The 55,517-nt window shown below is 72.6% G+C and carries 52 protein-coding genes and 2 pseudogenes (2 of these 54 running past the window's edge); 31 read left to right on the top strand and 23 right to left on the bottom strand.

Annotated elements, in window-relative coordinates; translation table 11 throughout:
- The 3 genes in view from manA to ABZ810_RS17035 are tightly spaced (each overlapping or abutting the next) and all read left to right on the top strand, a layout consistent with a single transcriptional unit that may run on beyond the window.
- Nucleotides 1-620: the 3' portion of a mannose-6-phosphate isomerase, class I gene (gene manA / locus ABZ810_RS17045; protein ID WP_358403886.1), read on the top strand. The gene continues 559 nt to the left of window position 1, outside the view; 620 of the gene's 1,179 nt are visible here — the last part of the coding sequence; the start codon falls outside the window, past its left edge; the stop codon is at nucleotides 618-620.
- Nucleotides 617-1,543 (top strand): ROK family protein, encoded by a 927-nt coding sequence (locus ABZ810_RS17040; RefSeq protein ID WP_358403885.1) that lies wholly within the window; start codon nucleotides 617-619, stop codon nucleotides 1,541-1,543. The genes manA and ABZ810_RS17040 overlap by 4 nt, the downstream gene beginning before the upstream one ends.
- Nucleotides 1,513-2,526: a glycosyl hydrolase gene (locus tag ABZ810_RS17035; RefSeq protein ID WP_358403883.1), complete on the top strand. Its 1,014-nt coding sequence runs from the start codon at nucleotides 1,513-1,515 to the stop codon at nucleotides 2,524-2,526. Before ABZ810_RS17040 ends, ABZ810_RS17035 begins: the two co-directional genes overlap by 31 nt.
- Nucleotides 2,527-2,603: 77 nt before the next feature.
- Here the strand turns inward: ABZ810_RS17035 and ABZ810_RS17030 are convergent, their stop codons facing one another.
- Both ABZ810_RS17030 and ABZ810_RS17025 read right to left on the bottom strand, forming a co-directional pair.
- Entirely contained in the window at nucleotides 2,604-3,248 is a 645-nt protein-coding gene (locus ABZ810_RS17030; protein ID WP_358403881.1) for an SIMPL domain-containing protein, read from the bottom strand.
- Between the two features lie 107 nt (nucleotides 3,249-3,355).
- On the bottom strand, nucleotides 3,356-3,970 hold the full coding sequence (locus ABZ810_RS17025; RefSeq protein WP_358404389.1) for an SUMF1/EgtB/PvdO family nonheme iron enzyme: 615 nt from the start codon (nucleotides 3,968-3,970) through the stop codon (nucleotides 3,356-3,358).
- Between the two features lie 113 nt (nucleotides 3,971-4,083).
- On the opposite strand from ABZ810_RS17025, the gene ABZ810_RS17020 reads away from it, so the two are divergent.
- Nucleotides 4,084-5,598 carry an alpha/beta hydrolase domain-containing protein gene (locus ABZ810_RS17020; protein ID WP_358403880.1) on the top strand — a complete coding sequence of 505 codons (1,515 nt, stop codon included), beginning with the start codon at nucleotides 4,084-4,086 and terminating at the stop codon, nucleotides 5,596-5,598.
- A gap of 318 nt (nucleotides 5,599-5,916) precedes the next feature.
- A complete protein-coding gene (locus ABZ810_RS17015) occupies nucleotides 5,917-6,720 on the top strand; it encodes a transporter substrate-binding domain-containing protein (RefSeq protein ID WP_358403879.1) in 804 nt (267 codons plus the stop codon).
- A gap of 4 nt (nucleotides 6,721-6,724) precedes the next feature.
- On the opposite strand, the gene ABZ810_RS17010 is transcribed toward ABZ810_RS17015, so the two are convergent.
- The 4 genes from ABZ810_RS17010 to ABZ810_RS16995 form a co-directional block, all read right to left on the bottom strand.
- Nucleotides 6,725-7,150, bottom strand: a complete 426-nt coding sequence (locus tag ABZ810_RS17010; RefSeq protein WP_358403877.1) for a hypothetical protein — start codon at nucleotides 7,148-7,150, stop codon at nucleotides 6,725-6,727.
- An 84-nt stretch (nucleotides 7,151-7,234) separates the two neighbouring features.
- Nucleotides 7,235-8,881, bottom strand: coding sequence for a GMC oxidoreductase (locus ABZ810_RS17005; protein ID WP_358403875.1), 1,647 nt, complete (start codon nucleotides 8,879-8,881; stop codon nucleotides 7,235-7,237).
- 47 nt (nucleotides 8,882-8,928) lie between these two features.
- The gene (locus ABZ810_RS17000; RefSeq protein ID WP_358403874.1) at nucleotides 8,929-9,612 is read right to left on the bottom strand and encodes a DUF305 domain-containing protein; all 684 of its coding nucleotides are present in this window, start codon (nucleotides 9,610-9,612) and stop codon (nucleotides 8,929-8,931) included.
- On the bottom strand, nucleotides 9,609-11,072 hold the full coding sequence (locus ABZ810_RS16995; protein WP_358403872.1) for a hypothetical protein: 1,464 nt from the start codon (nucleotides 11,070-11,072) through the stop codon (nucleotides 9,609-9,611). The genes ABZ810_RS17000 and ABZ810_RS16995 overlap by 4 nt, the downstream gene beginning before the upstream one ends.
- Before the next feature lie 377 nt (nucleotides 11,073-11,449).
- On the opposite strand from ABZ810_RS16995, the gene ABZ810_RS16990 reads away from it, so the two are divergent.
- From ABZ810_RS16990 to ABZ810_RS16980, 3 genes are all read left to right on the top strand, one after another.
- Nucleotides 11,450-12,043, top strand: a complete 594-nt coding sequence (locus ABZ810_RS16990; RefSeq protein ID WP_358403870.1) for a TetR/AcrR family transcriptional regulator — start codon at nucleotides 11,450-11,452, stop codon at nucleotides 12,041-12,043.
- A gap of 115 nt (nucleotides 12,044-12,158) precedes the next feature.
- Entirely contained in the window at nucleotides 12,159-12,578 is a 420-nt protein-coding gene (locus ABZ810_RS16985) for a YciI family protein (RefSeq protein ID WP_358403869.1), read from the top strand.
- A 15-nt stretch (nucleotides 12,579-12,593) separates the two neighbouring features.
- Nucleotides 12,594-13,880, top strand: a complete 1,287-nt coding sequence (locus tag ABZ810_RS16980) for a DUF6596 domain-containing protein (RefSeq protein ID WP_358403867.1) — start codon at nucleotides 12,594-12,596, stop codon at nucleotides 13,878-13,880.
- 262 nt (nucleotides 13,881-14,142) lie between these two features.
- Here ABZ810_RS16980 and ABZ810_RS16975 read toward each other — a convergent pair whose 3' ends face one another.
- Entirely contained in the window at nucleotides 14,143-15,597 is a 1,455-nt protein-coding gene (locus ABZ810_RS16975) for an MFS transporter (protein WP_358403865.1), read from the bottom strand.
- A 94-nt stretch (nucleotides 15,598-15,691) separates the two neighbouring features.
- Here ABZ810_RS16975 and ABZ810_RS16970 point away from each other — a divergent pair, with 94 nt between their 5' ends.
- On the top strand, nucleotides 15,692-16,384 hold the full coding sequence (locus ABZ810_RS16970) for a TetR/AcrR family transcriptional regulator (RefSeq protein WP_358403864.1): 693 nt from the start codon (nucleotides 15,692-15,694) through the stop codon (nucleotides 16,382-16,384).
- Here ABZ810_RS16970 and ABZ810_RS16965 read toward each other — a convergent pair.
- A complete protein-coding gene (locus ABZ810_RS16965) occupies nucleotides 16,306-16,548 on the bottom strand; it encodes a hypothetical protein (RefSeq protein WP_358403862.1) in 243 nt (80 codons plus the stop codon). The genes ABZ810_RS16970 and ABZ810_RS16965 overlap by 79 nt on opposite strands.
- Between ABZ810_RS16965 and ABZ810_RS16960 the strand changes: the two genes are divergently transcribed.
- A complete protein-coding gene (locus ABZ810_RS16960; protein WP_358403861.1) occupies nucleotides 16,534-17,253 on the top strand; it encodes a methyltransferase domain-containing protein in 720 nt (239 codons plus the stop codon). The genes ABZ810_RS16965 and ABZ810_RS16960 overlap by 15 nt on opposite strands.
- A gap of 16 nt (nucleotides 17,254-17,269) precedes the next feature.
- On the opposite strand, the gene ABZ810_RS16955 is transcribed toward ABZ810_RS16960, so the two are convergent.
- The 8 genes and pseudogenes from ABZ810_RS16955 to ABZ810_RS16920 all read right to left on the bottom strand — a co-directional run bounded on the left by ABZ810_RS16955 (nucleotide 17,270) and on the right by ABZ810_RS16920 (nucleotide 27,475).
- A complete protein-coding gene (locus tag ABZ810_RS16955; RefSeq protein WP_358403859.1) occupies nucleotides 17,270-19,378 on the bottom strand; it encodes a LuxR family transcriptional regulator in 2,109 nt (702 codons plus the stop codon).
- Between the two features lie 95 nt (nucleotides 19,379-19,473).
- A complete protein-coding gene (locus ABZ810_RS16950; protein WP_358403857.1) occupies nucleotides 19,474-20,484 on the bottom strand; it encodes a ketoacyl-ACP synthase III in 1,011 nt (336 codons plus the stop codon).
- Between the two features lie 386 nt (nucleotides 20,485-20,870).
- Nucleotides 20,871-21,473, bottom strand: a pseudogene (locus ABZ810_RS16945) (PP2C family protein-serine/threonine phosphatase); the annotation flags it as partial.
- A gap of 138 nt (nucleotides 21,474-21,611) precedes the next feature.
- Nucleotides 21,612-22,472, bottom strand: a pseudogene (locus ABZ810_RS16940) (helix-turn-helix transcriptional regulator); the annotation flags it as partial.
- Nucleotides 22,473-22,532: 60 nt separating this feature from the next.
- Complete coding sequence (locus tag ABZ810_RS16935; RefSeq protein ID WP_358403855.1) at nucleotides 22,533-23,888, bottom strand: FAD-dependent monooxygenase; 1,356 nt, start codon at nucleotides 23,886-23,888, stop codon at nucleotides 22,533-22,535.
- Between the two features lie 46 nt (nucleotides 23,889-23,934).
- Nucleotides 23,935-26,073, bottom strand: a complete 2,139-nt coding sequence (locus tag ABZ810_RS16930) for an NB-ARC domain-containing protein (RefSeq protein WP_358403854.1) — start codon at nucleotides 26,071-26,073, stop codon at nucleotides 23,935-23,937.
- 169 nt (nucleotides 26,074-26,242) lie between these two features.
- Nucleotides 26,243-26,629: a DUF1330 domain-containing protein gene (locus ABZ810_RS16925; protein WP_358403852.1), complete on the bottom strand. Its 387-nt coding sequence runs from the start codon at nucleotides 26,627-26,629 to the stop codon at nucleotides 26,243-26,245.
- A gap of 87 nt (nucleotides 26,630-26,716) precedes the next feature.
- Entirely contained in the window at nucleotides 26,717-27,475 is a 759-nt protein-coding gene (locus ABZ810_RS16920) for a DeoR/GlpR family DNA-binding transcription regulator (RefSeq protein WP_358403851.1), read from the bottom strand.
- A 49-nt stretch (nucleotides 27,476-27,524) separates the two neighbouring features.
- Between ABZ810_RS16920 and ABZ810_RS16915 the strand changes: the two genes are divergently transcribed.
- From ABZ810_RS16915 to ABZ810_RS16890, 6 genes are all read left to right on the top strand, one after another.
- A complete protein-coding gene (locus ABZ810_RS16915; RefSeq protein WP_358403849.1) occupies nucleotides 27,525-28,253 on the top strand; it encodes an NUDIX domain-containing protein in 729 nt (242 codons plus the stop codon).
- Nucleotides 28,254-28,303: 50 nt separating this feature from the next.
- On the top strand, nucleotides 28,304-29,023 hold the full coding sequence (lepB, locus tag ABZ810_RS16910; protein WP_358403847.1) for a signal peptidase I: 720 nt from the start codon (nucleotides 28,304-28,306) through the stop codon (nucleotides 29,021-29,023).
- A gap of 50 nt (nucleotides 29,024-29,073) precedes the next feature.
- Nucleotides 29,074-31,065 (top strand): NAD-dependent DNA ligase LigA, encoded by a 1,992-nt coding sequence (ligA, locus tag ABZ810_RS16905; RefSeq protein ID WP_358403845.1) that lies wholly within the window; start codon nucleotides 29,074-29,076, stop codon nucleotides 31,063-31,065.
- Between the two features lie 290 nt (nucleotides 31,066-31,355).
- Nucleotides 31,356-31,799 (top strand): nuclear transport factor 2 family protein, encoded by a 444-nt coding sequence (locus tag ABZ810_RS16900; RefSeq protein ID WP_358403844.1) that lies wholly within the window; start codon nucleotides 31,356-31,358, stop codon nucleotides 31,797-31,799.
- Nucleotides 31,800-31,808: 9 nt separating this feature from the next.
- Entirely contained in the window at nucleotides 31,809-32,939 is a 1,131-nt protein-coding gene (locus tag ABZ810_RS16895; RefSeq protein WP_358403842.1) for an acyl-CoA dehydrogenase family protein, read from the top strand.
- Entirely contained in the window at nucleotides 32,939-33,925 is a 987-nt protein-coding gene (locus tag ABZ810_RS16890; RefSeq protein WP_358403840.1) for an acyl-CoA dehydrogenase family protein, read from the top strand. Before ABZ810_RS16895 ends, ABZ810_RS16890 begins: the two co-directional genes overlap by 1 nt.
- Before the next feature lie 95 nt (nucleotides 33,926-34,020).
- Here the strand turns inward: ABZ810_RS16890 and ABZ810_RS16885 are convergent, their stop codons facing one another.
- From ABZ810_RS16885 to ABZ810_RS16875, 3 genes are read right to left on the bottom strand one after another with little or no spacing between them, the layout of a single operon-like run.
- On the bottom strand, nucleotides 34,021-34,809 hold the full coding sequence (locus tag ABZ810_RS16885; protein WP_358403839.1) for an enoyl-CoA hydratase/isomerase family protein: 789 nt from the start codon (nucleotides 34,807-34,809) through the stop codon (nucleotides 34,021-34,023).
- A complete protein-coding gene (locus ABZ810_RS16880) occupies nucleotides 34,806-35,936 on the bottom strand; it encodes an acyl-CoA dehydrogenase family protein (protein ID WP_358403837.1) in 1,131 nt (376 codons plus the stop codon). Before ABZ810_RS16880 ends, ABZ810_RS16885 begins: the two co-directional genes overlap by 4 nt.
- Entirely contained in the window at nucleotides 35,923-36,969 is a 1,047-nt protein-coding gene (locus ABZ810_RS16875) for an acyl-CoA dehydrogenase (protein WP_358403836.1), read from the bottom strand. The genes ABZ810_RS16880 and ABZ810_RS16875 overlap by 14 nt, the downstream gene beginning before the upstream one ends.
- A gap of 307 nt (nucleotides 36,970-37,276) precedes the next feature.
- Here ABZ810_RS16875 and ABZ810_RS16870 point away from each other — a divergent pair, with 307 nt between their 5' ends.
- A complete protein-coding gene (locus ABZ810_RS16870) occupies nucleotides 37,277-38,818 on the top strand; it encodes a FadD3 family acyl-CoA ligase (RefSeq protein WP_358403835.1) in 1,542 nt (513 codons plus the stop codon).
- Nucleotides 38,819-38,965: 147 nt separating this feature from the next.
- Entirely contained in the window at nucleotides 38,966-40,126 is a 1,161-nt protein-coding gene (locus ABZ810_RS16865) for an acyl-CoA dehydrogenase family protein (protein WP_358403833.1), read from the top strand.
- Between the two features lie 136 nt (nucleotides 40,127-40,262).
- On the opposite strand, the gene ABZ810_RS16860 is transcribed toward ABZ810_RS16865, so the two are convergent.
- Both ABZ810_RS16860 and ABZ810_RS16855 read right to left on the bottom strand, forming a co-directional pair.
- Nucleotides 40,263-41,414: a thiolase family protein gene (locus tag ABZ810_RS16860; RefSeq protein ID WP_358403832.1), complete on the bottom strand. Its 1,152-nt coding sequence runs from the start codon at nucleotides 41,412-41,414 to the stop codon at nucleotides 40,263-40,265.
- Nucleotides 41,407-41,844 carry an OB-fold domain-containing protein gene (locus tag ABZ810_RS16855; protein WP_358403831.1) on the bottom strand — a complete coding sequence of 146 codons (438 nt, stop codon included), beginning with the start codon at nucleotides 41,842-41,844 and terminating at the stop codon, nucleotides 41,407-41,409. Before ABZ810_RS16855 ends, ABZ810_RS16860 begins: the two co-directional genes overlap by 8 nt.
- A gap of 353 nt (nucleotides 41,845-42,197) precedes the next feature.
- Here ABZ810_RS16855 and ABZ810_RS16850 point away from each other — a divergent pair, with 353 nt between their 5' ends.
- Both ABZ810_RS16850 and ABZ810_RS16845 read left to right on the top strand, forming a co-directional pair.
- Nucleotides 42,198-42,584, top strand: a complete 387-nt coding sequence (locus ABZ810_RS16850; protein WP_358403830.1) for a nuclear transport factor 2 family protein — start codon at nucleotides 42,198-42,200, stop codon at nucleotides 42,582-42,584.
- 132 nt (nucleotides 42,585-42,716) lie between these two features.
- Complete coding sequence (locus ABZ810_RS16845; protein ID WP_358403829.1) at nucleotides 42,717-43,364, top strand: TetR/AcrR family transcriptional regulator; 648 nt, start codon at nucleotides 42,717-42,719, stop codon at nucleotides 43,362-43,364.
- A 73-nt stretch (nucleotides 43,365-43,437) separates the two neighbouring features.
- On the opposite strand, the gene ABZ810_RS16840 is transcribed toward ABZ810_RS16845, so the two are convergent.
- On the bottom strand, nucleotides 43,438-44,652 hold the full coding sequence (locus ABZ810_RS16840; RefSeq protein WP_358403828.1) for an acetyl-CoA C-acetyltransferase: 1,215 nt from the start codon (nucleotides 44,650-44,652) through the stop codon (nucleotides 43,438-43,440).
- 40 nt (nucleotides 44,653-44,692) lie between these two features.
- A complete protein-coding gene (locus ABZ810_RS16835) occupies nucleotides 44,693-45,910 on the bottom strand; it encodes a CaiB/BaiF CoA-transferase family protein (protein ID WP_358403827.1) in 1,218 nt (405 codons plus the stop codon).
- A gap of 142 nt (nucleotides 45,911-46,052) precedes the next feature.
- Between ABZ810_RS16835 and ABZ810_RS16830 the strand changes: the two genes are divergently transcribed.
- From ABZ810_RS16830 to ABZ810_RS16780, 11 genes are all read left to right on the top strand, one after another.
- Complete coding sequence (locus ABZ810_RS16830) at nucleotides 46,053-46,949, top strand: enoyl-CoA hydratase-related protein (protein ID WP_358403825.1); 897 nt, start codon at nucleotides 46,053-46,055, stop codon at nucleotides 46,947-46,949.
- A complete protein-coding gene (gene fabG, locus ABZ810_RS16825; protein ID WP_358403824.1) occupies nucleotides 46,946-47,710 on the top strand; it encodes a 3-oxoacyl-ACP reductase FabG in 765 nt (254 codons plus the stop codon). The genes ABZ810_RS16830 and fabG overlap by 4 nt, the downstream gene beginning before the upstream one ends.
- A 75-nt stretch (nucleotides 47,711-47,785) precedes the next feature.
- Nucleotides 47,786-49,003 carry an acyl-CoA dehydrogenase family protein gene (locus ABZ810_RS16820; protein ID WP_358403823.1) on the top strand — a complete coding sequence of 406 codons (1,218 nt, stop codon included), beginning with the start codon at nucleotides 47,786-47,788 and terminating at the stop codon, nucleotides 49,001-49,003.
- Nucleotides 49,004-49,014: 11 nt separating this feature from the next.
- Nucleotides 49,015-49,893 carry an LLM class flavin-dependent oxidoreductase gene (locus tag ABZ810_RS16815; protein WP_358403821.1) on the top strand — a complete coding sequence of 293 codons (879 nt, stop codon included), beginning with the start codon at nucleotides 49,015-49,017 and terminating at the stop codon, nucleotides 49,891-49,893.
- 141 nt (nucleotides 49,894-50,034) lie between these two features.
- Nucleotides 50,035-50,907, top strand: coding sequence for a branched-chain amino acid ABC transporter permease (locus ABZ810_RS16810; RefSeq protein WP_358403819.1), 873 nt, complete (start codon nucleotides 50,035-50,037; stop codon nucleotides 50,905-50,907).
- Nucleotides 50,904-52,007 carry a branched-chain amino acid ABC transporter permease gene (locus ABZ810_RS16805; RefSeq protein WP_358403817.1) on the top strand — a complete coding sequence of 368 codons (1,104 nt, stop codon included), beginning with the start codon at nucleotides 50,904-50,906 and terminating at the stop codon, nucleotides 52,005-52,007. The genes ABZ810_RS16810 and ABZ810_RS16805 overlap by 4 nt, the downstream gene beginning before the upstream one ends.
- The gene (locus ABZ810_RS16800) at nucleotides 52,004-52,723 is read left to right on the top strand and encodes an ATP-binding cassette domain-containing protein (RefSeq protein ID WP_358403816.1); all 720 of its coding nucleotides are present in this window, start codon (nucleotides 52,004-52,006) and stop codon (nucleotides 52,721-52,723) included. The genes ABZ810_RS16805 and ABZ810_RS16800 overlap by 4 nt, the downstream gene beginning before the upstream one ends.
- The gene (locus ABZ810_RS16795) at nucleotides 52,713-53,531 is read left to right on the top strand and encodes an ATP-binding cassette domain-containing protein (RefSeq protein ID WP_358403815.1); all 819 of its coding nucleotides are present in this window, start codon (nucleotides 52,713-52,715) and stop codon (nucleotides 53,529-53,531) included. The genes ABZ810_RS16800 and ABZ810_RS16795 overlap by 11 nt, the downstream gene beginning before the upstream one ends.
- The gene (locus tag ABZ810_RS16790; RefSeq protein ID WP_358403813.1) at nucleotides 53,528-54,124 is read left to right on the top strand and encodes a MaoC family dehydratase N-terminal domain-containing protein; all 597 of its coding nucleotides are present in this window, start codon (nucleotides 53,528-53,530) and stop codon (nucleotides 54,122-54,124) included. The genes ABZ810_RS16795 and ABZ810_RS16790 overlap by 4 nt, the downstream gene beginning before the upstream one ends.
- A complete protein-coding gene (locus tag ABZ810_RS16785; protein ID WP_358403811.1) occupies nucleotides 54,117-54,563 on the top strand; it encodes an acyl dehydratase in 447 nt (148 codons plus the stop codon). The genes ABZ810_RS16790 and ABZ810_RS16785 overlap by 8 nt, the downstream gene beginning before the upstream one ends.
- A gap of 108 nt (nucleotides 54,564-54,671) precedes the next feature.
- Nucleotides 54,672-55,517: the 5' portion of an ABC transporter substrate-binding protein gene (locus ABZ810_RS16780; RefSeq protein ID WP_358403809.1), read on the top strand. 339 nt of this gene lie beyond the right edge of the window; only the first 846 of its 1,185 coding nucleotides appear in the window; it begins with the start codon at nucleotides 54,672-54,674; its stop codon lies off the right edge, out of view.

Below are 55,517 nucleotides of genomic sequence, written 5' to 3'. Positions count from 1 at the left end.
ACGCGGACGCTCGCTACGCGGTCGAACGGGCGCTTCTCGACAGCGGGCGCGAGGAACTGGCGGTGTACCGCGACCTGGCCAAGTCCTTCCCGGGCGACCCGGGGGCCACCGCCGCGCTGTTGCTGAACCACGTCCGGCTGCGTCCGGGCGAGGCGATGTACCTGGGCGCGGGCGTGCCGCACGCCTACCTGTCCGGCGTCGCGGTCGAGATCATGGCCAACTCCGACAACGTTCTGCGCTGCGGGCTGACCGGTAAGCACCGCGACGTCGCCGAGGCCGTCCGCGTGCTGGACTTCCGCCCGGCCGGGCCGTTCCGCGTCGCCGGATCCGATCGTTCCGGCACGGCCTCGTACCGGCCGCCCGCCGGGGAGTTCATGCTCACCCGGTACGACCTGGCCGCCGGCACGACCCACCCGCTCACGCCCGGCGTGCCCCGCGTCCTGCTGTGCCTCGGTGGCGAGGCCCACGTTCAGGGGACCGCCCCGCGCCCCGGCGAGGCGCGCGTTCGGGAGACGACACTGCGGGCGGGCGAGGCGGCCTTCGTCCCCGCCGCCGCGCCCGCGCTCGGCCTCACCGGGCGGGGCACCCTCTACGCCGCCGAGCCGGGGGAGGCGCCGTGACCGTTCTCGCGCTCGACATCGGCGGCACGAAATTCGCCGCCGCCCGCGTCACGCCGGACGGGACCCTCCTCGCCCGCGCCGAACGTCCGGTCGGCCCCGACCCGGCCGGGACGCTCCGCCGCCTCGTCACCGAGTTCACGACCCCGGCCGTGACGGCCGTGGGCATCGGCGCGGCGGGGCCGATCGACGCCGCCGGCGGAACGGTGTCGCCGGTCAACATCGAGGCCTGGCGCGGCTTCCCGCTCACCGCGACCGTCCGCGCGCTCGCCGGCGGCCGGCCCGTCACCCTCGCCGGCGACGCCCAGTGCATGGCCCTCGGCGAATGGTGGCGCGGCGGCCACGGCACCGCCTCGCTCCTCGGCGTCGTCGTCTCCACCGGCATCGGCGGCGGCCTCGTCCTGGACGGCGTTCCGCTGCGCGGCGACACCGGGAACGCCGGGCACATCGGCCACGTCGTGATCGAACGCGACGGCGAACCCTGCCGGTGCGGTGCCCGGGGCTGCCTGGAGACCCTCGCGAGCGGTCCGGGCATGGTCCGCTGGGCCCGTTCCCGCGGCTGGACGGGCACCACCGCCGAACGGCTCGCCGGTGACGCCCGCGACGGCGAGCCCGTCGCGCTCGCCGCGTTCGACCGATCCGCCGCCGCCCTGGCGGCCGCCCTCCTCACCACGGCCGCGCTGCTCGACGTCCACGACGTGGTGATCGGCGGGGGAGTGGCCGCGGCGGGCGACCTGCTCCTCGGGCCGTTGCGCGACCACCTCGGCAAGCACGCCGGGCCGTTCGCGCACGTCCGGGTCACCACGACCACGCTCGCCCGCGACGCCGGCCTGTACGGGGCGGCCGCGTTCGCCCTGCTGACCTCGGGGGACCACCTCGACCCAGAGGAGACACCTTGCGACCCACCCCACGAAGAACGACCCTGACCGCCGCCCTCGCCGCACTCTGCCTCAGCACGCTCTGTGCCAGCCTTCTCGGCACACCCCGGGCGCAGGCGTTCCCGCCCGCCTCCAAGCAGGACGTCATCAGCCACCTGGCCTCCATCACCGGCCGGAACGTCGTCTCCGGCCAGCACAACAAGGAGCCCGCCAGCAACCCCGGGCAGTACACCCAGCAGGTCAAGGACATCACCGGCCAGTACCCCGGCCTGTGGGGCGGCGACCTGATGTTCCGGCCCGAGGACGTCGCCAACCGGCAGCGCGTCATCGACCAGGCCAGGACCGAATGGGCGAACGGCTCGCTGGTCACCCTCACCTGGCACGTCTGCACGCCGACGGGCGGCAGCACCTGCCAGTTCGAGGGCGGCGTGAAGACCCAGATCTCCAACGCCCAGTTCAGCCAGATCGTCACCAACGGCACCGCGCTCAACACCGCCTGGAAACGCCGTCTCGACGAGGCCGTCCCGTACCTCCAGCAGCTCAAGAACGCGGGCGTCCCCGTCCTGTTCCGGCCGCTGCACGAGATGAACGAGTCGTGGAACTGGTGGGGCCACCGCCCCGGCGCGAACGGCGGCGCGCGGCTCTACCAGATCACCCGTGACCACCTGATGAGCAAGGGCCTGACCAACCTCATCTGGGTCTGGAACGTCCAGGACAACCCGGCGGGCAACTGGTCCGCCTACTACCCGGGCCACTCGTACGTCGACGTCGTCTCCCTCGACGCCTGGTACAAGAACTACCCGAGCCAGTCCGACTACCAGCAGATCCAGAACATCGCCGGTGGCAAGCCCATCGCGATCGCCGAGATGGGCAAGGTGCCCAACGCCTCGCTGCTCGACTCGCAGACCCGCTGGAGCTACTTCATGCTCTGGTCGGAGCAGCTGCGCGGCAACAACACCAACGCCGAGATCCAGGCGGGCTACTTCCACCCCCGCGTCCTCAACCAGGGCGAGTTCACCGTCCGCCGGTAGGAGACCGTCCCCTCCCGGCCGTCCAGGCGGCCGGGGGCGGTCGCGGCGACCCCGCGGCCGCCCCCGGCCATGGCCGCTCAGCCTTCGATCGAGAAGCCCATCGCGACCGCCGCGGTGACCGCGATCAGCCCGGGTGCGAGATCCTCCTCCACGCCGCCCCGCGCGGTGCCATGGCTGTAGGTCTTCATCCGTTCCGGATCGACGTCCTCGATGTGCACCACCCTGCCGAGCTTGACCCCGGCCGCCTCGGCGTACAGCTCCGCCTTCGCCCGCGCCGCCGCCACCGCGTCGCGCCGTGCGCGTGCGCGCAGCGCCGGCTTGGCGCGCACGTCGAACACGATGCCCTTGATCTGGTCCACGCCCGCGCTCACCACGTCGGTGAGCAGCCCCTGTAGATCGTCGATCGCCACGGTCTCGATCTCGAAGTCGGCTTCGCAGGCGTACCCGACCTTCTTGCGGCGGTCCTCGACCCGGCTGTACTCGTAGCGCGTCGAGAGCTTGAGCTGGGATGACGACACCCCGCCTTCCGGGATCTCGCGCGCCCTCAGCACCGCCCGGAAGGCGGCGATGATCTCGTGGGCTCCCTCGAACGCCTCCGCGGGCTGCTCCCGGTCACATTCCAGCTGGAGCTGCACCCGCACGAAGTCGGGCTCGGCCGACACCGTGGCCGCCCCGAACGTGGCCACGCCCCACGGCTCGGTGATCTTCGGATCGTTCAGCATGCGTGCCTCCAGCGACCGTCCGGGAAGGAACGAATGATCATAAACAGCCGCGACCTCGGCCGCGACCTGATCCGCGCGATCGTCCGGAACGGGTCAGCCGGAGCTGATCAAACCGGGCCGGAACGGGCGAGGCGGAAGCCGACGTCGTCGACGTGCAGGGTCGGGTGGCTGCGGCGGCGCACGGACGCGCGGCAGCTCCAGTGCTCGTCGAACCAGCCGCCGCCGCGCAGCACCCGGTAGGTGCCGTAGACCTCGGGATCGTAGAGGTCCCAGCACCAGTCCCACACGTTGCCGAGCATGTCGTGCAGGCCCCAGCCGTTCGGGCGGCGGCCGCCCGCCTCGTGCAGGCGTTCGCCCGAGTTGGCCCGGTACCAGGCGATCTCGTCCAGCGGTCCGTAGCGCGGCCCGGACGTCCCGGCGCGGCAGGCGTGCTCCCACTCGGCCTCGGTCGGCAGGCGGTAGCCGTCGGCGCCGGCGTCCCACTCGACGTCCTCGCCGTGGACGTCGTACGCGGGCGTCAGGCCCTCACGTTCGGAGCGGGCGTTGCAGAAGCGCACGGCGTCCCACCACGACACGTTCACCGCGGGCAGCCGCCCCTCGCCCGCGATCTCCGCCGCGGTGACCGGGAACGCGGCGAGACGGAACGGCGCGACCTCGACGTCCCAGGTCCGTTCCGTGCGCCGGTCCGACAACGTGACCCGTCCCGCCGGGATGTCGATCATGTGCAGGCTCACCACTTCGGGAGGCTACCAACGAGGCTGGTGATTTCGCCGATTCGCCGGGACGCGCGACCGGCCGACACTGTGCCTCCCACCCCCTGCCCATGGAGGTAACCGTGCGTCCACCCGTCCGGTTCACCTGGTGGCGCGCCGGAGCCGCGGCGATCGCGGCGGCCCTCGTCGCCGGCGTCCTCACCGCTCCCACCGCCGCCGAGGCCGCCGCCAACCCGGTGATCACCACCCCGCCCGCCGGCGACCGCGGCTTCCCGTTCCTGGCCGCGGCCGAGGACCTCGGCTCGTACGGCTACACCGAGAGCGAGTACTTCTTCGCCGGCACCGCCACCTCGTACGGCAAGCTCGGGCTCTGGGGATCGGACGGCCGCTGGCCGGTCCGCACCACCGGCCGGTCCGCGTACAAGAGCCGCATGCTCGTCCGGCGGCCCGCCGACCCGGCCCGCTTCAACGGCACGGTCGTCGTCGAGTGGCTCAACGTCAGCGGGCAGATCGAGCTGTCCCCGGACTACTGGTTCGCCCGCGAGGAGCTGCTGCGCAAGGGGTACGCCTGGGTCGGCGTCTCGGCGCAGTCGGTCGGCGTGAACGGGGGACTGGGCGACATCCGCGGTCTCAAGGGCTGGGACCCGGCGCGGTACGGCACCCTCGACCACCCGGGCGACGCGTTCGCCTACGACATCTTCTCCCAGGCCGGGCAGGCCCTGCGCACCCCCAACGGGCCGAACCCGCTCGCCGGGCTCCAGGTCAGGACCGTCCTGGGGGACGGCGAATCGCAGTCGGCCGGCTTCATGACGACCTACGCCAACGCCGTCCACCCCGTCGCGCGGGTCTACGACGGCTTCCTCATCCACAGCAACGGCGCCGTCGGCTCGCCGATCAGCGGCAGCCTCACCGACATCCTGTTCATGCCGAACCCCTCCCGCATCCGCACCGACCTGACCGTGCCCACGTTCGTCGTCCTCACCGAGACCGACGTCCCCCGTGCCGCCGCCGCCCGCCAGCCCGACACCGCCAAGGTCGTGCACTGGGAGCTCGCCGGCACCGCGCACGGCGACCAGTGGGCCCGCGACACCGCCCGCGACACCGTGCTGAGGTCGGCCGGCGACGCCGCCCCCGAGCCAGGGTGCGCCGAGGGCTCCGCCCCGCTCAACGACGGGCCCGGCCACTACTCGATGAACGCCGCGCTGCGCCACCTCACCTCCTGGGCCCAGGGCGGACCCCGGCCCGCGAGCGGCGCGCACCTCGACACCGACCAGCGCGACCCGTCCACCGGCCTCGCCGCCGGGGGCATCCGGCTCCCCGACGTCACCGTCCCGACCCGCACCCTCACCGGCCTGCGCGACACCACCGGCGGCGGCGTCTTCTGCGGCCTCTACGGCGCCACCGACCCCTGGAACGCCGACGCCGACCCGTGGGACCGCCACGACGCCGGCGACCCGTCCGACCCCGCCGCGCCCCGCGACACCGAGCCCGACCTGACCCTCCTCTACCCGACCCGCGACGACTACGTCGGCAAGGTCCGGACCGCCGCCACGGCCTCCGTCGCCGCCGGCCACCTCCTCCCCGAGGACGCCACGACCATCATCAGCGCCGCCGAGAACTCCACGCTCGGCGGCTGAACACTCGCGCGCGCCCCGTCCTCCCCCAACACGGGGCGCGCGCGAGTCCCTTCCCGGAGCCGGCCTTCGGGGTCCCGGAAAGGGAGACGCGCATGAACGGGATCAAGATTGCCGCCGCGACGGGTGTGCTGGGGCGTCACGCGGCGGGCGGCGCGGTGATCCTCAGCGGTCCGCGCCTCTCCGCCAACGTCACCTTCAAAGCCTGACAGCCGCCCGCGCCCGCCCGGGGAAATCTCTGGATCTTCTGGGTGGGGTCGCGCATAGTTGCCTCAGGTGCTTCCGGGGGCGGTCCGGGGCCGGGGACGGAGGGCTCTGCCGATGCGGCGGCTGGTCGCCTTGACGCTCGTGGCGTGCCTTGCTCCGGCCGGGTGCGGGGACGCGTCCGCGGAGTCGATCCTCGACAAGGCGACGCTGGTCGCGGGGGTGCGGCCGGACCTGCCGGGGATCGGGCTGCGGCGGCCGGACGGCTCGTTCGAGGGCTTCGACGTGGACGTCACGCGGCAGGTGGCGCGGCGGCTCGGCAAGAAGGCGGCGTTCGTCCCGGCGCTCGCCAGGGACCGCGAGCCGCTGCTGCTGGAACGGCGCGCCGACCTGGTGCCGACGTTCTGGGTGCGGCCCGACTGGAAGACCCGGCTGGCGTTCGCGGGCCCCTACTACCCGACGTACCAGGACATCCTCGTACGGGCCGGGGAACGGGGCGTCCGCGGCGTCCGCGACCTCGCGGGGCGGCGGATCTGCGCGGTGACCGGCGCCGGCGCGGCCGACCAGGTGACCAGGGAACGCGGCGTCGCGGCGGTGCAGGTGCCCGCGAAGGACTACGACGAGTGCGCCGGCATGCTCCGCGACCGGCGGGTCGACGCGATCACCACGAACGACACCATCCTGGCCGGGATCAAGCTGCGCAACGGCGCCGCCTTCCGGCTGCTGAACGCGCGGTTCGGGGAGCAGCGCACCGGGATCGGCATGCGGCGCGGCGACCCCGACGGCTGCGAGGCCGTCAACAGGGCCGTCACGCAGATGTACCAGGACGGAACGATGGCGGTGCTGATGCGCAAGTGGTTCGGGGGTTCCGGGCTGGACCTGTCGGTCGTCGAGGTCCCGGAGTTCGAGGGGTGCGCCTGAGGCCTCAGCCGGGGCGCCAGGAGCCGACCTCGTCGAGGGCGCGGCGTACCGCGTCGTCGTAGCGCGGCTTGATGTGCGGGTCGATCCCGGCGCCGCCCATGGAGACCACGGTCGAGGTGACGACGTCCTGGACGAACGTCCGGGCGGCCTCGGCCTCGCTGCCGTAGGCGCGCCCGGAGAACGAGCCGCGCTCCCACAAGCCCACCGTCCAGCGACCGTCGCGGTGCACCAGGACGGGCACCTCGTCGGCGACGGCGGGGTTGACGTCCTGGACGCCGTAGACGGTGTCGGGGATCCCGGCCGCGCGCAGCAGCTCGACCGCCTGGAACCGGTCGGCGAGAAGGTCCCAGCCCGGGCAGAGCAGCAGCGCGACGGTGCGCAACATGCTGCCCCTGCGGACCCTCGCCCGCCGTTCGCCGTCCGCGATCACGCCGGCCTCCTCTCCGCGCCGGGCGAAACGTTCGCCCCGACGACGGCGTGACGCTAGCGGGTGGCGCGGCGCGGTCTCAACCGGTCAGAAGACGCGGCCCAGGTCGCGGCGGAGGAGGGCGGCCATGCTGTGCTCGGCGAGCGCGGCGATCGTCATGGACGGGTTGCAGGCGCCGGTGGAGCCGGGGATGCGGGCGCCGTCCAGGACGTACAGGCCGCGGTGGCCCAGGACGCGGCCGTACCGGTCGACCGCCGGGCCCATCGGGACGCCGCCCAGCGAGTGCCAGGTGGACGGTTCGAGGGCGTTGGTGTCGATCATGAAGCCGCCACCGGCCCGGGAGAGGCCGTCCATCTGCTTCTTGATTGCCTTCTGGAGGCCGGCCTCCGCCTGGGCCGGCCAGGTGAGGCGCGCGTCGTCCTTCCCCGCGTCGTACCGCCAGGTCCCGGCGGGCTTCACGATGCCGAACCCGACGACGACCATCGTCTTGATCGGGTACGGCGGCAGCAGCGGCGACCCCGCATGGATGATCGTGAACGGGACCGGGCCGCCCGGCAGCCTGCCGCCGACGCACGCCGGCCCGCCCTGCTTGTCGCCGGGGTCCCCGTCCGGCTGGATCCAGGCGTAGATGCGGTCGCCGTTGTTGCCCCACTGCGTGCCGATCGCGTCCGGCAGGTCGGGGACCAGCCCCTTGCCGCGGGCCTTGACCAGCAGGCGGGTCGTGCCGGGCGAGCCCGCGTTGAGGAAGACGGCGCCGGCGACGATCCGCTTGTGCTCCTGGACGACGCCGCCGGTGTCGATGCGGTCGACGTGCAGCACCCACTTCCCGCGCGCGTTCATCGACACGTCGCGCACGACGTGCAGCGGCGCGACGCGGGTGCGGCCGGTGGCCTCGGCGGCGGCCAGGTAGGTCACGTCGATCGACTGCTTGCCGCCGTTGTTGACGCCGAACGCCAGGTCGCTGGTGATGTACGTCGGGTCGTACGCGCCGCGCAGCTCGCCGCGCACGTAGTTCCAGTCGACCGGCAGCGGGACGCGGAACGTCTCCAGCCCGGCCTTGGGCGCCACGTCCAGGAACAGCCGGGAGGACCGGTAGGACGGGGTGGCCAGGATGTCGTCGGGAACGGTCGAGACCTTCAGCATCCGGGCGACCGTCGGGTAGGCCCAGCGGTCCAGCGCCGCGTAGTCGTCCGCCGCCGCCGGCATGGACGCGGCGAAGTGCTCCTCGGTCGGCTGCAGGGTCATGCCGTGGTACATCAGCGAGCCGCCGCCGACCGCGGCCCCGCAGTTGAGGGTCATGCCCTGCTCTTTGAGGGTCTCGATGAGGCCGGTGTAGGGCTTCCAGGTCTTGATGACGCCCGGCGTCGTGCTGTGGTCGGTCAGCCAGGCCGACCGCCGGTCGAGGGTGGACATGCGCGGGAAGGTGTCGGCGTTCGGGCCCGTCGGCCAGCGTTTGCCACGTTCCAGGACGAGCGTGGGCACGCCGGCCTGGGCCAGCCGCAGCGCGGTGACGCCGCCGCCGAAGCCGCTGCCGACGACGACGGCGCGTTCCCGGTGCTCGGTCGTCGGCACCCGCCTGCGGCGCGCGGCCGTGGCCGGGGTCGAGGCCGGGGTCGAGGCCGTGGCGGCGGACGCGCCGCCGGGGAAGCCCGCGGCCGTCAGGCCGAGGCCGCCGAGCGCGGCCGAGCCGATGAAGGCCCTGCGGCCGATGGGGGGCGGGGTGTGGTCGGGCACATCTGCTCCTGTCGAGGTGAGGCCGGGTTCTTGCCGGGTCGGCCGGGTCAGGTGGCGGGGGAGGGGAGGGGCTTGTGGCCGAGTGCCGTCAGGAGCCCGGTCATGGTCGCGGTCTCCTGCCGCTGCTCGGCGCTCATCAGGACGGCCAGCGACCTGACGTGCCGGTCGCCGGTCTGGCGGGCCGCCGCCGTGGCCATGGCCAGCCCGCCCTGGTGGTGGCGGATCATCAGCTGGAGGAACCACACCTCCAGCTCCTCGCCCTCGAGCTCACCGAGGCGGTTGGTCTCCTGGACGGACGCCAGCCCGGGCATCACGCCGTCCTTGGTGGCGTGCGCGGTCCCGTGCTCACCGTTCATCCAGGTCATGGGTGGGCCGGACGTCACCTGCGGGGCGTCCCAGAGCGTGAGCCAGCCCTGCATCTGCCCGATCTCGCGCAGCTGGTTGAGCTGGACGCCGGTCGCGATCTGCGACACCGACGGGCCGACGCCGCGCCGGCCCAGCACGGTCTGCGCCATGGTGACGGCCTGCTGGTGGTGGACGATCATGTCCTGCGCGAAGCCGATCTCCACCTTCCCGGCCGGGCGGGCGTCCGCCGGCCCGGAACGGCCGCCGCCGCCCGCCGAGACCACCAGCAGGGCGCCCACCGCGCCGATCACCATGAACGCCACGGCGGAGAACACCCGGCCCGCCCGGCCGCCCCTCGCGGCCGGGCGCGTCGCGGCGGGGCTCATCGCCGCGGGTAGGCGTCGTTGGTGAACTTCAGCAGCAGCGCGCCGTTGTCGTCGCACGACACCCACAACGTGTCGCCGTCGATCCGGGGCGGGGACATGCACCAGTCGGCGGTCATGTCGGTCTCGCCGGTGTAGATCGGCCGTCCCTCGGGGAGCGACCGCACGATGTCGGAGAAGTAGCCGCCGAACGGGACGAAGGCGTGCGCCGAGTTGACCAGCGCCGACCGCTTGCCCACCTGGCCCGGCGGGTTGAAGTACGCGATCTCCCGGGGGCTGGTCAGGTCGCGGACGTCGAACACGCGGATGCCCGACTGCGACCACCCGCAGGCCAGGATCGTCGGGTCGTCGGCGCGGTCCAGCGTGCAGTAGTGCGAGTCGTAGCCGAAGATCCCGTTCTTCTCCAGGTCGGCGGCCCGGGTGCCGAGGTGCTCGGGCCGGTTGACCTCCAGCTTGAGCTTGCGCACGACCTTGGGCCTGCGGTCGTCGGAGATGTCGAAGAACCGCACCCCGCCCGACCCCAGCTCGTCCACCGCGAGCATGTACGGCCTGCCCCGGTCGGTGAACGGCAGCGCGTACTGGCTGACGATGCCGTCGTCCCACGTCGTCTCCGACACCCGGCGCAGCTGCGGATGCGGCTTGCGGCGCTGGACGTCGCTGGAGTCGAAGATGACGATGCCCGCGGGGATGCTGGAGCTGGCGACGTAGACCCGGTTGCCGTCCCGGCTCACGTTCACCCCGTGGTTGACCATGCCGGTGAGCCCGTTGTAGATCACCTTCGGCGTGCGCGGGTCGGTCATGTCGAGCGCGGCGATCGCGCCGCCGAGCAGGCCGGTCGTCCAGTACGTGCGGCCGTCGGGCGACCAGGAGGCCTCGTGCCCGGGGAACGCGCCGGGCATCGTCAGCGACGTGCCCCTGATCCCGTTCAGCAGGCGCGGGCGCCGGCAGTCGGTCTTCACGTCGTACACCGAGACGAAGAACCCGCCGGTCGCGGCGCCGACCGACACGGCCGCCAGCAGGCCGCGTCCCTGGTGGACGCGCAACGTCTCCCAGGTGCCGCCGAGCGTCGCCGGGCTCATCAGCGAGTCCGTCAGCTTCGGCTTGCGCGGGTCGGACATGTCGATGACGTTGACGCCCTTGCGCTTGGCGGTCAGCGCGCTCGGCAGGATCGTGCCGAGGTACTGGCAGGTGCCGTACGAGGCGCCGACGGTGCCCTGCCCCTGTCCCTGGTAGCGGCTGACCAGCTCCAGGTTGCACCAGTACCCCTGCGTGCTCCGGCCGCTCACCCGGTCCTTGAGGGGAACCTGCCCCTGCAGCCCGGTCTCCGGCCGCGATCCGGGGCCGCAGTCGGCCCGTGGCACGACCGTGCTGACCTCCGGGCCCGCCACCGCCTGCCCGGCGACCGCCAGCGACCCGCCGAGCACCAGTGCCAGCCCCGCCGCACGCGCTCCGAGACGCGCCATCTCGCTCACCCCTCGCCCTCACATTAAGTTTCCAGCGAGTAACGTAAGGGATCGGTTACAGGGTGGCAATACTCATTTCCCGCACATGAACGGCGCCCGAATCCACGTTCGTCTGAGCAATTGACTCCATCACCCCAGGTAGGGCCCTGCCTGCGAAGGAGCCGTCGGGGACGCGTCATCACGGGAAAATAGAACTGCTCAGGAAAATGCGACCAGAGGGCATGAGGGAATGCCGGGAAAATGCCGCCGAGAAATGGCGGACGCCGGTCAGGGGCTATGTCGAGCCCACCCTGACTTCACGATTCACCCTAGCCGATCGGCTATCCGTTTGGCTAGCCGATCGGCTAGCCGGTATCACCGCTGGTAGGGTGCGGGCGATGGTCCAGCAGAGCCAGCCGGGCGCGGCCCGGGAGCGGGTGCTGGCCGTGGCGCTGGACCTGTTCGCCCGGCACGGCGTCAACGGCACCTCCCTGCAGATGATCGCCGACGAGATCGGCGTCACCAAGGCGGCCGTCTACCACCAGTTCCACACCAAGGACGAGATCGTCCGCGCGGTGGCGGCCCCGGCGTTCGAACGGCTCTACCGGATCACCGAGGAGGCCGAGCGCAAGCGCCGCAGGTCCGAGCGCGCCGAGACGATCCTGGCGGGCATCGTCGACCTCGTCGTCGACAACCGGCGCCTCTCGGCCGTCCTGCAGACCGATCCGGCCGTCACCCACATCGTCCGCGCCCGGCCCGAGATGCAGGACCTCGAACGGCGCATCACCACGCTGCTCGCCGGCCCCGATCCCGACGACGATCTCCTCCTCGGCACCGTGATGGTCAGCGGCGGCCTCATGAACGTCGCCACCGACCCGCGCCTGGCCGGTTTCGACGACGAGCGCCTGCGCCGCCACCTGCTGAGCGTCGCCCGCCGCCTCATCCGCCTGCGGCCCCCACCGGCCCCGAAGGAGGAACCGCAGGTCACATGAGGTGCATCGGCGTTCTCCCGAGAATTTCGGCGGCCGTGTCGATCCGCGGCGTCCCCCGTTCGACCTATGGGCGACAAGGGCCGAGAGGGGCCCGGGAGACACAGGGAGACCGACCGTGAAGTACATGCTGATCATGCGCGCGACCGACGAGGCCTTCGCCGGGATGATGGACATCGACGTCAACGAGATGATCGAGATCGTCGGCAGGTACAACCAGGAGATGATCCAGGCGGGCGTGCTGCTCGCCGCCGAGGGGCTGGACGACGCGAACGAGGGCGTGGTCGTCGACTACTCCAGCGAGCCGCCGGTGGTCACCGACGGGCCGTACGGCGAGACCAAGGAGCTGTTCGGCGGCTTCTACATCCTCGACGTGGCGTCCAAGGAGGAGGCCGTCGAGTGGGCGAAGCGCTCGCCGATGACCGGCGCGGGCTTCAAGACCGAGATCCGCCGGGTCACCACCATCGACGAGATGCCCCAGGACAACGAGTGGATCAAGAGGGAGCGGTCGTGGCGCGAGTCGACCGGCCAGCTCTGAGCGGGACCGCGGACGATGGCCGACCCCACCGGCCGTGAGGCCGTCGCCGCCGTCTGGCGGATCGAGTCGGCGCGGATCGTCGGTGCGCTCGCGCGCTACACCGGCGACTTCGCGCTGGCCGAGGACCTCGCCCAGGAGGCGCTGGCCGAGGCCCTGGTGAACTGGCCGCGCGACGGCGTTCCCCGCCATCCCGCGGGCTGGCTGCTCACCGTCGGCCGGCGGCGCGCGATCGACGCGTACCGCCGGCGCTCCGCCCTCGACGAGAGGTACGCCGCCCTGGCCCACGACCTCGGCGAGGGCGGCGTCGCCTCCGGCAGCGCGCCCGCCGACCCGGTCCGGGACGCCGACGAGGTGCTCTGGGATCCGGACCAGATCGACGACGACATGCTCGCGCTGATGTTCGTGTCCTGCCACCCCGTGCTGGCGAGGGAGTCGCGGGTGGCGCTGACCCTGCGCGTGGTCGGCGGCCTCACCAGCGACGAGATCGCCAGGGCGTTCCTCGTCCCGACCGCCACCGTGCAGGCCCGCATCACCCGGGCGAAGAAGACCCTCGGTGCGGCCCGCGTGCCCTTCGAGGTCCCCCCGGCCCGGGAGTGGACCGGCCGGCTCGGCTCGGTCCTGAACGTGATCTACGTGATCTTCACCGAGGGCTCCTCGGCCAGTTCCGGGGACCGGCTCATCCGGCTCGACCTGGCCGCCGAGGCGCAGCGGCTCGCCCGCGTGCTGAGCCGGCTGCTCCCCGACGAGCCGGAGGTGCACGGCCTGCTGGCGCTGCTCGAACTGACCGCCGCGCGGTTCCCGGCCCGTACCGACCGCGAGGGCCGTCCCATCCTGCTGGAACAGCAGGACCGCGGACGCTGGGACCGCGCCGCGATCATCCGGGGCCGGGCGGCCCTGGCCCACGCCGAGAAGGCCCGCCGCGGCCTGGGCGCCTACGGCCTCCAGGCGGCGATCGCCGAGTGCCACGCCGTCGCCCCCTCGGTCGACGCCACCGACTGGGAGCGCATCGTGCTCGTCTACGAGGCGCTCGGCCGCCTCGCGCCGTCCCCGGTCGTCGACCTCAACCGCGCCGTCGCGGTCTCCATGGCGCAGGGCCCCGCCGCCGCCCTCCCCATCGTCGACGGGCTGGTCGCCGGCGGGGCGCTCCCGAACTCGCACCTGCTCCCGAGCGTCCGCGGCGAGCTGCTCATCCGCCTGGGCCGCACCGGCGAGGCCCGCGAGGAGCTGCGGCGCGCCATCGACCTGTGCGGCAACGAGAGCGAGCGCGCCCTGCTCGGACGCAAACTGGCCGATATCGGTTGACCAGGCTCACCGGACCCGGCCAGGACCGAAGGCGGCGGACGGATTGAGGATCCGCGAAACCGGCACGCCGTGCTGGGCTCGTTCCACCGAGCCCGCCGCCCGGCAGGCCCATCGTCCCGGAGGGAACGATGATCCGATCCGTCTTCCGTACCCGTCTCGCGCTCCTGGCCGTCACGGCCCTGGCGGCCGCCCAAGGCGTCGCCGCAGCGGCCCCCGCCCAGGCCGCCACCATGTCTCATGGAGCGGGAGGGCTCGCCGATCCTCACGTTCGCTGGGGCTCGGCGGGGGAGGGGACGGGGACCGGCTCGGGGTCGGCGGATGCGGGCGGGGTGCGGCGCAGGACGGTGACGGCGATGAGGGCGGCGACGGCCAGGAGCACGGCGCTGAGGGTGAGGCCGAGCGCGTAGCCGTCGTTGAGCGCGTCCGGTGCGGTGCTCTGGCCGGTGCGGTTCTGGGCGGCGGTGCCGAGGGCGGCCAGCCCGAGCGAGGCGCCGATCTGGCGCGAGCTGTTGATCAGACCTGAGGCCGTGCCGGTCTCGTGCGGCGCGACGCCCGCGGTGGCGGCGGCGACGAGCGGCCCGAGGCAGAGGCCGAAGCCGACACCGGCGACGATCGAGGGCCCCAGGACGTCGACGGCGAACGAGCCGTCCGGGCGGATCAGCCCGAACCAGGCGAACCCGGCCGAGGTGAGCAGCGCGCCGCCGATCATGAGGGTGCGGGGCGCGCACCGGTAGCCGAGCTTGACGGCGAGCACCGACCCGGCGACCACGGCGAGGGCGAACGGCAGGAACATGAGCCCGGTGAGCGCCGCCCCGGTGTCGAGCACCCGCTGGAGGTACAGCGACATGAAGTAGAACGCCGAGGCCATGGCCGCCCCGAGGGCGAGGGTGTAGGCGTTCGCGCCGGCCACCGAACGGTCGGCCAGCAGGCCGAGCCGGATCAGCGGTTCGCGGGTGGTGGTCCGTTCGACCTGGACGAACGCGGCCAGCAGGACGGCGGCGACGGCCAGCGTCGTCAGGGTGGCAGGGGAGGCCCATCCGTGCTGGTCGGTGCGGACGACGCCGAACACCAGCAGGGTCATGCCCGCCGTCGCGAGGACGGCGCCCAGCACGTCGGGCCGTCCGCCGCGGGCGGCCGGCGGGTCGGCGGCGACGCCGCGCCAGGCCGTCGCCAGCGCGACGGCGACCATCGGCACGTTCACGAACATGACCCAGCGCCAGCCGGCGTACTCGGTGAGCACGCCGCCGATGAGGACGCCGAGCGCGCCGCCGGCGGCGTTCATCGCGCTCCAGATGCCGAAGGCGCGGACCCGGGCCTTGCCATCGGTGAAGGTCGAGGCCAGGAGGGCCAGCGCGGCCGGAGCGAGCGCGGCGGCGCCGACGCCCTGGACCGCGCGGGCGGCGATGAGATGGCCGGGCTCCTGGGCGAAGCCGCCGGCGAGGGACGCCGCGCCGAACAGGCCGAGCCCCAGCAGCAACATCCGCCTGCGGCCGTACCGGTCGGCGGCCTTGCCGCCCAGCAGGAGCAGCCCGCCGAACGTGAGGGCGTAGGCGTGGATCACCCAGGTCAGGCCCACGGCGCTGAAGCCGAGCCCGGACGCGATCTCCGGAAGGCCGACGTTCACGACCGACAGGTCCAGCGACACCATGAACTGCACGACGGCCACCGCGGCGAGGACGAGCGCCGGCCGGGTGGCGTGCGATGACTTTTCGAACATGTTCCGAAAGTAGCATCGGGAACGGGAGCTGTCGAGAAAGGCCGGAACGCCCCCGGTCTCGCGGCGCGCGGTGATGGGGCAGCATGATGGGACGATGCCCCGAGCCACCGCATCCTCCGGCCGCACCGGCCGTCCGCCGGCGACCTCCCGCGCGCAGATCCTGACCGCGGCCCGCCGGCTCATCGACCGCGACGGCTGGGAGAAGCTGACCATCCGCCGGCTGGCCACCGAGGCCGGCGTCGGGGCGACGACCCTCTACCACCACGTCCGGGACAAGGAGGACCTGCTGATCCAGCTGCTCAACGAGTTCGCCGAGCAGGTCGAACGCCCCGAGCCGCCGGACGACCCGCGGGACCGCATCGTCCAGGTGGCCACCGTGACGCACGACGCCCTCAAGAGCTGGCCGTGGGCCGCGGAGGTCCTCACCTCCGACGGGTTCATCGCCCGCCTCAGCCAGGACAGCCTGTGGCTGGTCGACGAGATCCTGGACGGCGCCATCGAGCACGGGTGCACGCCCGCGCAGGCCGTCGACGTCTTCCGCCACCTCTGGTACTACACCGTCGGCGAGATCCTCGTCCGCCTGCACACCGCCCGCAAGCTCTCCGACGCCGACCGGGAGTCGTTCACCCTCAGCCACATCGACCCGGCCCGGCTGCCGCGCCTGGCGGAGGTCGGCGACCAGTGGGGCGACCTGGCGCAGCGGGACGTCTATCCCGACGGGCTGCGCGCCTTCGTCGACGGGCTCCTCGCCCGCGCCGCCGCGGCCCGCGCCGGCGACTGCTCGTAGCGGATCGCGTCGTAGCGGGTGGCGGCGTTCATCAGCGGGAAGGTCAGCGTGGTGAGGGCGAGGGCCGCCGCGACCACGCCGTGCGCGAGCGTGCGGTAGACCTGCCCGCACCGGATCGGCTTGGTCCCCCGGCCCAGTACTCTTGGCCGGTGTTCTCGCCCCAAGGCCCGTCCCTGCGCGAACTGGCGATCCAGGCGCTGTCCTCGGTCGAACGCGGCTACGACCTGCTCGCGCCGAAGTTCGACCGGACGCCGTTCCGCACCCCCGACCGCATCCTCGACGCGACCGCCGCCGCGCTGCGCCCGTTCGGCCCGTTCGGCGACGGACTGGACGTGTGCTGCGGCACCGGCGCGGGCATGCGGATCCTCCGCCCGCTCTGCGACGGGCGGACCACCGGCGTCGACTTCAGCGCCGGGATGCTCGAGCAGGCGCGCGGCGCGCACCCGGACGCCGAATGGGTCCAGGCCGACGTCCGCGACCTGCCCTTCGACGCCGAGTTCGACCTCGCGGTCAGCTTCGGCGCGCTCGGCCACTTCCTGCCGGGCGAACGGGCCACGCTGTTCGCCGGGGTGCGGCGCGCGCTGCGCCCGGGCGGCGTCTTCGCCTTCCCGGTCGGCGCGCCGCCGCCGGTGACGTCGGGCCTGTACTGGGCGCTGCTCGGGTTCGACGCGGCGATGCGGGTCCGGAACGCCGTGTGGCGCCCTCCGTTCGTCATGTACTACCGCACCTGCCCGCTGCACGCGCTCCGCGACGACCTGACGGCGGCCGGGTTCACCGTGTCGACCGTTCCGCTGGAGTCCCTGGGACGGCTGGACGACGGGAGCCCGCGGGGACGGCTCGTCCTGGCGCGCAAGCCCGGCACGGCCTGACCGCTTCGGCGGCGGCTCAGTGGGCGGGCAGGGCGGGGCCGGCGTCCAGGGCCTGGGCGATGCCGGTCTCGACGTCGGTGTCGTAGCCGGTGCGATAGGCGATCCGGTAGGCGGCCTCGCCCAGGGCCCGGCGGGCCTGGTCCTCGCCGGCGCGGCGCGCGGCGACCCAGGCGGTGATGCCGACCTGCGAGCGGCCGATGGTGTCCCACACCCGTTGCGCCAGGCCGAAGAGGTGGGCGGCCTGGCGGTGCCGGCCGAGGGCGAGCGCGGCCGGGCCGAGCATGTCCAGGGCCAGCGCGGCGCCGAGCCGGTCGTTCAGCCGGTGCTTGCCGGCCAGGGCCGCCTGGCCGGACCGGTAGGCGGCGGCCGGGTCGCCGGCGGCCAGCTCGGCCTGGGCGCGGAAGACGTCGCTGTAGCCGCGCACCCAGTGCTCGTTGTGCCGCTCGCACAGGGCCCGCAGCTCCTCCAGCAGGACGATGGCGTCCTTGGGGCGGCCTTGGGTGATGTAGGCGATGCCGCGCACCAGCCGGCCGTAGAGGGCGGGAAGGCAGAACGTGCCGTCGTCACGCCGGCGGGCGAGCATGGCCTCCGACAAGGAGATCTGCGCGGGCAGGTCACCGCTGATCGCCGCGGCGCACGCCAGGGCCACCTGGGCCCCGTCGGCTCCCGCGGAGTCGCCGATCCGGTCGGCGGCGGCGGCGCACTCGGCGGCCCGCGCCTGGCCGGCGGCGATGTCGCCCTGGCTGAGCAGGACCAGCGCCAGCGCCCACAACACGCGGTTGCGGACCGGGCTCGGACCGGCGCCGGGATCCAGCGCCAGGGCGCGTTCGAGGTAACGCTGGCCCTCCTTGGGGAACCCGCAGGCGTACCAGAAGAACCACAACGTGCCGGCCAGCTCCAGCGCGCCGTCGTCCTCCGGGTGGGCGAGGCAGAACTCCAGGGCGGCGCGCAGGTCGTCGTGGTCGGCGGTCAGGCGACGGCACCACGCGAGCTGGTCGGGGCCCAGCCATCCGGTGGCGGCGTTGCCGGCGAGCGCCAGGTAGTGGTCGCGGTGCCGCTCCGCCAGCCCGTGGTGTTCGCCCAGGCCGCGCAGCCAGAACGTGCCGTACGCGCGGATGCTGTCGAGCATCCTGAACCGCCGCACGCCGTCCTGCGCCTCCGTCTGGATGAGGATGGACTTGTCGGCGAGGGCGTCCAGGAGCTCGGGGATCTCCACGGCCGGGAGCAGGCGGTCGGCGCACACCTGGGCGGTGGTGCCGACGCCGAACGAACCGGCGAACACCGAGGCGCGGGCCCACAGCAGCCGTTCGTGCGGGGTGCACAGCTCGTGGCTCCACCCGATCGCGGTGCGCAGCCCCCGGTGCCAGGGCGGGTCGGCGGCGGAGGTCTCCTGCTCGACGTCCTCCAGGACCTCGAACCGGTCCTCCATGCGGTCGTTCATCTCGGCCAGCGGCATCTCCGCCAGCCGCGCCGCGGCCAGCTCGATCGCCAGCGGCAGCCCGTCCAGCCGCCGGCACAACCGCACCACCTCGGGGCGGTCGGCGCCGGTGACGGTGAACCCCGGGACCGCCTCGGCGGCACGTTCGGCCAGCAACGTCAGCGCGTCCTCGCTGCGGGCGCCCACGCCCTCGCCGTGGGGGACGGGCAGCGGTGCCAGGGGGAGCAGCCCCTCGCCCGGGACGCCCAGGGGACGGCGGCTGGTGGCCAGGATCCGCAGGCGCGGCGCGGCGGCCAGCATGATCCGGGCGATCCGCGCGCAGGCCTCGGAGAGGTGCTCGCAGGTGTCCAGGATCAGCAGCACCTCCCGGCCGGCCAGATAGCCGGTCACCACCTCGATCATCGTCCGGGGCGTCTGGTCGGCCAGCGGCAGCGCCTGCGCGATCGTGAACGGCAGCAGGGCGTCCTCGGCCAGCGGCGACAGCGCCGCCCACCACGCCCCGTCGGCGAAGCGGGGGGCCAGCGTGGTGGCGGCCCGCAACGCCAGCCGCGTCTTGCCCACCCCGCCCACTCCGGTGATCGTCACCAGCCGGGACCCGGCGCACAGGCGTTCCAGGTCGGAGAGCTCCCGGGACCGCCCGATCAGCCTGCTCGTCTCCACGGGCAGGTTTCCGGTCCGCTCGTCCATCGCCATGACCGTCACCCGCCGAATCGACCCCACCACACATGGTGAGACAATCCTGACCCCGCTCGGCGTGCGACGCGCCGGATCGGCGAAACCGGTTATCCGGAAAGCTCGGCCGAACGGCGGCCGCCCCATCGAAGGAGCCCGGCGCACCACGCCATCCCCGCCCCGACGGAGATCAGGAGGACGTGGTCACCGTCCTGGATCGGTGTCCTGCTGTGGTGCTCGTGCAGCGCGACGCCCACCGACGACCCGACGGTGTTGCCGACGTAGGGGTAGGTGAGGACCACCTTGTCCATGCTCACGCCGAGGTACTCCGCCGTCTCCCGCACCATGCGGGCGGACGCCTGATGCGGCACGACGAGGTCGAGGTCGGCGGGTTCCAGCTCCGCCCGCTTGAGCACCTGGCGGCCGGCCTCGGCCATCCGGCCGATGCCCCACGTGTGCACCTTGCCGAAGTCGATCCGCAGGAACGGGTCGGACTCGGGACGGCTGCCGCGGTCGTGGATGGTGATGTAGTCGCCGAGGTGCCCGTCCGACCCCGAGACCATGTGCGTCAGGCCGTACCCGTCGGCGACCGGCTCGAGGACCGCGGCGCCCGCGCCGTCGCCGAACACCGACTGGGTGAGCCAGTCCCGCGGGTCGAGCCACGGGCCCGTGACGTCGCCGCACACCACGAGCGCGCGGGCGTACATCCCCGTCTCGAGGAGGGCCTTGCCGACCAGGACGGCGTCGAGGAAACCGGTGCAGGCGCTGTCGAGCTGGATGAACTTCCCCTCGAAGCCCAGGTTGTGCTGCACCTTGGCCGACGCCGGGGGCAGGCGGTGGTCGTTGGACAGCGTGGCGAGCACGAGCAGGTCGACGTCGCCGGCGTCGTATCCCGCGTCCTTCAGCGCGACCTGTGCCGCCTTCGTGCACAGGTCCGACGTCGCCTCGTCCGGGGCGGCCCTGCGGCGTTCGACGCCACCGTGGATCCGGGTCGCCCACTCGTGCAGCGCCCTGCCCCTCCGCGCGGAACGGTCGTAATCAGAGAACTCCTCGATCTCGGCATTCGTCAGAACGCGTTCGGGAAGGTAGGCGCCGACTCCGACGATTCCGATGTTCGTCATCCGTGAACCACCACATACGTAGGAAGGGGAGCCGGTCGATGCGCCTGGGGAGGGTTTCCGCGGTGCGAAGAGGACACGGGAAAGACCTGGTGGAGCCTGCCGTTCTCGCCCGGCGAATGGCGCGGCGACGAATGGCGGGCAAGGAAGATCGTTTCGACGATCCGCCCGGAAAGGGGCCGGAGGCATGGTGGTCGCCCGTGCTCTCCGATGGTGCAGGCGCGGTGTTTGTGAACAGCAGGGAACACTGTGCACCCCCGCGTCTCGGGGGGTCAATGCCGCGCCTGGCGCCCACAATTGCTACTAATTGGTAAGTATTTGCTGACCTGCCTTGAGCCCTCGGATGTGATCTGAGTCACAGGAGAATGGCGGTCAGGTCGAGGTGTCGGTCACTCGGGGATGCTGAGGCGTTGCGCCCGGCCGGCGGCCGTGCGGGCCGGTAGCCGGTCGAAGTGCGCCATCAGGAACGTCGTCGAGATGCGTGCGTCGTCGCCGGCGTGCTCCACCAGGCCGCTCTGGACGCCGTCCAGGATCGCCTCCGGATCGCGCGTCTCCAGGACGGAGACGCGCTCCGCGACCGGGTATCCCCGCCGCAGGCCCGCCTCGCTCGCGCCGTGGGTGTAGAGCAGCAGCCGGTCGTTGGGACGGAAGGGAACGGTGGTCGTCTCGCCCCAGTGGCCGGTGAGGTCGAGCAGGCTCAGCGGCGGGTGCGACGGCAGCGGCTCGATGGCGAACGCCCGGTCGTCGCGCAGCAGGAGGGGCACGGGGCCGCCGCAGCACACGACCTCGGCGTGCTCGTCGTCCTCGTGCAGGGTGACCAGGACGGCGGTGACGAACTGCTCGGGGCTCGCGTCCGGGTCGAGGACCGCGCTCATGCGCGCGGCCACCCCGGACAAGGTCCGCTCGTTGACCGCCAGCTGCCGGAACGCGTCGACCAGGCGCACCGCCGTCTCCCCGGCGCCGTCGGTCACGCCGAGGACGTCGCCGACCAGGATGCGCGTGCCGTAGGGCGTCGCGACGACCTCGTGGAAGTCGCCCTCGGCCTGGGCCGCCGACGGGATCCGGCGCACGTGGGTGCCGGCCGTCGTGATGTGCGGGCCGGGCCCCACGACCGCCCTGGCGCCGTAGTCCTGGCGAAGGATCTCCAGGAGCAGGTCAGGGGTCGACTCGGGGGTCGTGCTCTGCACGCACAGCTCCTCCATCACGCGGAGGTAGTGGTCGACCTCGTCGGACCTGTCCAGGTAGAGCGCGCCGGTGAGGTTCTCGAGGTAGACCACGTCCGGGACGTCGCGCTCGGGGAAGCGCAGCACGCTGAACGCGCCGGCCTCCGCGCGGTGCCCGCCGGAGCGGAACGGCATCACCTGGATCGTGGTGCGGGGCTGGCCGCACTGGGTGATGAGGTGCTCGATCTGGCCGCGCATCACGTCGGGCCCGCCGATCGGGCGGCGCAGCGCCGCCTCGTCGATGACGGCCCACAGCTGGGGGACGCCGGGACCGGTGAGGCGTTCCTGCCGCTGCAACCGCAGCTCGACCCGCTGGTCCAGCTCGGCGGGGGAGGCGCTGGGCTTGCCGAGCTGGATGATCGCGCGGGCGTACTCGGGGGTCTGCAGCAGCCCCGGGATGAACTGGATCTCGTACGTCCGGATCAGCGACGCCGACTCCTCCAGGCCCAGGTAGCTCTGGAACCAGTTGGGCAGCACGTCGTTGTAGCTGTGCCACCAGCCCGGCTTGTTGGCGTCGCGCGCCCACCTCAGCAGGAGGTCGCGCTGGTCGTCGTCGGTCACCTTGTAGAGCGTGAGCAGGTCGGCGACGTCGCGCTCCTTGAAGCTCACGCGTCCCAGCTCCAGCCGGCTGATCTTCGACTCCGACGACCGGATGGTGTAGCCGGCCTCCTGCCGGGTCAGCCCGGCCGTCTCGCGCAGGCGGCGCAGCTGCGCGCCGAGGAGGATACGGAGCACCGTCGAACCCGAACCGGGTCGTTCAACGGTCATCTCTCACCTCCCTGGACACGTGCGTTGACCTTACTTCCTCCGGCGACCCGCGGCGCCCGATCAAGGCGAGAGGGCGTCGGGACCGGCGGGTTGCCGGACGCGCATGGTGGCGGCGCGCCACACCACGTCCGGCATGAACAGCGACTGGGGCTGCGCGTGCAGCGACAACACGCTGATGAGCCGGTCGCAGACGCGCTGGTCGACGTTCGCGAGCGCCTGCACCCGGTCCACGTACCGGTTGAGGATCCGCGTCTGCAGCCCGGCCGAGCCGCCCTCGGTGGTGTCGTAGCGCAGGTCCTCGCCGGTCGCCACCAGCCAGGGGCCCGCCGCGTTCTTGACCACCCGCCGGTGGAAACGCCGCGCCAGCCCGTCGAGGTCGCCGCCGTCGCGCAGGCACGCGTCCAGCGTCAGCGCGGACTTGGCCGCGACGCTCATCCCCTGGCCGTACAGCGGGTTGAACGCGCACAACGAGTCGCCGATGGTCATGAGGCGCTCGGGCCAGCGCGACATCCGCTCGTAGTGGTGGCGGACGTTGGAGGTGCGCCGGTAGCTGACGATCGGCGTGAGCGGCTCGGCCTCGCGGATCGCCTCGTACAGCACCGGGCTGCGCAGGCTCTTGGCGAACTCCAGGAAGCCGTCCTCGTCGGTGGGCGGGAAGTCGCGCCCGACGCCGAACAGGCTGACGATCCAGCGTCCCCCCTCCTGGGGGAACAACGCGCCGGTGCGCGTGCCCGGTGCCCTGGCCTGGAGGTAGAGCGCCTTCCACCCGGGGTCGAAGCCGTCCGGGATGGCGTAGTTGCGGCTCGCGTACCCCAGCTGCGGGTCGATCAGGGTCCTGCGGGCGGCGGGGAAGCCGAGCTGCTCCAGCCACTCGGGGGTCTTCGAGCTGCGCCCGGTGGCGTCGATGACGAGGTCGGCGGTGAGGGTCTCACCCGGCTCGGTGGTCCCGCGTTCGCGCGTCCGCAGGCCGGTGACCCTGCCGTTGTCGGCGACCAGGTCGATCGCCTCCCGGCCGTCGATCACCTTGACGCGCTCGTCCTTGGCCAGCCGCGACCGGATGGTGAAGTCGAGCAGGTCGCGGCTGAGGGTCATCAGCCGGGTGGACTCGAAGCGGCGGCGCCACCCCGCCGGCGTCATCCACAGCAGGTCGGCGGGCACCCGGATCTCCGGCACGCCCGCGGTGCGCAGCTCGTCCTCGAGCCCCGGGAACAGCTCCTCGGCGATCTCCAGGCCGCGGCTCCAGAACACGTGCAGGTGCCGGGCCTGGCCGAGCCCGGGACGCGAGGCCGCCGCGTCGGGGAACCTGTCCCGCTCGACCAGCGTGACCCGGTCGAAGTGGTCGCTCAGCACCCTGGCCGCCAGCAGCCCGGCCATGCTGCCACCGATGACGACGACATGATCGCGGGACTCGCTCACAGTGCTCCCTCACAGTTCCGGTAGGCAGAACGCTCGTTCCGCGTGGTCAACGACGGTGATGGGAGCCGTCCTGGGACGCCAGGCGCCCTGGGCTCTCGCCCATGGCGAAGGCGACCGCCTGGTCGAGGTCGAGGCGCGTGCCGTCCTCGAAGTGCCGGTCGTAGGCGGCGTCGCCCAGCGCCTCGCGGGCCAGCGCCTCGCCCTGGCCGTGCGGCGCGTTGAAGTAGGCGGAGCCGAAGAGCGGGAGCCCGACGGTCCGCCACACGCGCTTGGCCGCGCCCTGCAGCGCCGACGCGTCCTCGGGACGGCCGCTCGCCGCCTGGAAGAGCGCGAGCAGCTCGATGGACAGGACCGCGCACACCAGATCGTGGAACGTGCGGCTGAGGCGCAGGCTCTCCCGCGCGAGCGCGGTCGCCTCCTCGGCCCGGCCCGCCGTCCAGCTCGCGAACGCCAGCACGTACAGCGCGTACGCCTTGACCCACCCTTCGCCGTGCTCCTCGCAGATGGCGCGGACGCCCTCGCACAACTCGACGGCGAACGGCAGGTCGCCCTGGAACGCGTTCGTCATCGCGAACTCGACCCGGGCCATGATCACGGTCGTGTCGAGCCCGCCGAGGGCCTCGTACCGGGCGAGCGCGTCCTTGAACAGCACCGACGCCCGCGCGTGGTCGTCGGTCACCAGGGCGACACAGCCCAGCCGGTGGATCGCGTTGGCCAGCGCCACCCGGTCTCCGGTCCGCTGCGCCTGCGCCTGGCTCGCCTCCAGCAGCGCGGAGGCGCCGTCGGTGTCGCCCTGCTTGATGGCGATGTAGCCGTCGACCCACAACGCCGCGGCCCGCGCCTCGGTCGGCTCGGCGTCCAGCGCGAGCGCCCAGTCGAGCCAGCAGCGGCCCTCGTTGAGGAAGCCGCAGCCCACCCAGTAGAAGCACATCGCGGCCGCCATCCGCAGCCCGGTCTGCACCTGGCCCGGCGTGGTGAGGCAGTACTTGAGCGCGGCGCTCAGGTCGACGTGCACACCGCGCAGGAGCTGGAAGATCTCGGCCTGCCCGGCGCCGAACCACTCGCGCTCGCACCGTTCGACCAGCTGCAGGCACCAGTCCAGATGCCGGCGCCGCAGGTCGTCCTGCTCGCCCAGCTCGCGGAGCCACTCCGCGCCGTACTCGCGCAGGGTGTCCAGCAGCCGGTAGCGGGTGACCGCCCCGTCCTCGACGCGCGTCAGGATCGACTTGTCGGCCAGGCGCGCCAGCGTCGGGCCCACGTCGCCCACGGGCAGCACGCGGTCGTTGCACACGGCCGCGGCCGTCTCCGGGGCGAATTCGCCCGCGAACACCGACAGCCGCGCCCACAGCAGCCGTTCCTGCCGCGTGCAGAGCTCGTGGCTCCAGCCGACGGTCGTGCGCAGCGCGTCGTGCCGCGACACGTCCGCGGGCTCGGCCTCGTCGACCAGCACCCGGAACCGGTCGTCCAGGCGCTCGAGCAGGTCTTCCAGGGGGACGTGCCGGAGCTGCCCGGCGGCGAGCTCCAGCGCCAGCGGCAGTCCCTCCAGCCGCCGGCACAGCCGCGCCACGGTGCGCCAGTTGCGCTCGTCCACCTCGAAGCCGCCCATGACCGCGGTCGCGCGCTGCTCGAACAGGTCGAACGCCGGCGGGCGCACGGCCGTGTCGACGGGCATCACCTCGGGGTCGGCCGTCGCCAGCGGGGCGATCGGGACCACCCGCTCGCCGCCGAGACCGAGCGGCTGCCGGCTGGTCGCCAGCACGCACAACCCGGGGGCGGCCGCGAGCAGCACCTCGGCCACGCCCGAGGCGGTCTCCCTCAGGTGCTCGCAGGTGTCCAGCACCAGCAGCAGCCGCTTGCCGACCAGGTGATCGGCCAGAACGTCGAGCTGCGGGCGCGCGGTCTGGTCGACGACCCGCAGCGTGCGGGCGATCGCGTGACCGACCAGCGAAGCGTCCCGCAGGGCCGACAGGTCGACCACCCAGACACCGTCGGGGAAACCGTCCTGGAGCTCCCGCGCCGCCTCCAGCGCCACCCGCGTCTTGCCGACGCCGCCGACTCCCGTCGCCGTCACCAGGCGTCCGGGCCGGCACAGCCGCTTGAGCTCGGCCAGCTCGGACCGCCGGCCGACAAGGGCGGTCGGTTGGAGGGCCAGATTGCCCCTCCCGCGCGCAGCGAACTGGACCACGATCGACTCAACTCCCCACCAGCGGCCATAACAGTGCGAAGCCCCCGTGGCCACACTCTAACCAAATGATCCGGGCGAACTTAGCGCATTCTTCAACCAAAACCTTGGAAAAGCCGATGACTGCCCGCCTTGCCGCATGTCCGGATCTGGCCCGGAATTGCCGAACGCCTCAGGGGAGCGGCGGTGACACCACCACACGCTGATCGCTCACCGCCGCACGCCGGTGCCGGTAAACGTCCAGATAGACAGGGTCGCGGAACAGTTCCAGCACCGCCGCCCCGCTCGGGTAACGGGCTACCACGACCAGATCCCACCGTTCTCCCCGGCCCCACACCGCGTGCCCGCCGAACCCGCGATGCACGAACCGGCCGCCCACCGCGGCCACCCGTTCCCGGCTGACCGCCGCGTAACGCAGCATCGCCTCCACGCCACTGCACGGCCCGTCCCGATCGCCGTCGTAGACGGCCTGGTCGCGCAGCGCGAACAGGTTCACCACGACCACCGGCCCCTCCATGCCCGCGACCCGTTCGAGCGCCTCCACGTCCTCAGCGCTCAACCGCAATCCCGAATCCCACTCACCCATCCGCGACCTCCCCGCGTCCCCCCTGATTCGCCCCCGGCCCCCCACCGGATGACCCGTGGCTCAGGAGGCCGTCAGGACTTCTATGCCTCGGGTGGTGAGCCGCTCGACGATCGTGTGGTGGGGGTCGGCGTCGGTGATGAGGCCGCTGATCTCCTCCCAGGGCAGAACGCGGAACCGCGAGGCCGCGCCGATCTTCTCGGACGAGGCGAGGACGTAGGTGTCGGCGGCGCGTGCGGCCAGGGCGCGCTTCATCGCGGCCTCCTCGGCGTCGCCGGTGGTCAGGCCCGCCTCCGGGTGGACGCCGGTGACGCCGAGCAGGCAGAGGTCGGCCGAGACGTTCTGGGCGGCCTCGACCGCGGCGGCACCGCAGGCGACCGCCGAGTGCTTGAAGATGCGGCCGCCCAGCATGAGCAGCTCGATCCGGGGATGGTCGAGCAGCGCGGCCACGATGGTCGGGCTGTGCGTGATCACGGTGCAGGCCAGCCGCCGCGGGAGGCCGTGGGCGACGGCCAGGGCCGTGGTGCCGCCGTCGAGGATCAGGGCGCTGTCCGGCTGGACCAGCGCGGCGGCCGCCGCGGCCACCTTCTGTTTCCCCTCGGGAGTCACGGCCATCCGGGCGGAGTAGTCCGCCACGGCGGGGGAGACGGGGAGCGCCCCGCCGTACACGCGATGGCAGAGCCCCTCGGCGGCGAGGTCGCGGAGGTCGCGCCGCACGCTGTCCTCGGAAATGCCCAGGTCGGCGGCGACGTCCTTGGCGACGACCTTGCCCTCGCGGGCGAGCAGTCCCAGCAGATGATCGCGTCGTTCAGCGGCCAGCATCCGTACTCTCTCCCGTTGTTGCACGTTTCTGCATGTATCCTAGCCTTATATGAACGACGAACCGACGCTGCTCATCACCGAACCCGTGAACGCCCGCCCCGGCATCGACGCCCCCGACCACCGCGGCCGCACCGGACTCGACCGCGCCGGGCGCGACCTGCACCGCAACCCCGGCGTCGTGGTCCGCGACGTCGAGCTCACCTCCCAGGGCTGGCACGTCCTGCGGCGCACCACGTTCGACTACAGGCGCCGCGACGGCCGCTGGGTCACCGAGCAGCGCGAGACCTACGACCGCGGCAACGGCGCGGTCGTCCTGCCGTACGACGCCGAGCGCCGGGTCGTGCTGCTCACCCGCCAGTTCCGCTACCCGGCCTACGTCAACGACCACCCGGACGGCCTGCTCGTCGAGGCCGCGGCCGGCCTGCTCGACGGCGACGCCCCGCTCGCCGCCATCCGCCGCGAGGCCGCCGAGGAGCTCGGCGTCACCCTCGGCCCGCTCACCCACGTCTTCGACGTCTACATGAGCCCCGGCTCGGTCACCGAGCGCCTCCACTTCTACGCCGCCCCCTACACCCCGGCCGACCGCACCGGGCACGGCGGCGGCCTGGAGGACGACGGCGAGGACATCGAGGTCCTCGAACTCCCCTTCGCCGAGGCCCTCGCCATGACCCGCGACGGCCGCATAGCCGACGGCAAGACGATCCTCCTGCTCCAATGGGCCGCCCTGAACGGCCCCTTCGCCGCCGGCTCTTGGCACGCCTCGCCGGTCGGTGGTTGAGTGTCGGTCCGCATGATGATCACTTCATGCGGCGACGCCGGGGAGTTCGCATGGAAGGTCGGCCGCGCGGCCGGATGAAGGCCGCCGTCCTGGGCGGCGTGCTGGCCCTCGAAGCGCTGGTCGCTCTCGTCGCCTTCGGCGTGACGATCGCCGGGGTGAGCATGTTCAGGATCCCGTCCGTGGCGATGAAGGGGACGCTCCAGGTGGGGGAGACGGTCGTCCTGGAACGAGGAGACGACGTCAGGCGGGGCGACATCGTCGCGATCGAGGCACCCGAGTGGCGGGAGCGGAAGAACGGCCTGTTCCTGCTCAGGGTCATCGGCGTCGGCGGTGACCGGATCTCCGTCGGAGCGAACGGCCAGGTCGCCGTCAACGGCAAGCCGCTCCGGGAGAGCTACCTCGGGCGCTCGGCCGGCCTGCCCGGAGCGAGACTGGACGTGACCGTTCCTCCGGGACGCCTGTGGCTGATGGGAGACCACCGGGGTGCGGCGGTCGACTCCGTGCAGCACCAGCGCATGTCCTCGAACGGCACGGTCGACGCACGGGGCGTCCAGGGGCACGTCATCGCGGCCGGCTCCGGAGCCGACTGGCACGGTGTGACGACGCCCGACGCCTTCGTCGAAGCCGGGCTCGCCGAACGAAGGGGCGGGCCGCCCGCTCCTCTGGTCACGATCCTCGTGGGAACGTTGGCCGCGCTGGCCTTGCCGTTCACCGTCCTCGTGGCGGTCGCCGCCCACGTGCGTGACCGCAGGCGATCCGCCGCGCGATGAGGACGGCGCCGCCCCCGGCCGTTGTCGGTGGCGTGGCGTTTAATCGAGGGGTGGACGTTGAGAAGCGCATCGCTGAGCTGACCGCTGAGGTCAAGCGGCTGAATGACCTGTACTACGGCACCGGTGACAGCCCGCTGCCCGACGCGGACTACGACGCGTTGAAGGACGAGCTGGCGGCGCTGGTCGCCGAGCGTCCCGAGCTCGAGCCGGCCGACAGCCCGCTGGGCAGGGTGAACGCGCCGGCGGAGCTGACCGGTCCGACGGTGCGGCACGCGCGCCCGATGCTCTCGCTGGCGAAGGCGACGGGCGAGGTGCAGGTCCGCACGTTCTGCGAGCGGTTCGGCGGCCAGGTGTTCCGCGTGTCGGAGAAGCTCGACGGGCTCTCGCTCAGCATCGTCTACACCGACGGGGAGCTCGACTACGTCGCCACGCGCGGCACCGGCACGGTCGGCGAGCTGGTCACCGACAAGGTGCGGCACGTGATCCCGGGCCTGCCGACGCGGATCGAGGCGCCCGGGCGCATCGAGGTGCGCGGCGAGGCGGTGATGTTGCGGTCGGTGTGGACGGCCTACAACGAGGCGCATCCGGAGCGGACGCTCACCAACCCGCGTTCGGGTGCGGCGGGGACGCTGGTGCTGAAGGACCCCGAGGCGGCCGCCCAGGCCAAGCGGCTGCTGCGGTTCGTGGCGTTCGGCGCCGACCGCGACGGCGCCGCCGTCCAGATCCCGGACGGGTTCGAGCCGGTCGAGCAGTACGTGTGCGCGACCGTCGAGGAGGTGGTGGCGGCGATCGACACGATCGGCGGCCGCCGCGACGGGCTGGACTACGACATCGACGGCGCGGTGGTGCGGCTGCACGAGCCGGCGGCGTTCGACGCGGCGGGCTTCAACAGCGCCGAGCCGCGCGGGGCGATCGCGTTCAAGTACCCGCCGGAAGAGAAACTGACGACGCTGCTCTCCGTCGAGTGGCCGGTGGGCAAGATCGGCCGTGTCCCGCCCCGCGCGAAGGTCGCGCCGGTGTTCGTCGGCGGCGTGACGGTGGAGAACATCACCCTGCACAACCCGCGGCTGATCCGCGAACGCGACCTGCGCATCGGCGACACGGTCGCGGTCGTGCGGCGCGGCGACGTGATCCCGTTCGCGGGCCGCTCGCTGCCCGAGCGGCGCGATGGCAGCGAGGCCGAGATCGTTCCGCCGGCGCACTGCCCGTCGTGCGGCTCGGAGCTGGAGGTCCGCGGCACCGGCGAGGAGCGCTGGTGCCTGAACCTCCAGTGCCCGGCGCAGGCGACGCGCCGGCTGATGCACTGGGCCTCGCGTCAGGCGGCCGACATGGAGGGCGTCGGCGACGTCTGGATCGAGAAGCTGGCCGAGGACGGCGTGCTCAAGCGCCGCAGCGACCTGTACGACCTGACGGCCGATCAACTGCTCGGCTACGAGCGCATGGGCGAGGTCAGCGCCAGGAACATGGTCGAGTCGATCGCGTCCTCCAAGGGCATGGGGCTCCGCCGCGCGCTGATCGGGCTGGCGATCCCGATGGCGTCCGAGGGCACCGCCAAGCGCCTGTGCCTGGCGGGCTACGAGCGCATCGAGGACGTCGCGGCGGCGACGGCCGAGGACCTGGTGGCGATCCGCGACATCGGTCCGAAGGCCGCCGAGAGCATCGTGGCCTTCTTCGCCCGCACGGAGGTCCAGGAAGAGATCGCCGCGCTGCGCGAACGCGGCGTGGACCTCGACGTCCTGCCCGAGGACCGGCCGGTCGACAAGGCGGCCGCGGGCGACTCGCCCCTCAAGGGCAAGTCGGTGGTGATCACCGGTGCTTTCATCGACCCGCGCTCGGGCGCGAAGATCAGCCGCCCGGACGTCACCCGCCTGGTCGAGCAGGCCGCCGCGACCACCGCCTCCTCGGTCTCCGCCGCCACCGACTACCTCCTGGCCGGCGACAACGTCGGCGCCGCCAAGATCACCAAAGCCGAGAAGCTCGGCGTCACCGTCATCGACCAGCCCACCCTCTGGACCTGGCTGACCGAAGCCGGCGTCATCTGACCCCTCCACGCCGCGCGTCAGAGGCGGAGGCAGGTGCCGCGTTCCCGGCGGGCGGGCGGTCGAGCGGCACGATCGCCAGGTCATCGGGGAGCGCATGATCGACGCGGGTGCCGGGTGGCTGAGACGTGGGTCGGGGGTGCTGGGAGTGCAGGTGGGAGGCCCGGGGTGCGTTCCCGCCGCCGGACGGCGTAAGACTGGAATTGACGTCGAAGTCGAGTTAGGATCGCCGACGAGCGGAACCGGCAGGGCCGGCCGGCTCGGCCCATGATTCCTACCCCGGAGGTCGAAGCGTGGAGAGCTCACGTATCGCCGACATCATCGAGATCGAGCAGCTGCTCGCACGTTACGCGGCCGGTATGACGAAGGACGACGTGGAGTCCGTCGTGGCGGTGTTCTCGCCGGACGGCACCTACAGCGCCTTCGGGGAGAAGTACGGGGTCGCCGATTTCCCCGAGCTGGTCGCGGCCGCGCCCAAGGGGTTGTTCGCGGTGAGCACCCCGGCGATCACCTTCGACGGGGAGGGGTCGGCGAGGGGCGAGCAGCCGCTGTGTTTCGTCGCCCAGGCCGACCACTCGATGCGCATCGGGTACTACACCGACACCTACCTCCGTACTCCGGACGGATGGCGGCTGCACACGAGGGCGATGACGTTCCTGCGCCGCGATGGTTCCCGTGACTCGGGGCGACCCCATGACCCGCGGCGTCCGGCGCCCGGGCGCACGACCGCGAGTTGACGCGCGTCCATGGACCTTCAGGAGTTTCGCGACGGCCTGGACGGGTGGCTCGACGAGCACGAGCCGGAGCTCAGGGCTGAATTCGGTCCCGACGTCACGCTCGACCAGGAGATGGAGCACGTCTCCAAGGTGCGGCGCATGACCTACGACGCGGGATTCATGCGCCGGGGCTGGCCCGAATGGGTCGGAGGGCTCGGCGGGTCCACGCTCATGCGCGCCTACCTGGGGGAGGCGCTGGCGTACCGGGACCTGATCGACCCCGGCATCTACTCCATGACCGAGGTGCTGGCGCCCACCATGATCGAGTTCGCCCGGCCGGAGCTGGCGGCGGAGATGGTGCCGCGGCTCCTGCGGGGCGAGGAGACCTGGTGCCAGGGCTTCTCCGAGCCGAGCACCGGCAGCAACCTGGGCTCGCTGTCGTGCCGTGCCCGCAGGGACGGGGACGTCTGGCGGGTCACCGGCCAGAAGGTGTGGACGAGCCTCGCGCAGTACGCCGACCGGTGCGTCCTGCTGACCAGGACGGGTACGCCGGAGTCGGGCCACAGGGGCATCACCGCCCTGTTCGTGGACATGGACGCCCCTGGGATCACCGTGCGCCCGATCCGCGCGATCCACGGGCGGGACGAGTTCTGCGAGGTGTTCTTCGACGACGTGCCCGTGCCGGTCGACCGGACGCTGGGCGAGGTCGACCGTGGCTGGGCCGTCGCGATGGACCTGCTGCCCTACGAGCGGAGCACCTCGCTGTGGCACCGCAGCGCCTACCTCCGGCAGCGGCTGGGGAGCCTGCTCTCCTCCGCCCCGGACGGTGCGCTCGACCCCGCCGACCTGGGCGAGGTCGTCCAGATGACTTTCGCCTTCCACGCGCGTTCGCGAGGGACCCAGCACCGGATGGCGCGCGGTGACCGGCTCGGGCCGGAGACGTCGGTGGACAAGGTGCTGCTGGCGACCACGGAACAGGCGGTGTTCGACCTCGCCGCGGACACGGTGGCCGCGGACATCGCCCTCGGCGACGATCCGGGCGGCGACCGCTGGCGGACCGAGTTCCTGTACTCGCGGGCAGCGACGATCTACGGCGGGAGCGCCGAGATCCAGCGCGACATCATCGCCCGCCGCCTTCTCGACCTGGGGACGGACCGATGATGGACGCGCAGACGGCCGGCCTGCTGGCGCAGAGCTTCGAGAGCGCCTTCCGGCACCAGAACGTGACGGCGGTCGAGGCGGCACTGGAGGAGATCGGCTGGCGCGAGGCGCTGGCCGAGGAGGCCGCCGACGTCATCCCGCTGCTGTTCACCCGGCAGGGCGGCGCCAACGCCGCGTCGGGGGCCCTCGACGACGTTCTGAACACCGCACTGGGGCTGCCCGCCGATGGCGACACGGCGTTCGTCCTGCCGGAGTTCGGGACGTGCACGGCGCCCGGCTCCGTCCGGGACGGCGACCTCACGGTGAGCGGCCTGGGCACCGCGCGCATGCCGGGGGCCGCCCGCGCCGTGGTGGTGGCCGAGGACGGCGGGACCCTGCGGGCGGCCGTGGTGGAGACCGGCAAGGTGGAGACCCGGCCGGTCGGTGGCGTCGATCCGCGCCTGGGGCTGGTCACGGTCGAGGCGCGGGGCGTCCGGCTCGACGAGCGCGTGGAGGTCACGGCCGGTCGCTGGGCGGACGCCGTGGCGGCGGGCCAGGTGGCGCTGGCGCACGAGCTGGCCGGGACCGGCCGGGTGATGCTCGGCCTCACGCGGGAACACGCCGTGACCCGGATCCAGTTCGGGCGGCCGATCGGCTCCTTCCAGGCCGTCCGGCACCGGCTGGCCGAGAGCCTGGTCGCGATCGAGGCCGCGGAGGGCCTGGCCGCGGCCGCGGCCGAGACGCTGGGGCCGGACCGGTCCGATCCCGGGTCCGCGCCGCTGGCGGCGATGGCCAAGGCGGTCGCCGGGCGCAACGCGCGCACGGTGGCGCGGCACTGCCAGCAGGTGCTGGCCGGGGTGGGCTTCACCGACGAGCACGACTTCCATCACTACTTCCGGCGCGTCCTCACCCTCGACGGGCTTCTCGGCGACGCCCGGACGCTGACGCGCGGTCTCGGCGAAGAGCTGCTGCGCACCCGGCGCCTGCCGGTCGCACCGCCTCTCTGAGCGCCACCGGCCCGGTCCCGCGAACACGAAGGGCGCCTCCCGCGTGGGGGAGGCGCCCTTCGTCCCGTCCGGGCGGCCGTCAGGTGGTGCGGCCGTCAGGTGGCGCTGCTCCGCTTGGACAGTTGCCTGTCCAGCGTCGCTCGCAGTTCCGGTGACAGGAACGAGCGGTCCTCCGCCGCGATGGCGAAGTCGAGCGTGGCGAGCACGGCCCGTTCCAGGTGGAGGTTGAGGACACGCTTGGTGTCCTCCAGCGTCCGGCGCGGCATCGCGGCGAGCCTGCGCGCGCAGGCCAGCGCCTCGGACATCACCTCGTCGTCGGCGCAGACATGGTTGGCCAGGCCCATCTGGGCGGCGCGGTGGGCGCTGATCCGGTCGCCGGTCAGCGCGTACTCCTTCGCCAGCTGCAGGCTCGTCAGCAGCGGCCAGGTGACCGGCCCCCCGTCGGCCGCCACGAGCCCGACCATGACGTGCGGGTCGGCGAGGTGGGCGCTCTCGGCCATGAACACGATGTCGGAGAGCGCGGCCAGGCTGCACCCCAGCCCGACGGCGGGCCCGTTGACCGCCGCGATGATCGGCAGCCTGCACTGGACCATGCCGGTGACGATGCGGCGGGCGTCCACCAGGGTCTGCCGCCGCAGGTCGTCGTCCTTGGTGAGCTCGTCCAGGTAGGAGAAGTCGCCGCCCGCCGAGAACGCCCGGCCCGCACCCGTGAGCACCACGGCGCGGGCCTCCTCGTCCGCGTCGAGCCGCGGGAAGATCGCGCCGAGCCCCTCGTGCAGGGCGTGGTTGGTCGCGTTCAGGGCGTCCGGCCGGTTGAGCGTCACGATCCTGATCGGCCCGTCGGCGGTGACCTCGATCTCGGGAGGCATTCCGTAGCCGCTCATGCGACCGGGAGCCCGAGGATCCGGGTCGCCACCAGGTTGCGCTGGATCTGCGACGTTCCGCCCATGATGCTCTGTGCCCGGCTGTAGAGGTACATATTCAGCCACGTGTCCTCCTCGGTCCCGCCGGTCAGGTTGCTCATGCTCAGGGCGGCGTGCCCCACGGCTTGTTCGACGCGCGTCATCAGGAGCTTGTCCACCGAGCCCTCGGGGCCGTGCGAGATCCCGTTCAGCCGGTCCGAGAGCCGCCGGCACACGTGCAGCCGGAGCATCTCCGCCTCGACGATCGCCCAGGCGACGTCGCGCACGTTCTCGGGGGTGAACCGTTCCGGCTCGGCGCGCATCCGGTCCACCAGCTCGTTGACCGCCTTGCTGTAGCGGGCGACGTAGCCCAGCTCGCCGGGCTCCCGCTCGTGGCTGACCACGGTCATGGCCAGCCGCCAGCCCTCGCCGGGCGCGCCGATCATGTCGGCGGCCCGGGTGACGGCGCCGTCGAAGACGACCTCGCCGAACTCCCGGGTGACACCATTGATCATCTTGAGCGGGCGCTGCTCGATGCCCGGCTGGTCCATCGGGACGGCGAACGCCGACAACCCCCGGTGCTTGGGGGCCTCGGGATCGGTCCGCGCCAGGACCAGGCACCAGTCGGCCTCGTCGGAGTAGCTGGTCCACACCTTGTGCCCGGTGATGACGTAGTCGTCGTCCCGGCGGACGGCGCGGGTGCGCAGCGCGGCCAGGTCCGACCCGGCGTCAGGTTCGCTGAACCCCTGGCACCAGCGCTGCCGCCCGTTGACGATGCCGGGGAGGAAACGGGCCTTCACGTCCTCCCCGCCGTGCCGGAGGACGCCCTGCACCAGGTAACCGAGGCTGGGCCGCGGCGGGGCCCCGGCCGCCGCCAGTTCCTCGTCGACGATCGCCTCGTACACGCTCGGCAGCCCGTGACCGCCGATCTCCTCCGGCCAGGAGAGCGCGAAGAAGCCGGCGTCGTAGAGCGCGCGGTGCCAGGGCGCCTGCCCGTCCCAGTACTCGTCGGCCGTGGACGACTGCGGGAGCCCGGGGTTGTTCTCCGCGAGCCAGGTCCGCAGCCGTTCGCGGAAGGCCGCCTCCTCCGGGGAGTCAGCGAAGTCCATCGTGCACACCTCCGATCTTGCGGTGCGCGACGACCCGGGCCAGGTTCGCCCCGACGTCGCCGAGCACCTGGGTCGACAGCAGCGCCCGCCGCAGGTGGACGTGGGCGAGGTACTCCCAGGTCATGCCGATGCCGCCGTGGACCTGGATGACGGTCTCGCACACGTCGCGGGCGGCGCGGGCGCAGTAGGCCTTGGCGGTCGCGGCGGCGGCGAGCGCCTCGCCCGGAGGGAGGGCGTCGACCGCCCAGGCCGCGTGCCGGGTGACGCTGCTGGACCCCTCGATCGAGACGAAGGCGTCCGCCAGCATGTGCTGCACGCTCTGGAAGGTGCCGATGGCCACGCCGTACTGGTGCCGGATCCCGGCGTACGAGCGGGCCAGGTTCACCGCGCCGCGCATCGTTCCCACCAGGTCGGCGCAGGTGAGGGCGAGGGTGAAGGCCGACCAGGCCTCGATGTCCTCGCCGGTGAGGGGACGGCGGCCGGCGCCGTCCGGCCGCTGGAACGGCCCCCGCTCGACCATGGTGGCGGGGCGGGTGAGGTCGCGCCCCTGCGACGTTCCCGTCACCGCCACCGAGACCAGGTCGTAGCCACTGCCCGCGCGGGCCAGGGCCAGGGCGGATGTGGCGCCCCGGGCGTCGACCGCGACGCCGGTGCAGAACGTGTCGGCGTCCTCGACCACGACGAGGCCGGACAGGTCGGGCCGCAGCAGGACGGTCTCGTGGGCGGTGGCCGGACCGGCCGCCGCGCGGCGCCGCAGCTCGGTGGCCAGGGTCGGTCCCAGGAACGAGGTGTCGGCCGGTCCGCGGCCGAACTCCTCGGCCACGATCGCGGTCTCGACGGCGGACGCCAGCGGCCGGTCCCCGTCATCGGGCACGCGCAGCTCGCGCCAGCCCGACCCCGCGACGGCCGCCTCCAGCCGCGCCGTGCGGGCCGTGTCGTCCAGCGCGGCGACGGACTGGGGGGCGTGGTCATCGACGAGCTGGGCCGCGGCTTCGCGCAGCGCCTGCTGCTCCGCGGACAGGCGGACGTCCATCAGCGGTCACTCCGCACGTCGTCGGGTGGGCACGCCGCCGCGGGCGGGCGCGGATCGGGCTTGGTGATCATGTAGCGGCAACCTCGGGAGAAGCGCGCCGCACCCCGCGCGCAGGGCGCGCGCGGACCGCCGGCGCGGGTGTTGCAAGCTCTGTTCTGTTCTAGATAAAAGTCTATACTGACGTCGATGTCAATCACGGGACCCGGCCCTGGAGACCCGTGCTGCACGGAGGTACTGTCAGCCGGGGGAGAGCGGGAGTGACGCCATGAACGACAGCCGGGAACCGGGCCGACCGAGCATCGCGGCCATGACCAGCGCCGCCGCGGACCGTCACGGCGGCCGCGTCGCGGTCGTGGACGGCGACGCGCGCCTCTCCTACGCGGAGCTGTACGAGGAGGCCCGCCGGTTCGGCGCGGCGCTGGTGGCCGACGGCGTCGAACCGGGCGACCGCGTCGGCGTCTGGGCGTTCAACAGCCGCGAGTGGATCGTCGCGCTGCTGGGGCTGTACCAGGCGGGCGCGGTGCTCGTTCCGATCAACACCAGGTTCAAGGGGCGCGAGGCCGCCGACATCGTGCGCCGCGGGCGGGTCAAGGTGCTGGTGACCGTGACCGGCTTCCTCGGCAACGACTACGTCGCGATGCTCACCGGGGCCGGCGTCCCGCTGCCGGACCTGCGGACCATCGTCATCGCCCGGGGCGGCCCGTCCGGGCCCGGCGTGCTCTGGCCGGACTTCCTGGCGGGCGCCACCGCGGACGGGCTCGCCGAGGTCGACCGGCGGCGGGCGGCCCTGGGGCCGGACGACGTCTCCGACGTGCTGTTCACCTCCGGCACGACGGGAACGCCCAAGGGCGTGGTGATGACGCACCGGCGGACGATGGGCGTGGGAACCGACTGGGTGGCCATGACCGGCCTCTCGGCCGGCGACCGCTACGCGATGGTCAACCCCTACTTCCACATGTTCGGCTTCAAGGGCGGCATCCTGGCCTGCCTCGCCAGTGGCGCCACCATGTACCCGCACCCCGTGCTGGACGTGGACACGGTGCTGCGGCAGGTCGCCGAGGAGAGGATCACCGTCCTGCCCGGCCCCCCCGCCCTCTACCACGCGATCCTGGAGCACGCCGACCGGGACCGGTACGACCTGTCGAGCCTGCGCGTCGCGGTGACCGGGGCGGCCGACATCCCGGTCGAGCTCATCCGGCGGGTGCGCACGGAGCTGCCGTTCTCGGTGATCGTGGCCGGCTACGGCCTGACCGAGGGCGGCACGGCCAGTTCGACCTCGCCCGACGACGCCCCGGAGACCATCGCCGGCACCGTCGGCCGCCCCCGGCCGGGCTTCGAGATCCGCATCGTCGACGGGGCGGGGGAGGACGTCGCGCCGGGAGAGGTCGGCGAGATCGTCCTGCGCGGCCCGACGGTCATGGCGGGGTACCTGGACGGCCCGGAGGCGACCGCCGCGGTGCTCTCCGCGGACGGCTGGCTCAGCACCGGGGACCTGGGCCGTTTCGACGAGCTCGGGTGCCTGCGCATCGCGGGACGGTCCAAGGACATGTTCCTGGTCGGCGGGTTCAACGCCTACCCGGCCGAGATCGAGGCCATGCTGCTGGAACATCCGGGCGTCCGCGCGGCCGCGGTGATCGGGATTCCCGACGAGCGCCTCGGCCAGGTGGGCATGGCGTTCGTCGTGCCGCGCCCGCCCGCGCCCTCGGCCGAGGACATCATCGCCTGGTCGCGTGAGCGCATGGCGAACTACAAGGTCCCGCGCCGGGTCGAGCTGATCGACGAGCTTCCCCTCACCGCCAGCGGCAAGGTGCACAAGACCGCGCTGCACGAGCGGGTGCGCACCGGCTGACCATCTGGGTCCCGGCCCGTCCCCTCACCCCCGTCCTCCCTCCGCGCGGGTCCTCCGCGCGGTTCGTTCCTTCGATCTTTTACCTACATCGACGTCGATTTCTAGCGGAGTTCCCCCGGCGGCGTCCGCGCCCGGAAGGTGGCTGACATGCACGATCACCATGACGATCTGGAGCCGATGCTCGAGGCGGTCCGCGACTTCATCCGCAAGGAGGTCATTCCCCGCGAGGCCGAGATCGACGAGAAGGACGAGGTGCCCGCCGTCCTGCGCGAGACGGCCCGGCGGATGGGCCTGTTCGGGTTCACCATCCCGGAGGAGTACGGCGGGCTCGGGCTCGGCGTCGTGGACCAGTGCCGGCTGCTGATCGAGGTGGGGTACACCACCCCGGCGCTGCGCTCGATGTTCAGCACCAACGTCGGCATCGCCGGCCAGGTGATCATGGATGGCGGCACCGACGGGCAGAAGGCGGCCTGGCTGCCCCGGCTGGCCTCGGGCGAGGCCGTCGCCTCGTTCGCGCTCACCGAGCCCGACGCCGGGTCCGACCCGTCCGACCTCCGCACGAGCGCGGTTCGTGACGGCGACGCGTGGGTCCTCAACGGCGTCAAGCGCTACATCACCAACGCGCCGATCGCCGACGTGTTCATGGTGTTCGCCCGCACCGACCCGGACGCGAAGTCGTCCCGGGGCATCTCCACGTTCATCGTCCCGGCCGGCACCCCGGGGCTGTCGGTCGGGCCGCGCGACCACAAGATGGGCCAGTTCGGCGCCTGGACGGCCGACGTCAACCTCGACGACGTGCGGGTGCCGTCCGACGCGGTCGTCGGTGGCGAGGCGGGCGTCGACACCGGCTTCCTGACCGCGATGCGCTGCCTGTCCAACGGCCGGCTGCTGCTCGCCGCCGCCTGCGTGGGGATGTGCCAGCGCCTGGTCGACGAGTCCGTGCGTTACGCGTCCGAACGCAAGCAGGGCGGCCGTCCGATCGCCGCGCACCAGCTCGTCCAGGGGATGATCGCCGACTCGGTGACCGAGACGATGGCCGCGCGAAGCCTCGTCCTGGAGGCCGCCCGCGCCTTCCAGGACGGCACGGACCGCCGGACCGGGCCCGCCGCCGCCAAGTACTTCTGCAGCGAGGCGGTCGGGCGGGTGGCCGACCGGGCCGTCCAGGTGCACGGCGGCGCCGGGTACATGCGCTCGGTGGCGGTCGAACGGTTCTACCGCGACGCGCGGCTCTTCCGGATCTACGAGGGCACCAGCCAGATCCAGCAGGTCATCATCGCCCGCCAGGCGCTCGGGGCGGCCGCGGGCTGAAACGCCCGGGCCGCCCCTGGGGGTCGTCGTGGTCTGCGTGGGCCGGTCTGCGTGGGCCGGTCTGCGTGGGCCGGTCTGCGTGGGCCGGTCTGCGTGGGCCGGTCTGCGCCGGCCGGCCCGCGTCAGCCGGTCACGGTCAGGTCGTCAGGATGGAGACCGCGGCGACCCCGGGAGCGCCGTAGAGCTGGGCGAGGCCGACCCGTGGCGCGCCGGCGACCTGGCGCTCGCCCGCCTGCCCGCGCATCTGGAGCACCAGTTCGCGCACCTGCCGCAGGCCCGAGGCGCCGACCGGCTCGCCGTTGGCGATCAGGCCGCCGTCGGTGTTGACCGGCAGGCTGCCGCCCAGGGCGGTGGCCCCGGTCGCGATGAGCTTGTTCTGCTCGCCGTCGGCGCACAGCCCGACCTCGGCCATGTGGATCACCTCGGCGCCCGCGTCGGTGTCCTGGAGCTGGGCGATGCCGACGTCCGCCGGCTCGACGCCCGCCTCCTCGAACGCGGCCTTGGCGGCGTCCACGGTCGGCGCCGGGACGTGGTCGGCGGCCACCGACGCGGACGGGGTGTGCACCTCGAAGGCCCCGAAGCGGCGCGTGCGGGTGACGACGCTGCGCAGGTAGATCGGCTTGTCGGTGTAGCGGTGCGCGATGTCGGCGCTGCACACGACCAGCGCCGCCGCGCCCTCGTTGGGGCTGCAGAACATGTACTGCGTCAGCGGGTGGTTCACCATGCGCGAGCCGAGGATCTGCTCGCTGGTCAGCGGCGTGCGCCGGTGGGCGTTGGGGTTGAGCTCGCCGTTGCCGTAGTTCTTCGCCGCGACCGCGGCGAGCGTCTCGGAGGTGATGCCGTGGTCGTGCATATAGCGGTTGATCTTCATGCCGAAGAACTTGGTGGTGAGGAACAGCCCCATCTCGCCGTACCACCGCGGGCAGCCGTACTCCTGGGGATCGGCGGTGAAGGCGCCCGACTCGTGCTTGTCCATGCCGAGCACCAGGCCGATCTCGTGCTGCCCCAGCCTGATGGTCTGGCCGGCGAGGGCCAGCGCGCTGCCGGCGGTCGCGCAGCCGTTGTAGACGTTGGTGAACTGCACGCCGGTGAGTCCCAGCTCGGCGACGACGGCGTCCGGCTGGTCGACCTCGTAGCTGCCGCCGACGGCGAACTGCATGTCGGCCCAGGTCAGGCCGGCGTCGGCCAGGGCGTCCCGGGCGGCGTCGGCGCCCATGGCCAGCGCGGGCTTGCCGGGGAACCGGCCGAACCGGTGGATCCCCACCCCGATGATCGCGACGTCAGGCATGGTCGGCCCCTTCCGGGCTGAAGGCGAACGTGATGATCTCCCGGCCGTCCTCGTCGGTACGGAACGGCATGGTGACCAGCCGCATCGGCATTCCGAAGGACAGGTCCTCCTGGGCGCAGCCGACGATCAGGGTCTCGATCCGGAGCTCGCCGGGGAGTTCGACCACCCCGACCAGCCACGGCTCGAACGGGTCGGTCCCGAAGAACTCGCCGCGGAACGGCGCCTTCGGCGGGAAACCCTGGGTCGTCCACGTCCAGAGGGTGCCGGAGCGGCTCAGCCGCGTGCGTTCCACCGCGGTCGCGCCGCATCGCGCGCAGCCCGTCCGGAGCGGGAACACGAACGTGCCGCATTCCCCGCACCTGCCGCCGATGAGGCGGGGCGCCTCGTCGGGCCAGGTGAACAGGTCATCGGCGATGGGAACCGGTGCCATCTCTTTCTCCTTGCCTCCCCGCCGGCCGGGGTGGGGCGGGGATCACGGGATGTCGCGGGCGGCGCGGACGCGGTCCGGTGCCCTGCTCCACGGATCGGTCGACGCCGCCGTGGGACGCATGGTTACCTTATACTGACGTCGACATCAAAGAAAGGGTGTCGATGTCGAGTGGACGGCCCGGTCCGCGGGAATGTCCTGCTCATCGTCGTGGTGGGACGGGCGCGGCCGGGAGTCCGATCCCTTCCGAGCCTTGATATTTTTGACGTCAAAGTCATAATGGCGTTCGCGGTCGTGGTCACGGGACCGCCGGGCGGCGGCCCGGCCGGGGCGCCGCGGGGAAAGAGGAGGACGACGTGAACGATGACGATCGGCCGGCGCGGCTGCTGGCGGCGGTGACCAGGCTGCAGGCGGACTACGCCCGGTACATCGACGGCGGCGAGCCGGAGGCGTGGAGCGGGCTCTACGGCGGCGGTGGCGTGTTGTCGATCTCGGACGGCAGGGAGATCGGCAACGCCGACCTGCCGGCCTTCGCGGCCCGCGCTCCGAAGGGGTCGCATCTGCAGGGAGTGCCGAGCGTCGAGGAGCGTTCCGACGGCGGCGTCGACGCGGTGTCCTCGTTCGCGTTCTTCAACGCCGAGACCGGCGCGGTCGTCTCCGGCGCCTACGTCGACCGCATGACCTGGGAGGAAGGGCGGCTGGTGTTCGCCAGGCGGCACATCGACATCCGCCGGTCCCCATAACCGGCTCTGTCAGATCGGTCACATCGTCGGTAGAGCAGTTTTCTCGGACAAATCTCCGGGCGATGCGTGAAGTGGCGCGCACGCCGTTGCGGCATTATGTTTCTGACGTCGAATTCACGGATGGAGGGCAGGATGGACCCAGAGCCTCGCTCGGCCAAAGGCCGCCGTACGCGAGCCCGCCTCGTGGAGGCCGGCAAGACCGTGTTCGAACGCGATGGCTTCCTGCAGGCGCGGATCACCGACATCGCCACCGAGGCGAACGTCTCGCACGGGTCGTTCTACCACTACTTCGATTCCAAGGAGTCTCTCTTCCGGGAGATCGCCGAGGAGGTCGAGGTGCGCCTGGTCTCCATGGACGACATCGCGCAGGACCTGACCGAGAGCGCCGGGCCCGTCGACCGCATTCGTGCCGCCAACAAGGCCTACCTGGCGGCGTACCGCAAGGAGGCCAAGATCATGCGGGTGATCGAGGAGGTCAGCCGCTATGACGATGAGGTCCGCAAGGTGCGGTCCAAGCGCGACGACTACCTGGCGGCCCGGCTCGAGTCGGCGATCAAGCGGTTGCAGGCCGACGGACTGGCCGACCAGCGCATCGACGAACGGTACGCCGCCACCGCGCTCGGCGGCATGGTCGCCAAGTTCGCCGAGATGATGTTCATCGGCGGTGCGCGCTTCGACATGAACACGGCGGTGGAGCAGCTCACCTACCTGTGGGCCAACGCGCTGGGCCTGGTCCCCACCGCCGACCAGAAGGTCCCCGCCAAGAGCGCGACCGCCTGAGCCCGGCCGCGCTCGCCGTCCCGCCGATCGTGGTCGGCGTCCCCGCCGGACGCCGACCACGACACGCGCACCGTCAGGTGGCCGTCCGTTCGAAGACGACCGCGATGCCCTGGCCGCCGCCGATGCACAACGTCTCCAGGCCGTACCGCGCTTCGCGCCGGTCCATCTCGTGCAGCAGGGTCGCGACGATGCGCGCTCCGGTGGCCCCCACCGGGTGACCGAGCGAGATGCCGGAGCCGTTGACGTTCAGCCGCTCGAAGTCGGCCTGGGCGAAGCCCCATTCCCTCGTCACCGCCAGCGCCTGCGCGGCGAACGCCTCGTTCAGCTCGATGAGGTCCATGTCGGCCAGCGTCAGCCCGGCGCCGTCCAGGGCACGCTGCGTGGCCGGCACCGGTCCGATGCCCATGACGTTCGGCGGGACGCCGGCGACCGCGGTCGACACGACGCGCGCGAGCGGCCGCAGCCCGTTCGCGGCGGCGAACTCGGGAGTCGTCACCAGGCAGGCCGCGGCGCCGTCGTTCTGGCCGCTGGCGTTGCCCGCCGTGACCGTGGAGCCGGGGTCCTGCTTCGCCATGACCGGGCGGAGGGCGGCGAGCGCCTCGGGCGAGACGTCGCGGCGCGGGTGCTCGTCGGTGTCGACCACCGTCTCGCCCTTCTTCGTGCCGACCCGGACGGGGACGATCTCCTCGGTGAACGCGCCCCGGTCCTGCGCGTCCAGCGCACGCAGGTGCGACCGGTAGGCCAGCTCGTCCTGCTCCTCGCGGCCGATCTCGTACTCGCGGCGCAGGTTCTCCGCCGTCTCCAGCATGCCGCCGGGCACGGGATGGAACCGGCCGCCGGCGGTCGTGCGCCCCCGCGTCAGCGTGTCGGTCAGCGTGATGTCGCCGGCGCGCGATCCCCAGCGTGCGGTCAGGGAGTAGTGCGGCGCCTGCGACATGTTCTCGGCGCCGCCCGCGATGATCGCCTGCGCCGCGCCGGACCGCACCATCGCGGCGGCGTACACCACGGCCTGGAGGCCGGAGCCGCACCGCCGGTCGATCTGGACGCCGGGGACCGTCGTCGGCAGCCCGGCGTCGAGGGCCACCACGCGGCCGAGCGCGGGCGCCTCGGCGGTGCCGTAGCAGTGGCCGAACACCACGTCGTCGATGAGCGCCCCGTCCAGGCCCGCGCGCTCCATCAGCGCCCGGACGACGGTCGAGCCCAGCTCCTGGACCGGCACCGTCCGCAGGGCGCCGCCGAACCGGCCGATGGCGGTCCGCACCGGCAGGCAGATCACAGCCTCGTTCATGTGTCTCCTTGTGATCGGGAAGGATGTCCGCCGCGCCGGATCACACCGCGCCGGACTGGCGGAGCAGGTCCTGGCCCTCGGGGGTGAATCCCAGCTCCGTGAGGATCGCGGCGGTGTGCTCGCCGAGGCCGGGAACATCCTCCAGCGGCGTGTCCCAGGCGGCGGTGATGACGGGTGGGAGCAGCGAGGCCAGCGGCCCGGCCGGCGAGCCGACCTCCTGCCAGCGACCGCGCGCGGTGAGCTGGGGGTGGTCGACGACCTCGGTGACCCGGTTGAACTCGGCGTTGCCGATGCCGGCCGCGTCGGCCCGCGCGCAGATCTCGGCGAGGGGCAGGTCCGAGGTCCACGCGGTGACGGCCTCGTCGAGCCTTCCACGCTGGCCGCACCGTTGCGGGGTGGTGGCGAGACCGGGGTCGTCCGCCAGGTCCGGCCGTCCGATGAGGTCACGGGCGAGCCGTTGCCATTCGGCGTCGTTGGTCGTCCCGAGGACGACGGTGCGCCCGTCCTTGGTCGGGTAGGCGTTGTACGGGGCCACGATCGGGGACGACATGCCGATCGGCGCCCGCTCCTCGCCGGTGTAACGGGCGTACAGCAGGGCGAAGCCGAGCAGGTCGGCGGCCGTGTCGAACATGCTGACCCGCAGGGCGGCGCCGGTGCCGGTGCGGGCCCGCCCGAGCAGGGCGGCCATGATCCCCGACGCGGCCTGCATCGCCGTGCCGATGTCGGCGATCGGGATGCCCGGTTTGGCGGGGGCGTCGGCCTGCCCGGTGGCCGCGCAGGAACCGCTCTCCGCCTGGACGAGCAGGTCGTAGGCGCGGCGGTGGTCGAGCGGCCCGCCGGTGCCGTAGCCGGAGATGTCGACCGCCACCAGCGACGGGAACCGTTCCACCAGCGTCGTGGCGTCCAGCCCGAGCCGGCGGGCCGACCCCGGCGCGAGGTTCTGCACGACGACGTCGGCGCGTTCGAGCAGCCGGTCGAGGACGGGCCGCGCCTCCGGCCGCTTGCAGTCCAGCGCCAGCGATCGTTTGTTGCGGTTCAGCCAGACGAAGTAGGTCGCCATGCCGTCGGCGGCCTCGTCGAACCAGCGGGTGAGGTCCCCTGAGCGCGGGTGCTCGACCTTGACGACCTCGGCGCCGAGATCGGCGAGCATCCGCGTGCAGTAGGGCGCCGAGACCGCCTGCTCGAAGCTCACCACGACGGTGCCGGCGAGGGGCGGCCCGGGGACGGGCGCCCGGTCCGGGCCTGGTCGATCGTGCATGGGAGTCCTCCGGAAGCGTGCCGAGTGCGACCACCCGAACGGCGAGCGTAACTTGACGTCGGTGTCGATAAAGCTCTTGGCGTCACCGTAGCGCATGGTCAGGGATTGACCAGGCAGTGCGGAGATTGTAATTTCGACGTCTATGTCAAATGCTTCGGAGGGGACGGCGCCCGGGGCGCGCCCGGACGGCGCGCGGGAGATCGGGACGGGGACCGCCCACCTCCTCGCGACCCGGACGGGCGGCGTGCTGACCCTCACTCTCAACCGTCCCGAGGTCCGTAACGCGTTCTCGCGGGAGATGCTCGAAGCGATGGCGGCCATGCTCGACGTCGCCGCCACGGCGGAGGACGTCCGCGTCGTGGTCCTCGCCGGCGCCGGGAACACCTTCTGCGCGGGCGGCGACCTCACCAAGCTCGCCGCCGGGGAGAGCATCTTCGGCCCGGCCGGCGACGCCCCCCTGCGGCTGGAGACCCAGCGGGCGCTCCAGCGCGCGACGGTCGTCCGGCTCCGCGAGCTGGGCAAGCCGTCCATCGCGCTGATCGCGGGGGCGGCGGTCGGGGCCGGCCTCGGCCTCGCGCTGGCCTGCGACCTGCGGTACGCCGCCGCGTCCGCGACGCTGCGCACCGGCTTCGGCCGGCTCGGGCTGGCCGGCGACTTCGGCTGCACCTGGTCCCTGAACCGGCTGGCCGGGCCCGCCCGCGCGCTGGAACTCCTGCTCCTCTCGCCGCCGCTGGACGCCGCCCGCGCCCGCGACCTCGGCCTGGTGAACGAGGTGGTCGCCGACGAGCGGCTCGGCGACCACGTCGCCCGGCTCGCCGGACACCTGGCCGCCCTCTCGCCGGACGCGGCGCGGGCCATGAAGGCGCATGTGGCGCGTGCCCAGGACCACGACCTCGCCGCCTGCGCCGACGCCGAAGCGGAGTGGCACGTCCGGCTCCTGGAGTCCGACGCCCACCGCCGGGCCGTCCTGGCACTGGCGCGCGGCACCGCCGCGGGCCCGCCCGCCACCACCGAGAACACGGGAGCTGAGAGAACATGACGAGTCTGGAAGGCCGGGTCGCGCTGGTGACGGGCGCGGCGCGCGGCATCGGAACCGAGATCGCCCGCCGGTACGCCCGCGCCGGAGCCCGCGTCGGTGTCCTCGACCTCACCGAGGACCTCACCCGCGACACCGTGGCCGCGATCGAGAAGGCGGGCGGTCAGGCACTGGGCCTCGGGGCGGACGTCTCCGACGCCGCGCAGGTCGAGGAGGCGGTGGCGCGGATCGTCCAGGAGTTCGGCGGCCTGGACATCGCGGTCAACAACGCCGGGGTCACCCGGGACAACCTGCTGTTCAGGATGACCGGGGACGACTGGGACACCGTGATGAACGTGCACCTGCGCGGCACGTTCCTCGTCACCCAGGCGGCTCAGCGGATCATGGTCGAGCGGCGGTACGGGCGGATCATCAACATCTCCTCGACCTCGGCCCTGGGCAACCGCGGCCAGGCGAACTACTCCGCGGCCAAGGCCGGGATCCAGGGCTTCACCCGCACGACGGCGATCGAGCTGGGGCCGTTCGGCATCACCGTCAACGCGATCGGCCCCGGCTACGTCGACACCGAGATGACCCGCGCGACGGCCGAGCGGATGGGCGTCGCGGCGGAGGAACGCCTCGCCGAGATCGCGGCCACGTTGCCCGTCCGGAGGACGGGGGAGCCCGCGGACATCGCGAACGCCGCGCTGTTCCTCGCCGCCGAGGAGTCGGGGTTCGTGACCGGGCAGGTGCTCTATGTCGACGGCGGCCGCTCGGTGCGCTGAGCGACCCGCCAGGACAGGAGTGGACGGACGAGGCGGCGGCGACCGGGCCGGCCGCCGTTCGAGGAGGACCGCGAAATGACCGACATGGCCGCACCGGCCGCGCCCGACGGCACGACCGGCGGCACGTCCGCCGGCGACGAGACGCTCACCGACGCGGAACTGCGCGCGGCGGTCCGGGAGGTCGCCGGACGGTTCGACGACGCGTACTGGGCCGAGACGGATGAGGAGACCAGGTTTCCCTGGGAGTTCTACGAGGCGTTCGCGTCGGCGGGCTGGCTGGGCATCGCGATCCCGCGCGAGTACGGCGGCGCCGGCCTGGGCATCTCGGCCGCGTCGTCGATGATGTACGAGATCGCGGCGTCCGGTGCCGGGATGAACGGCTGCAGCCCGTTCCATCTCACGATCTTCGGCCTCAACCTGGTGGCCCGGCACGGCGGCGAACGGCTCTGCCGCGAGTTGCTGCCCGCCGCCGCCACCGGCGACCTGCACGTCTGCTTCGCGATCACCGAGCCGGACGCCGGCTCCGACACCGGCCGCATCCGCACCTTCGCCCGGCGGGACGGGGCCGACTATGTGATCAACGGCCGGAAGGTCTGGATCACCAAGGCGGCCCAGTCGCAGAAGGCGGTGCTGCTGGCGCGCACGAGCGAGCCCCGGGAGGGGAAGCGGCGGACGGACGGGTTGTCGATGTTCGTGGTCGACCTGACCGGCGGTGAGATCGAGATGCGGGCGATCCCGAAGATGGGGCGCAACGCGGTCTCCTCCTACGAGCTGTTCCTGGACGACTTCCGCGTGCCCGGCTCGGCCCTGGTCGGGGAGGAGGGGCGCGGCTTCACCTACCTGCTGGACGGCATCAACCCCGAGCGGATCCTGCTCGCGCACGAGGCGCTGGGCATCGGCCGCGCGGCCCTGCGGCGGGCCGTGCGGTACGCGGGGGAGCGGGTGGTGTTCGACCGCCCGATCGGGCAGAACCAGGGGGTCGCCTTCCCGCTCGCCGAGGCGTCGATGCGCCTGGACGCCGCGGAACTGGCGGCACGGCACGCCGCCGCCCGATATGACCGCGGCGAGTCCTGTGGCAAGGAGGCGAACACGGCGAAGTTCCTCTGCGCCGACGCCGGATTCGCGGCGGCCGACGCCGCCGTCCAGACGCACGGCGGATTCGGCTATGCGCGCGAATACCACGTCGAGCGCTATTTCCGGGAATCACGCCTGATGCGCATCGCCCCGGTCAGCCAGGAGATGGTCCTGAACTACATCAGCGAGCACGTCCTCGGCCTGCCCAAGTCCTATTGACGGAGAGACGCATGCGCATCGCCATTCATTCGGGCCTGACCATGCGCGGCACCATCGAGGGTGTCGTCGAGGAAGTGCGCAAGGTCGCCGAATACGGCCTGGCCGGTTACTGGGCGCCGATGCTCACCGGGCACGACACGCTGACAGCGTTCGCCGTCGCCGGCCGGGAGGTCCCGGAGGTGGAACTGGGGACGGCCGTCGTGCCGATGCCGCTGCGCCCGCCCTTCGCCCTCGCCCAGCAGGTGGCGACCGTGCAGGAGGTGCTCGGGGGCCGGCTGGCGCTGGGCCTGGGCCCGTCCCATGAGGCGCTGGTCAGGGACGTGTTCGGGCTGGAGTGGACGCCGCCGATCGCGGCGACGCGCCGCTACGTGACGGAGCTGGCGGCGCTCATGACCGGCAGGGCGGGCCAGGGGCGCCGGATCGCCGTCGCCGGAGACCCGCCGCCGATCCTCCTGGGTGCGGTCAACCCGGGGATGGCCCGGCTGGCCGCGGACGTGGCCTCCGGTGTTGTGACCTGGGCCGCGGGGGCAAAGACGATCACGGAGGTGATCGTCCCGGCGGTGCGCGAACGGCCGGACGGCGCGCCGTTCCGGATCACGGCGGCCCTGCCGGTGTGCGTGACCGGCGACGCCGGCGGCGCGCGCGATCTCGTCCACCGCAGGCTGGGCGCCAACGACCGTTTCCCCTCGTACCGGAAGGTGCTGCGCCGGGAGGGCGTGGACGGTGTCGCCCAGCTGGCGGTGGTCGGTTCGCCCGCCGAGGTCGGGCGCCGGCTCGACGAGTTCGCCGAAGCCGGTGTCACCGACTTCGCCGCGCACGTGCTGTCAGAGTCCGATGTCGATACCGAACGCACGTGGACGTTCCTCGCCGACCGCGCGTCGGCCCCTTGATGGGCAGGTCATGCGGGGTCGGGGACCATTGACGTGGTTCAGGACACACCTATATTGTGACGTCGAAGTCAATTTTCTGTCCCGCGGCTGCGGGGTGCCCGCGGCTGCGCCGGTGCCCCGGCGGAGAAAGGGAGCGACGTTGTGAGCGTTGTGGCCCAAGCTGTCGAGGGCACCATCGTGACCGGGGCGGTCTACGGACTGGTCGGCGTCGGGTTCACGCTGCTGTTCCGCGCCTCGAAGGTCCTGAGCTTCGCCCAGGGCGGCTTCATGCTGCTCGGCGCGTTCATCTTCTACTCGATGGTGAACGGCGACCGGCCCTTCCTGCCCGCGGTGCTCGTCACGGTGCTCACCGTCGCCGCGTTCAGCGCGCTGGTCTACATTCTGATCTTCGCGCGGGTCGCGGCCCGGGAGGCGTTCGCCACCTCGGTGGCCACGATCGGGCTGGCGGGCGTCCTGCAGGCCGCCGTGGCGATCAAATACGGAACCGCGCCGCTCAGCCTGCCCGACGTGGTGTCTTCGCACGCCTACCGGTTCCTGGGGGCGGTGGTGCCCGTCGCCGACATCGTGGCGGTCGCGATGGCCGTGATCGTCGTCGCGGTCCTGATGCTGACCCTGCGGCACACCCAGCTCGGGCTGCGGATGAACGCCGTGGCGGACAACGCCACCCTGGCGGTGCACCTGGGCATCAGCTCGGCCCGGATCGCCACCGTGGCCTGGGCCCTGGCCGGAGCGACGGCCGGTCTGGCGGGCATCGCCTTCAGCATGCGGTCCGCGGTCGACCCGGTCGGAGTCGCCAACATGGGCCTGCTGGCGTTCCCGGCGATCATTCTCGGCGGGCTCGGCTCGATCGGCGGCGCGCTCGCCGGCGGGCTGATGCTCGCGGCCGTCCAGAACGCCGTGCGGATCGGCATCGGGGCGAGCTGGGTCGACCTGTTCTCCTTCGCGATCATGCTGGCGATCCTGTTCTTCCGCCCGTCCGGGCTGTTCGGCAAGGCGGAGGTCGTGCGGCTGTGACCGGCAACGTCATCAGGACCCCCGCACCGGGGACGGCGGGCCGCGCGTTCGGCCGCGTGCTCGGCAGGCAGGGGAGCGGCACCCAGCTCGTGCTGGGCGCCGGGCTGCTCGCCGCCGCGCTCTGGGCGCTGAACGGCGGTCCCTTCCTCAACCTGGTCGGCCAGGCCTGCGCGGTCTACGCCGTCGCCGCGATCGGGCAGTCCGTGCTCATCGGCAGTGCCGGGCAGATCGCGCTCAGCGGCGCCGCCTTCATGGCCGTCGGCGCGTTCGTCACCGGAAGCCTGGCGGGAACGCCGCTCGAGACGTTCCCCTTCCCCCTGCTGATCTGCGCCGCGGTGGGCTGGGCGGTCGGCCTGGTCTCGGGACTGCCCGGGTTGCGGTTCCGGGGCCTCTACCTGCTGCTGGCCAGCCTCGCGCTGCAGTTCATGGTGACGGCGCTGACCAAGAACTACCAGTCGGCCTACCACCCCGCCGGGCTGGAGGTGCCGCCCCTGCACATCGGCCCGCTGGACGTCTCCACCGGCCAGTCGTTCTACCTCACGCTGATCGGCATCCTCGCGGTCGTGTACCTCGGCGTCGCGCTGATCGAGCGCACGGGGGTGGGGCTGGCGTGGAGGTCGATCCGCGAGAGCGAGGAGGCGGCGGCGGTCAGCGGCATCGACGTCGTGCGCTGGAAGCTCTACGCCTTCGCGCTGAGCGGGGCGATCACGGCGGTGGCCGGCTGCCTGATGGCCTATCTCGTCGGGCGGGCGGACTACGAGACCTACAACCTCAACCTGTCGATCGCGCTGATCACGATGATCTACATCGGCGGCATCCGGTCCCGGCTGGGCGCCCTGACCGGCGCGGTGATCATCACCGCGCTGCCGTACATCCTGCAGTTGCGGCTGCCGGACTGGCTGAGCCGGGCCGGGCTCGACGCGGCCTGGTACACCGACAACCAGAGCATCGCCAACGCCGGCCTGTTCAACCTGCTCTTCCTGCTCGTCGTGCTCTTCGAACCCGAGGGGATCCAGGGGTTGCTCGGCAGGGCGGAACGGTCGCTGCGGCGCGCCGTCGGAGGCCGCCGCACCGCACGATTGGTGGAGTCGCCGGAATGACGGACGCGCTGCTCACGGTGCGGGACCTCGTGGTGAGCTACGACGGCGGCCCACCGGCCGTGTCGGGCTACCACGTCGATCTGACACCCGGAACCCTCACGGTCATCCTCGGCCGCAACGGCGCGGGGAAGACCAGCACCCTGCGCGGCATCACCGGATTCCTCGCGCACGAGTCCGGCACCTCCCGGGGGACGATCTCGGTCCGCGGACGGGTGGTCAGGCGCCCCAGCCCGCTGCGCCTGTCCAAGCTCGGCGTGGGCCTGGTGGCCGACCGGCACAAGGTCTTCGTCAACATGGCGGTGCAGGACCAGCTGCGGCTGGTGACGTCCCGCGGGCAGGACCTCGACGAGATCTACGACTTCTTCCCGCGGCTGCGCGAGCGCCGCGAGGTCCGCGCGGGAGTGCTCAGCGGGGGAGAGCGGCAGATGCTCGCCACCGCGCTGGTGCTGCTGCGCAAGCCGGACGTGCTGCTGGTCGACGAGCTGTCCCTCGGCCTGGCGCCCGGCATGGTGCGCGAGCTGATGGGCCATCTGCGCCGACTCGCGGACGAGCGCGGGCTCACCATCCTGGCCGCCGACCAGGCCGTGCACGCCTCGTTGCACGTCGCCGACCGAGTCCAGGTCATGGACAGCGGGACGCTGGTGGCCGGAGGGCCGCTCGACTCGCTGGACATCGACGCCGTCCTCGACACCTACCTGGGGCGACATGAGCGATGACAGCCAGGGCGGGAGCGCCGCCCGTCCGCTGAAGGTCGACGGGGTCGACGTGGACCTCGGCGGTGTCCGGATCCTGCGGGGCGTGACCTTCGACGTGCGGCCGGGCGAGGTGTTCGGCATCGTCGGCCCCAACGGTGCCGGCAAGACGACCATCCTCAACGTTATCGACGGCGTCGTCCGGCCGAGCGCGGGAACGGTCCGATACGGGGACGTCGACCTGAGCCGGGTGCGCCCGCACCGCATGCGCGACCACGGGATCGGGCGCAGCCTCCAGTCCACCCACTACTTCCGGGACCTGACGGCGTTGCAGCTCGTCGCGCTCGGCGAGCTGCCCAACTCCGTCGCGGGCGCGCTGCGCTTCCGGGGTCACCGGAAGCGGCGGGAGGCGGAGAAGGCGGCCCGCCACACGGCGATGGACGTCCTCGAACAGTTCGGGCTGACGCAGTACGCGAACCGCCCCCTGAGCGAGCTGTCGAGCGCCGTGCAGAAGCTCGTCGACATCGCCCGTGCCGTCGTGTCGGGCGGCGAGCTGCTGCTGCTCGACGAGCCGACCTCCGGGGTGAGCGGGCACGAGCGCGGCGCGATCGGCGAGGCGCTGCGCCGGCTCCGGACCCTGGGCCGCACGATCGTGCTGATCGACCACGACCCCGGCTTCGTCACCGGCAACTGCGACCGCCTCATGGCCATGAACTTCGGCGAGGTCCTGGACGTGGGACTGCCGGACGAGGTGATGAACAGCGACGCGGTCAAACGCTCGTATCTCGGCGAAGCGGCAGATATCGATGTCGAAGTCGAGAAATCGTCATGACAGACCCCGGCTGGGAGGCGGCCTGGCGGCCACTCGTCGACCGCATCGGATCCGACCTCGACGAGCCGGGCGTGCGCTTCGGGCCCGACCCGGTGGAGGCGGGCGCGATCCGGCGGTGGCTGGAGCCGCTGGAGTTCGACTGCGCGCTGCACCGGGACGCCGAGGCGGCGCGCGCGCACGGCTGGCCGGACGTCATCGCGCCCTACACCGCGATGTGGACGTTCGTCCTGCCGGCCGTGTGGGAGCCCGGGGAGCGCCCCACGTTCGAGGACGGCTCACGGGACGCGCAGCCGTGGCGCAGCGTCATCTCCGACGACGTCTTCCCGGGTGCGCCGCCCACCTCGGGCATGTTCGGCACCGGCATCTCGATCGAGTTCGAGCGCCCGCTGCATGTGGGGGAGCGGGCGGGGTCGGGTCCGCGCCGGCTGCTGGACTGCGTGCCCAAGGAGACGAGGGTGGGCCGCGGCGCGTTCGTCACCTTCGACCGGCAGATGTTCGCCGACGGCGGTTCCGGCGGCGGACCGGAGCCGATCTGCCGGGTCGAGGCCCAGCTCTACCTCTACGACCCGGCGCCCGGAGCCGATCATGGCTGAGCCCGTCCGGCAGCGGTACGCCGAGGACGTCCGGGTGGGTGATCCGCTGCCCGGAGTGGCCCTGGCGCTTCCGGTGTATCGCCTGGTCATGGCCGCTGGGGCGACCCGCGACTTCACCGCGATCCACCACAACGACGAGGTCGCGCGGGCGAACGGCGCACCCGCCATGTACGCCAACGCGATCTTCCTCCAGGGCATGTGGGAACGGGCCCTGCGCGACTACATCGGCCCGGGCGGCACGATCCGGGCGATCCGCGGCTTCCGGATGGCGCGCTTCACCACCGTGGGCGGGACGGTCCGGGTCGAGGGCGAGGTCGTGGCGACCGGTCACCGCGACGGGCGGTCCGTCGTCGAGATCGAACTGCGGACGGTGGACGCCGGGGGCGTCGTGACGGTCGGGCCGGGAAGAGCCGAGGTCACGCTGCCGGGAAGGCCTTGACACCCCTCTGGCGTGCTTTTATTTTGTGACATCGAAGTCAAAAACAAGGATGTCCGTCCTGGGGCATCTCTCATCCACCCACCCCGTATCGATGACAAGGATGTTGCGATGCCCCGTCCACACCACGCCGTCGTCAGAGCCCTCGCCCTCGCCGGCGCGGGCGCCCTGCTCCTCGCCGGATGCGGCGGCGGCTCCGGCGGCGCCTCCGGAACCGAGTACAACTGGGGGATCAACGCCGAGCTCTCGGGCGCCACCTCCGCCTACGGCAAGACCCTCCAGCAGGGCATCCAGGCCTACGTCGACGAGGTGAACGCGGCCGGCGGCATCAACGGGCACAAGATCAAGCTGACCGCGCTGGACAACGGGGGCGAGCAGTCCCGCGCGGCGGCCAACACCACCCAGCTGGCCACCGCGCGCCAGGTGAACGCGATCTTCGGGAACGTGCTGAGCGCCAACTGCTCGGCGGCGCAGCCGATCGCGGTCCGCAACAAGGTGCCGCTGGCCTGCATCTCGGTCGCCGAGCCCAACCCCTACGTGTTCAGCATCGGGCCGGACAACGCGCGCGCGGCCCAGCCGCTGTTCGATGCGGCCAAGAAGGTGACCGGCAAGAGCAACCCGAAGACGGCCTTCGTCTACCTGAACACCCTCACCGACCTCGCGCTCGCCAAGAAGGTCAAGGCGCAGGCCGCGGGCGCCGGCATCGACCTGGCCGTGTCCGAGGAGGTCGACCTGATGTCGGCCGACTACTCCAGCCAGACCGCGAAGGTGGTCGCGGCCAAGCCCGACGTCGTCCTCATCTCCCACACCGGGCCCGGCCTGCTGAGCGTGCTGAAGGGCGTGCGCGCCGCCGGGATCGACGCGCCCCTGGTGTGGCTGGACGGGACCGCCAACCTCGCCTCGCTCTCCTCGTCCACGGACAAGAACCTCTACGCGATGACCGTGTACTCGCTGGTC

Source organism: Spirillospora sp. NPDC047279, assembly GCF_040643285.1.
GTDB lineage: Bacteria > Actinomycetota > Actinomycetes > Streptosporangiales > Streptosporangiaceae > Spirillospora.
Note: the sequence above shows the minus strand (reverse complement) of the source record. Positions and strands in the feature narration are given on the sequence as shown.

What these genes read in the sequence shown, in the direction of transcription:
- ABZ810_RS16990 (WP_358403870.1), top strand. Translation starts at nt 11,450, where the DNA reads ATGGTCCAGCAGAGCCAGCCGGGCGCGGCCCGGGAGCGGGTGCTGGCC.
- ABZ810_RS17015 (WP_358403879.1), top strand. Translation starts at nt 5,917, where the DNA reads ATGCGGCGGCTGGTCGCCTTGACGCTCGTGGCGTGCCTTGCTCCGGCC.
- fabG (WP_358403824.1), top strand. Translation starts at nt 46,946, where the DNA reads ATGACGAGTCTGGAAGGCCGGGTCGCGCTGGTGACGGGCGCGGCGCGC.
- ABZ810_RS16870 (WP_358403835.1), top strand. Translation starts at nt 37,277, where the DNA reads ATGACCAGCGCCGCCGCGGACCGTCACGGCGGCCGCGTCGCGGTCGTG.
- ABZ810_RS16835 (WP_358403827.1), bottom strand. Translation starts at nt 45,910, where the DNA reads ATGCACGATCGACCAGGCCCGGACCGGGCGCCCGTCCCCGGGCCGCCC.
- ABZ810_RS16860 (WP_358403832.1), bottom strand. Translation starts at nt 41,414, where the DNA reads ATGCCTGACGTCGCGATCATCGGGGTGGGGATCCACCGGTTCGGCCGG.
- ABZ810_RS16865 (WP_358403833.1), top strand. Translation starts at nt 38,966, where the DNA reads ATGCACGATCACCATGACGATCTGGAGCCGATGCTCGAGGCGGTCCGC.
- ABZ810_RS16975 (WP_358403865.1), bottom strand. Translation starts at nt 15,597, where the DNA reads ATGTTCGAAAAGTCATCGCACGCCACCCGGCCGGCGCTCGTCCTCGCC.
- ABZ810_RS16800 (WP_358403816.1), top strand. Translation starts at nt 52,004, where the DNA reads ATGACGGACGCGCTGCTCACGGTGCGGGACCTCGTGGTGAGCTACGAC.
- ABZ810_RS16980 (WP_358403867.1), top strand. Translation starts at nt 12,594, where the DNA reads ATGGCCGACCCCACCGGCCGTGAGGCCGTCGCCGCCGTCTGGCGGATC.
- ABZ810_RS16890 (WP_358403840.1), top strand. Translation starts at nt 32,939, where the DNA reads ATGGACGCGCAGACGGCCGGCCTGCTGGCGCAGAGCTTCGAGAGCGCC.
- ABZ810_RS16820 (WP_358403823.1), top strand. Translation starts at nt 47,786, where the DNA reads ATGACCGACATGGCCGCACCGGCCGCGCCCGACGGCACGACCGGCGGC.
- ABZ810_RS16875 (WP_358403836.1), bottom strand. Translation starts at nt 36,969, where the DNA reads ATGGACGTCCGCCTGTCCGCGGAGCAGCAGGCGCTGCGCGAAGCCGCG.
- ABZ810_RS16885 (WP_358403839.1), bottom strand. Translation starts at nt 34,809, where the DNA reads ATGAGCGGCTACGGAATGCCTCCCGAGATCGAGGTCACCGCCGACGGG.
- ABZ810_RS16855 (WP_358403831.1), bottom strand. Translation starts at nt 41,844, where the DNA reads ATGGCACCGGTTCCCATCGCCGATGACCTGTTCACCTGGCCCGACGAG.
- ABZ810_RS17000 (WP_358403874.1), bottom strand. Translation starts at nt 9,612, where the DNA reads ATGAGCCCCGCCGCGACGCGCCCGGCCGCGAGGGGCGGCCGGGCGGGC.
- ABZ810_RS16785 (WP_358403811.1), top strand. Translation starts at nt 54,117, where the DNA reads ATGGCTGAGCCCGTCCGGCAGCGGTACGCCGAGGACGTCCGGGTGGGT.
- ABZ810_RS16955 (WP_358403859.1), bottom strand. Translation starts at nt 19,378, where the DNA reads ATGGACGAGCGGACCGGAAACCTGCCCGTGGAGACGAGCAGGCTGATC.
- ABZ810_RS16995 (WP_358403872.1), bottom strand. Translation starts at nt 11,072, where the DNA reads ATGGCGCGTCTCGGAGCGCGTGCGGCGGGGCTGGCACTGGTGCTCGGC.
- ABZ810_RS16880 (WP_358403837.1), bottom strand. Translation starts at nt 35,936, where the DNA reads ATGGACTTCGCTGACTCCCCGGAGGAGGCGGCCTTCCGCGAACGGCTG.
- ABZ810_RS16950 (WP_358403857.1), bottom strand. Translation starts at nt 20,484, where the DNA reads ATGACGAACATCGGAATCGTCGGAGTCGGCGCCTACCTTCCCGAACGC.
- ABZ810_RS16915 (WP_358403849.1), top strand. Translation starts at nt 27,525, where the DNA reads ATGAACGACGAACCGACGCTGCTCATCACCGAACCCGTGAACGCCCGC.
- ABZ810_RS16920 (WP_358403851.1), bottom strand. Translation starts at nt 27,475, where the DNA reads ATGCTGGCCGCTGAACGACGCGATCATCTGCTGGGACTGCTCGCCCGC.
- ABZ810_RS16845 (WP_358403829.1), top strand. Translation starts at nt 42,717, where the DNA reads ATGGACCCAGAGCCTCGCTCGGCCAAAGGCCGCCGTACGCGAGCCCGC.
- ABZ810_RS16830 (WP_358403825.1), top strand. Translation starts at nt 46,053, where the DNA reads ATGTCAAATGCTTCGGAGGGGACGGCGCCCGGGGCGCGCCCGGACGGC.
- ABZ810_RS17030 (WP_358403881.1), bottom strand. Translation starts at nt 3,248, where the DNA reads ATGCTGAACGATCCGAAGATCACCGAGCCGTGGGGCGTGGCCACGTTC.
- ABZ810_RS16970 (WP_358403864.1), top strand. Translation starts at nt 15,692, where the DNA reads ATGCCCCGAGCCACCGCATCCTCCGGCCGCACCGGCCGTCCGCCGGCG.
- ABZ810_RS16815 (WP_358403821.1), top strand. Translation starts at nt 49,015, where the DNA reads ATGCGCATCGCCATTCATTCGGGCCTGACCATGCGCGGCACCATCGAG.
- ABZ810_RS16895 (WP_358403842.1), top strand. Translation starts at nt 31,809, where the DNA reads ATGGACCTTCAGGAGTTTCGCGACGGCCTGGACGGGTGGCTCGACGAG.
- ABZ810_RS17025 (WP_358404389.1), bottom strand. Translation starts at nt 3,970, where the DNA reads ATGATCGACATCCCGGCGGGACGGGTCACGTTGTCGGACCGGCGCACG.
- ABZ810_RS16790 (WP_358403813.1), top strand. Translation starts at nt 53,528, where the DNA reads ATGACAGACCCCGGCTGGGAGGCGGCCTGGCGGCCACTCGTCGACCGC.
- ABZ810_RS16795 (WP_358403815.1), top strand. Translation starts at nt 52,713, where the DNA reads ATGAGCGATGACAGCCAGGGCGGGAGCGCCGCCCGTCCGCTGAAGGTC.
- ABZ810_RS16840 (WP_358403828.1), bottom strand. Translation starts at nt 44,652, where the DNA reads ATGAACGAGGCTGTGATCTGCCTGCCGGTGCGGACCGCCATCGGCCGG.
- lepB (WP_358403847.1), top strand. Translation starts at nt 28,304, where the DNA reads ATGGAAGGTCGGCCGCGCGGCCGGATGAAGGCCGCCGTCCTGGGCGGC.